This is a genomic window from Sphingobacterium sp. SGG-5 (genome assembly GCF_011043525.1).
Lineage (GTDB): Bacteria > Bacteroidota > Bacteroidia > Sphingobacteriales > Sphingobacteriaceae > Sphingobacterium.
Genome location: NZ_JAAKGO010000002.1, coordinates 173,014 through 230,684 on the forward strand (window position 1 = coordinate 173,014; position 57,671 = coordinate 230,684).

The 57,671-nt window shown below is 43.5% G+C and carries 44 protein-coding genes and 2 tRNA genes (2 of these 46 only partly in view); 13 read left to right on the forward strand and 33 right to left on the reverse strand.

Features of this window, described 5'->3' with window-relative positions:
* From G5B30_RS03045 to G5B30_RS03055, 3 genes are all read right to left on the reverse strand, one after another.
* A protein-coding gene (locus tag G5B30_RS03045; protein ID WP_240903081.1) for a TonB-dependent receptor crosses the window boundary here: on the reverse strand, window positions 1-2,397 show its 5' portion. 1,020 nt of this gene lie to the left of the window's left edge; only the first 2,397 of its 3,417 coding nucleotides appear in the window; its start codon is at window positions 2,395-2,397; the stop codon falls past the left edge of the window.
* Between the two features lie 136 nt (window positions 2,398-2,533).
* Window positions 2,534-3,667: a FecR family protein gene (locus tag G5B30_RS03050; RefSeq protein WP_165318494.1), complete on the reverse strand. Its 1,134-nt coding sequence runs from the start codon at window positions 3,665-3,667 to the stop codon at window positions 2,534-2,536.
* Window positions 3,668-3,737: 70 nt separating this feature from the next.
* Entirely contained in the window at window positions 3,738-4,319 is a 582-nt protein-coding gene (locus tag G5B30_RS03055) for an RNA polymerase sigma factor (RefSeq protein WP_165318495.1), read from the reverse strand.
* Between the two features lie 193 nt (window positions 4,320-4,512).
* Between G5B30_RS03055 and uvrA the strand changes: the two genes are divergently transcribed.
* From uvrA to G5B30_RS03070, 3 genes are all read left to right on the forward strand, one after another.
* Window positions 4,513-7,317, forward strand: a complete 2,805-nt coding sequence (gene uvrA, locus G5B30_RS03060; RefSeq protein WP_165318496.1) for an excinuclease ABC subunit UvrA — start codon at window positions 4,513-4,515, stop codon at window positions 7,315-7,317.
* 83 nt (window positions 7,318-7,400) lie between these two features.
* Entirely contained in the window at window positions 7,401-9,068 is a 1,668-nt protein-coding gene (gene pafA, locus G5B30_RS03065) for an alkaline phosphatase PafA (protein ID WP_165318497.1), read from the forward strand.
* A gap of 45 nt (window positions 9,069-9,113) precedes the next feature.
* Window positions 9,114-9,563: an RrF2 family transcriptional regulator gene (locus G5B30_RS03070; RefSeq protein ID WP_165318498.1), complete on the forward strand. Its 450-nt coding sequence runs from the start codon at window positions 9,114-9,116 to the stop codon at window positions 9,561-9,563.
* Window positions 9,564-9,612: 49 nt separating this feature from the next.
* Here G5B30_RS03070 and G5B30_RS03075 read toward each other — a convergent pair whose 3' ends face one another.
* The 10 genes from G5B30_RS03075 to G5B30_RS17245 form a co-directional block, all read right to left on the reverse strand.
* Window positions 9,613-11,166, reverse strand: coding sequence for an Rne/Rng family ribonuclease (locus tag G5B30_RS03075; protein WP_165318499.1), 1,554 nt, complete (start codon window positions 11,164-11,166; stop codon window positions 9,613-9,615).
* A gap of 267 nt (window positions 11,167-11,433) precedes the next feature.
* Entirely contained in the window at window positions 11,434-12,273 is an 840-nt protein-coding gene (locus G5B30_RS03080) for a tetratricopeptide repeat protein (RefSeq protein WP_165318500.1), read from the reverse strand.
* Window positions 12,274-12,288: 15 nt separating this feature from the next.
* Complete coding sequence (locus G5B30_RS03085) at window positions 12,289-12,582, reverse strand: HU family DNA-binding protein (RefSeq protein WP_165318501.1); 294 nt, start codon at window positions 12,580-12,582, stop codon at window positions 12,289-12,291.
* 277 nt (window positions 12,583-12,859) lie between these two features.
* Window positions 12,860-13,912, reverse strand: a complete 1,053-nt coding sequence (locus tag G5B30_RS03090; RefSeq protein WP_165318502.1) for an aminotransferase class I/II-fold pyridoxal phosphate-dependent enzyme — start codon at window positions 13,910-13,912, stop codon at window positions 12,860-12,862.
* Between the two features lie 16 nt (window positions 13,913-13,928).
* Window positions 13,929-14,540, reverse strand: a complete 612-nt coding sequence (locus G5B30_RS03095; protein ID WP_165318503.1) for an acetyltransferase — start codon at window positions 14,538-14,540, stop codon at window positions 13,929-13,931.
* A 20-nt stretch (window positions 14,541-14,560) separates the two neighbouring features.
* Window positions 14,561-15,169 carry a sugar transferase gene (locus G5B30_RS03100; protein ID WP_165318786.1) on the reverse strand — a complete coding sequence of 203 codons (609 nt, stop codon included), beginning with the start codon at window positions 15,167-15,169 and terminating at the stop codon, window positions 14,561-14,563.
* Between the two features lie 60 nt (window positions 15,170-15,229).
* A complete protein-coding gene (locus G5B30_RS03105) occupies window positions 15,230-15,967 on the reverse strand; it encodes a LytR/AlgR family response regulator transcription factor (protein WP_165318504.1) in 738 nt (245 codons plus the stop codon).
* Window positions 15,936-16,991 carry a sensor histidine kinase gene (locus tag G5B30_RS03110; protein WP_165318505.1) on the reverse strand — a complete coding sequence of 352 codons (1,056 nt, stop codon included), beginning with the start codon at window positions 16,989-16,991 and terminating at the stop codon, window positions 15,936-15,938. Before G5B30_RS03110 ends, G5B30_RS03105 begins: the two co-directional genes overlap by 32 nt.
* A 37-nt stretch (window positions 16,992-17,028) precedes the next feature.
* Complete coding sequence (locus tag G5B30_RS03115) at window positions 17,029-17,985, reverse strand: hypothetical protein (RefSeq protein ID WP_165318506.1); 957 nt, start codon at window positions 17,983-17,985, stop codon at window positions 17,029-17,031.
* Between the two features lie 194 nt (window positions 17,986-18,179).
* A complete protein-coding gene (locus G5B30_RS17245) occupies window positions 18,180-18,323 on the reverse strand; it encodes a hypothetical protein (RefSeq protein WP_206366993.1) in 144 nt (47 codons plus the stop codon).
* A 341-nt stretch (window positions 18,324-18,664) separates the two neighbouring features.
* Here G5B30_RS17245 and G5B30_RS03120 point away from each other — a divergent pair, with 341 nt between their 5' ends.
* Together G5B30_RS03120 and G5B30_RS03125 are read left to right on the forward strand one after the other, a co-directional pair.
* Window positions 18,665-20,905 (forward strand): inorganic phosphate transporter, encoded by a 2,241-nt coding sequence (locus G5B30_RS03120; RefSeq protein WP_165318507.1) that lies wholly within the window; start codon window positions 18,665-18,667, stop codon window positions 20,903-20,905.
* Between the two features lie 62 nt (window positions 20,906-20,967).
* A complete protein-coding gene (locus G5B30_RS03125; protein ID WP_206366994.1) occupies window positions 20,968-22,059 on the forward strand; it encodes an AI-2E family transporter in 1,092 nt (363 codons plus the stop codon).
* A 33-nt stretch (window positions 22,060-22,092) separates the two neighbouring features.
* Here the strand turns inward: G5B30_RS03125 and acnA are convergent, their stop codons facing one another.
* Window positions 22,093-24,873 carry an aconitate hydratase AcnA gene (gene acnA / locus G5B30_RS03130; protein WP_165318508.1) on the reverse strand — a complete coding sequence of 927 codons (2,781 nt, stop codon included), beginning with the start codon at window positions 24,871-24,873 and terminating at the stop codon, window positions 22,093-22,095.
* 108 nt (window positions 24,874-24,981) lie between these two features.
* On the opposite strand from acnA, the gene G5B30_RS03135 reads away from it, so the two are divergent.
* The 4 genes from G5B30_RS03135 to G5B30_RS03150 all read left to right on the forward strand — a co-directional run bounded on the left by G5B30_RS03135 (window position 24,982) and on the right by G5B30_RS03150 (window position 29,190).
* Window positions 24,982-25,479: a VOC family protein gene (locus G5B30_RS03135; protein ID WP_165318509.1), complete on the forward strand. Its 498-nt coding sequence runs from the start codon at window positions 24,982-24,984 to the stop codon at window positions 25,477-25,479.
* 92 nt (window positions 25,480-25,571) lie between these two features.
* Complete coding sequence (locus G5B30_RS03140) at window positions 25,572-26,435, forward strand: bifunctional helix-turn-helix domain-containing protein/methylated-DNA--[protein]-cysteine S-methyltransferase (protein ID WP_165318788.1); 864 nt, start codon at window positions 25,572-25,574, stop codon at window positions 26,433-26,435.
* Between the two features lie 779 nt (window positions 26,436-27,214).
* Window positions 27,215-28,219: a type II toxin-antitoxin system antitoxin SocA domain-containing protein gene (locus tag G5B30_RS03145; RefSeq protein ID WP_165318510.1), complete on the forward strand. Its 1,005-nt coding sequence runs from the start codon at window positions 27,215-27,217 to the stop codon at window positions 28,217-28,219.
* A gap of 206 nt (window positions 28,220-28,425) precedes the next feature.
* Complete coding sequence (locus G5B30_RS03150; protein WP_165318511.1) at window positions 28,426-29,190, forward strand: helix-turn-helix domain-containing protein; 765 nt, start codon at window positions 28,426-28,428, stop codon at window positions 29,188-29,190.
* A 15-nt stretch (window positions 29,191-29,205) separates the two neighbouring features.
* On the opposite strand, the gene G5B30_RS03155 is transcribed toward G5B30_RS03150, so the two are convergent.
* Window positions 29,206-29,616, reverse strand: a complete 411-nt coding sequence (locus tag G5B30_RS03155) for a nuclear transport factor 2 family protein (protein WP_240903082.1) — start codon at window positions 29,614-29,616, stop codon at window positions 29,206-29,208.
* Window positions 29,617-29,836: 220 nt separating this feature from the next.
* Here G5B30_RS03155 and G5B30_RS03160 point away from each other — a divergent pair, with 220 nt between their 5' ends.
* The gene (locus G5B30_RS03160) at window positions 29,837-30,226 is read left to right on the forward strand and encodes a DUF1398 domain-containing protein (protein ID WP_165318512.1); all 390 of its coding nucleotides are present in this window, start codon (window positions 29,837-29,839) and stop codon (window positions 30,224-30,226) included.
* 86 nt (window positions 30,227-30,312) lie between these two features.
* Here G5B30_RS03160 and G5B30_RS03165 read toward each other — a convergent pair.
* The 4 genes from G5B30_RS03165 to G5B30_RS03180 all read right to left on the reverse strand — a co-directional run bounded on the left by G5B30_RS03165 (window position 30,313) and on the right by G5B30_RS03180 (window position 31,570).
* Window positions 30,313-30,388 (reverse strand) — tRNA-Lys (locus G5B30_RS03165).
* A gap of 132 nt (window positions 30,389-30,520) precedes the next feature.
* Window positions 30,521-30,922: a type II toxin-antitoxin system VapC family toxin gene (locus G5B30_RS03170; RefSeq protein ID WP_165318513.1), complete on the reverse strand. Its 402-nt coding sequence runs from the start codon at window positions 30,920-30,922 to the stop codon at window positions 30,521-30,523.
* On the reverse strand, window positions 30,919-31,167 hold the full coding sequence (locus G5B30_RS03175; protein WP_165318514.1) for a hypothetical protein: 249 nt from the start codon (window positions 31,165-31,167) through the stop codon (window positions 30,919-30,921). Before G5B30_RS03175 ends, G5B30_RS03170 begins: the two co-directional genes overlap by 4 nt.
* A gap of 330 nt (window positions 31,168-31,497) precedes the next feature.
* Window positions 31,498-31,570: transfer RNA gene (locus G5B30_RS03180), tRNA-Lys, on the reverse strand.
* A 95-nt stretch (window positions 31,571-31,665) separates the two neighbouring features.
* Here G5B30_RS03180 and G5B30_RS03185 point away from each other — a divergent pair.
* A complete protein-coding gene (locus G5B30_RS03185; RefSeq protein WP_165318515.1) occupies window positions 31,666-32,841 on the forward strand; it encodes an MFS transporter in 1,176 nt (391 codons plus the stop codon).
* 67 nt (window positions 32,842-32,908) lie between these two features.
* Here G5B30_RS03185 and G5B30_RS03190 read toward each other — a convergent pair whose 3' ends face one another.
* The gene (locus tag G5B30_RS03190) at window positions 32,909-34,528 is read right to left on the reverse strand and encodes an NADP-dependent glyceraldehyde-3-phosphate dehydrogenase (protein WP_165318516.1); all 1,620 of its coding nucleotides are present in this window, start codon (window positions 34,526-34,528) and stop codon (window positions 32,909-32,911) included.
* A gap of 248 nt (window positions 34,529-34,776) precedes the next feature.
* On the opposite strand from G5B30_RS03190, the gene G5B30_RS03195 reads away from it, so the two are divergent.
* Window positions 34,777-36,057 carry a replication-associated recombination protein A gene (locus G5B30_RS03195; protein ID WP_165318517.1) on the forward strand — a complete coding sequence of 427 codons (1,281 nt, stop codon included), beginning with the start codon at window positions 34,777-34,779 and terminating at the stop codon, window positions 36,055-36,057.
* A gap of 67 nt (window positions 36,058-36,124) precedes the next feature.
* On the opposite strand, the gene G5B30_RS03200 is transcribed toward G5B30_RS03195, so the two are convergent.
* Window positions 36,125-36,547: an energy transducer TonB gene (locus G5B30_RS03200; protein WP_206366995.1), complete on the reverse strand. Its 423-nt coding sequence runs from the start codon at window positions 36,545-36,547 to the stop codon at window positions 36,125-36,127.
* 80 nt (window positions 36,548-36,627) lie between these two features.
* Complete coding sequence (pgi, locus tag G5B30_RS03205; RefSeq protein WP_165318519.1) at window positions 36,628-38,274, reverse strand: glucose-6-phosphate isomerase; 1,647 nt, start codon at window positions 38,272-38,274, stop codon at window positions 36,628-36,630.
* A 125-nt stretch (window positions 38,275-38,399) separates the two neighbouring features.
* Here pgi and prfB point away from each other — a divergent pair.
* Window positions 38,400-39,483 (forward strand): peptide chain release factor 2 gene (prfB, locus tag G5B30_RS03210; RefSeq protein WP_165318520.1). Its coding sequence is split into 2 segments (ribosomal slippage): window positions 38,400-38,459 and window positions 38,461-39,483, totalling 1,083 coding nucleotides; the frame shifts between segments, so codons are not numbered across the junction.
* A gap of 31 nt (window positions 39,484-39,514) precedes the next feature.
* On the opposite strand, the gene G5B30_RS03215 is transcribed toward prfB, so the two are convergent.
* The 11 genes from G5B30_RS03215 to G5B30_RS03265 form a co-directional block, all read right to left on the reverse strand.
* On the reverse strand, window positions 39,515-40,738 hold the full coding sequence (locus G5B30_RS03215) for an alpha/beta hydrolase family protein (protein ID WP_165318521.1): 1,224 nt from the start codon (window positions 40,736-40,738) through the stop codon (window positions 39,515-39,517).
* Window positions 40,739-40,740: 2 nt separating this feature from the next.
* A complete protein-coding gene (locus G5B30_RS03220; RefSeq protein ID WP_206366996.1) occupies window positions 40,741-41,931 on the reverse strand; it encodes an SGNH/GDSL hydrolase family protein in 1,191 nt (396 codons plus the stop codon).
* Between the two features lie 20 nt (window positions 41,932-41,951).
* Complete coding sequence (locus G5B30_RS03225; protein ID WP_165318522.1) at window positions 41,952-43,853, reverse strand: hypothetical protein; 1,902 nt, start codon at window positions 43,851-43,853, stop codon at window positions 41,952-41,954.
* A 17-nt stretch (window positions 43,854-43,870) separates the two neighbouring features.
* A complete protein-coding gene (locus tag G5B30_RS03230; protein WP_165318523.1) occupies window positions 43,871-46,249 on the reverse strand; it encodes a family 78 glycoside hydrolase catalytic domain in 2,379 nt (792 codons plus the stop codon).
* 11 nt (window positions 46,250-46,260) lie between these two features.
* Entirely contained in the window at window positions 46,261-48,606 is a 2,346-nt protein-coding gene (locus G5B30_RS17530; protein WP_165318524.1) for an alpha-L-rhamnosidase C-terminal domain-containing protein, read from the reverse strand.
* A 24-nt stretch (window positions 48,607-48,630) separates the two neighbouring features.
* A complete protein-coding gene (locus G5B30_RS17250; protein WP_206366997.1) occupies window positions 48,631-49,587 on the reverse strand; it encodes a hypothetical protein in 957 nt (318 codons plus the stop codon).
* Between the two features lie 32 nt (window positions 49,588-49,619).
* A complete protein-coding gene (locus G5B30_RS03245) occupies window positions 49,620-51,221 on the reverse strand; it encodes a sialidase family protein (protein ID WP_165318525.1) in 1,602 nt (533 codons plus the stop codon).
* Window positions 51,222-51,238: 17 nt separating this feature from the next.
* Entirely contained in the window at window positions 51,239-52,879 is a 1,641-nt protein-coding gene (locus G5B30_RS03250; protein ID WP_165318526.1) for a RagB/SusD family nutrient uptake outer membrane protein, read from the reverse strand.
* Window positions 52,880-52,904: 25 nt separating this feature from the next.
* On the reverse strand, window positions 52,905-55,973 hold the full coding sequence (locus G5B30_RS03255; protein ID WP_165318527.1) for a SusC/RagA family TonB-linked outer membrane protein: 3,069 nt from the start codon (window positions 55,971-55,973) through the stop codon (window positions 52,905-52,907).
* A 104-nt stretch (window positions 55,974-56,077) separates the two neighbouring features.
* On the reverse strand, window positions 56,078-57,295 hold the full coding sequence (gene fucP / locus G5B30_RS03260; RefSeq protein WP_165318528.1) for an L-fucose:H+ symporter permease: 1,218 nt from the start codon (window positions 57,293-57,295) through the stop codon (window positions 56,078-56,080).
* A gap of 140 nt (window positions 57,296-57,435) precedes the next feature.
* Window positions 57,436-57,671 carry the final stretch of a helix-turn-helix transcriptional regulator gene (locus tag G5B30_RS03265; RefSeq protein ID WP_165318529.1) on the reverse strand. It continues 655 nt past the right edge of the window, so 236 of the gene's 891 nt are visible here — the last part of the coding sequence; its start codon lies off the right edge, out of view; its stop codon occupies window positions 57,436-57,438.

Sequence of the window (57,671 nt, forward strand, 5' to 3'; positions counted from 1 at the left end):
TCCAAAAGAGGTAACAGAAATACCACTTTGGTTGCCATAGTTTTGTCCTCCGGCCATCAACGCCTGATAGGCATATTGACCAATCCCTTCTTGATTTCCGGTCTTACCGTAACTGGCTCGGATCTTCATATCGTGGCTATTCTCCCCCATAAACTCCTCTTTGGAGACATTCCAACCGAAGGAAATGGAAGGGAAATACCCCCAACGATTATCTCGATGAAATTTGGAAGAGCCATCCGCCCGGAGGGTAGCCGTCATCATGTATTTATCCTGATAGGATAAAGTACCCCGACCAAAGTAGGATTCTAAAGCGTATTCACCGAGACTTCCACTCGCATCAAAAATTTCGGAGGCCACCGATACCACACGCATGGAGGGTGTAGGGAATCCCCGTGCATCAATCGAAGAGTTACGCGTCATTTGCTGTTGAAAGGAGTGACCGATCATGGCGCTCAAATTCAGATCTCCAAACGTGTCATTATAATTTAAGACATTGTCAAAGACCAAATTTTGAATCAACCTGTTGTAATCGACAACCCTTCCTACCCCTGTTCCGTAAGGATGGTTTTGATTGTAATAGGTATAATCGTATGCATAACCAATATCTGCACTGAAGGATGATCGAAACGAGAACTTATCTAAGAAATTGGCTTGCCCGTAATAGGTTCCCAAATACCTGTAATTATCCACATAAGCTACTTGCTCATTCAAGATCTGCACCGCATTGTGACGGGTGAGTTCGTCCGTCCCACCGACGTAATAATCGCCGTTGGGCTTGAAGGGACGGTCAAATGGCCGCTGCTCGATTGCACGGGCAATAATCGTTGAGCCAAGGTTAGCACCCGGCACTTGATTGTTTCTGATAAAGTTGCCCATATTATTGGCACCCACCTCTAACCAATCGTTGAACTTATGGCTGACCTTGCTGTTCAGGTTGTACTTCCGGATAGAATTATTCCGGATAATACCGGTCTGATCGGTTAGGCCCAATCCAAAATAATAGGTCGTTTTGACATTTCCACCGGATAATGCTGCATCATAATTTTGGAAATGCCCTGTTTGGGTGACCAGTCCCAGCCAGTCTGTGTCGGGCATACCGGAGAAAGGATTCTGAATACGGATCTTGTAGTCGGAATCACCGATCTGCCGCCCGTACTGCCTGTTGTAATTATCGACCCCCGCATTATAAACCGCCACATATTGGTCTGAATTGGCCAGCTTGATTTTGTCTCTATTGGCGAAATTACTAAAACCGGTAGTCACGTTGACACGAATATCTGAACGCCCTGCCTTTCCGGATTTGGTGGTGATTAGTACGACACCATTGCTGGCACGGGAACCGTATATGGCTGCCGAAGCAGCGTCTTTTAATATCTCGATGGATTCAATATCTGCATGGTTGAATGCCGCCAAAGGGCTATAGGATTCACCAAAATTGAACATCGACATCCCCGACGTATTGATCGGCACGCCATCGACAACATATAGCGGATTATTACCTGCACTGATGGATGAGGTCCCCCGGATCGTAATGCGTTCGCCTGATGCTAAGTTGCCCGAACCCATCGATACATTCACGCCTGCAATCCGTCCTTCCAACAGACGCGTAGGACTTGCCACCTGACGTACATCCTCGTCCTTGACTTTGAAACTTCCTATTGCGCTGGTCACCAGCTCCTTTTTTTGAACGCCATACCCCACGACCATCACTTCGTTCAAGGACGATTGTTGTTCTTGGAGTACAATGGTCAACATCGTCTTGTTTCCGATATTCACCTCTGCCTGTTCATAACCCACGAAAGTCACCTGCAATACTGCATTCTCCTGCGTTTGTCGAAGGACGAAGTATCCATCGGCATCACTTACGGTGGTGCTACCATCGGATAAATTCCGTATGGTCGCTCCGGCCAACGGTTGACCAGTAGCGTCGGTTACACGACCTCTTACTTCATGTTGAATACGGTTATGGAAAATATCCACCTTACGCTCATCCTTCGGAAAGACAATAACCGTCTTACTCTCGATGGAATAACTGAAGGGTTGATTTGCAAAGCTTTCATCCAAAACTTCTTTGAGTGACTTGTGGGTCGCATCGATATCCACCGTCTTCCCCTTGGCGACGAGATCGTACTTGTAGACAAAATCATAGCCGGTTTGTTTTTTTATTTCTTTAAACAATTCCCGCAGGCTGATATTGCTTTTTTTCAGTGTGATATACTGCGCTTTGGAAGCAAATGATATTTGCAAAAAGGCAATCAAAAGAAAAAAACAAGTTAGTTTAATCCGCATAAGTAGTGGCTTTAATTTTTGTGAAGGAAATCTTTGCCAAGATAGTGGTGGCTTACCCGCTGGTAGGGCATAGAACGACCTTCCTCCTTTTGCATAATTTTTATACATTTGTTATAGGTTTCTTTTTAATACTTAATTGTTTAGACACTCTTGGTATTTTTTTTCAGGGACCTTATACTTAAGACGGGGGCGCTCCAACGTTCCCGTTTTTTCATAGTATGGGGTCTGCCTGCAGATCGTATAGTTACCGCATCACCAGTACCCTCCTTCCTTCCACTTTAAAGTTGACACCCTTGGTCATAGCAAGCACTTTGAGCACTTCCTCTATGTCTTTCGATCGGGAAATAGAGCCGCCGAACTTTACATCGCCGATGTCATTTTGATAAATGACTTCCACACCGTACCAGCGGCTGATCTGCCGCATAATGTTCTTCAGTTCGACACCATCAAATACAAAATCTCCTCTGTACCATGCTACCGCCTGATCGGTATCCACTACACTGATTTGTATCTCTTGACCGGTAGCAGCAGCCTGTTCTCCGGGACGAAGGATTTTTGAAATCGTGGCTAATGAAACTCTGACGCTTCCTTCCAGCAAGGTGGTCTTCACCACTGGCTCATCTTTGTATGTATTTACATTGAATTTGGTGCCGAGCACTTCCACGGTCTGGCTCTCGGAGATGACGCGGAAAGGTCTTTTCTTATCTCTTTGAACTTCGAAGTAGGCTTCGCCGTCGAGCTTGACTTTTCGCTCGTTAGCCGCAAACCTGACCGGATATGCCAAGGACGACGAAGAGTTCAACCATACTTTCGTGCCATCCGGAAGCACGACATGATATTGTCCCCCCACAGGTGTTTCTATGGTGTTACTCCCTAACCGATCGTCTTTGGAGGAGCTTTTTGAAATCTCATAGACCAGTTCACCATTGGATTTTTTGACGATTTTCATTCCCGCTTGCTCCAACGCTGTGCCTTCCTCCATATCTTTAAGGTTTATCTTTTTGCCATCAGCGAGTGTGAGATAAGCATTATTCCCTCCCGGTTTGATGATTTCTTCCTGCGTTGCGATCTCCTGCTTTTTTTGTAGCGTCGTATTGTCCTGAAACAGATAGAAGGCAAAACCTATGAGTAAAAGTACGGCTGCAGCGGCGGCCACTGTTGGATAGATGTAGCGTTTCGAACGTACCACGGGACGTGCAGATGATATACGCCCCCAGATCTTTCGCTTGGCATGATGCATATCGGATGTGTTCAAATCTTCTACATCCGCATCATCGGTAAACTGTAGATACCAGGATTCGACCCAAGCACGTTCCTCATCAGAGGCCTTCCCTTCCTGATAGCGCTGTAGTATTTCTCTTATCTTGATTTCATCCATACCCTTTTATGGTGTTTTAAGGTATGACAATCGAAAGGGTAAGAGGTAGTAGATTTTTTTGTATTGCTATTTAAAACAAACTGATCCAGATAATCAGTAATAAGAAACTGCTCAATTTAAAACGGAGGATACGAATAGCGTTGTTTATCTGTTTTTTTACGGTCTTATCAGAGAGCTTAAGCTCTTGGGCAATTTCTTTGTGCGAGAGATGCTGGATTCTGCTCATTTCAAAAATATGTCGCATCTTGGCGGGTAAAAACGCGACTTCTTTCTCTATTTTCTCCTGGAGCATATTTGCCCGAAGCTTATGGTCGGTTAGGGCTTCCGACGTTTTCATAAAATGAATCATGGAATCCACATACCTTTTTTGGTATTTCTCACGTTGGATAACATTTAAAACTTTGTTTCGGACAGCAGCATACAGATAGGAGCTAAGCGAATTCTGCAAATCCAGATGATGTATTTTATCCCATAGATTAACAAAAACCTCCTGCACAATATCCTGGGCCACCACCTCATCCTTAAGCAGCTTGTATGCATGGCGATACAATACCGCCCAATATCTGTCGTAGATTTCAGCGAAACTTTTTTCATCTCCGGCTTTAAGTAAAGCCAGCAAAGCAAAATCGTCGTATGTACCGTAATTGTTCAAGACCAGGTTCTGATTAGCTCAGATAAAATTAAGAAAAAGTTTGTTGCCATCAAATTTTTATACCTTGTTCAAAACTACAACTTTATCGGCATCCTTATATTACGTCAATGTTAATTTTAGATTTTCGTTCACTGCTCAACAAGCTATAAAACAACGTGAATCTTCTGCGCAAAAAAGCGTAACTTTGCAGATTATGCGGAAAAAATCAGTGGGGAATGCGACATCCTTGATTGAGATTAAGGGAGCACGGGTTAATAATTTAAAAAACATAGATGTCAATATTCCCAAGAATAATCTTGTCGTCATCACAGGTCTTTCGGGTTCGGGAAAATCTTCTTTGGCGTTCGACACACTGTATGCGGAAGGTCAACGGCGTTATGTAGAAAGCTTGTCTTCCTATGCACGCCAATTTATGGGCCGGATGCATAAACCCGAGGTGGACTATATCAAAGGTATTGCTCCTGCTATTGCTATTGAACAAAAAGTCATCACAAGCAACCCTCGTTCTACGGTAGGTACATCTACCGAAATATACGATTACCTAAAACTGTTATTCGCCCGGATCGGAAAAACTTATTCGCCGATATCCGGCCAACAGGTTACCAAGGATACAGTGAGCTCTATTGTCGATAAGATCACCGCCTATCCGGTAGATACGACGCTGACTATATTGTGTCCTTTGATACCTATGAAAGGCCGGAAGCTTAAAGAGGAGCTTTCTCTGCTTCTTCACAAGGGTTTCGTACGGGTATCCTATCGCGGGACCATTCAAAAGATCGAGACGCTGATTGAAAACCCAGAGGTGGCAAACGATACGCTAACCGGGAACGAGGTTGAAATTGTCATCGATCGTATCCGGTGGGACGAAGAAGAAGAGACAATACATCGTATTGCTGATTCGGTGCAGATTGCTTTCTTTGAAGGAAAAGGACATTGCACCTTGGAAATAGCGGATCAACGGTTAGATTTTTCGGATAAATTTGAATTGGACGGTATTACCTTCGAAGAGCCTTCTCCGAATTTTTTCAGTTTCAACAATCCTTTCGGTGCATGTAAACGTTGTGAAGGGTACGGAAAAATTATCGGCATAGATCCCGACCTGGTTGTCCCCGACAAAAGCAAATCGGTCTACGACGGGGCCATAGCTCCCTGGCGGGGGGAAAAAATGGGAACTTGGCTGGAGCGACTGACCCGTACAGCGATAAAATTCAACTTCCCGATACATCGGGCATATGCAGATCTAACGCAAGAACAACAGGAGCTGCTTTGGACGGGAAACTCCTATTTTAACGGCCTGAACCAATTTTTTCAGGAACTAGAGGAACAAACATACAAAATTCAGTATCGGGTGATGTTATCGCGGTACAGAGGAAAAACCGACTGCCCTGAATGCCACGGCAGCCGCTTACGTCAGGATGCGTCGTATGTAAAAATCGCGGGCAAGTCGATTATTGATATCGTATTGATGCCTATCGATCAGGTCTTAGATTTTCTGCAACATATCGAATTGTCCGCAAGTGAAGCCACGATAGCCAAACGTTTATTGATAGAGATCACCAACCGCATCCAGTTTTTGTGCGATGTGGGGCTGAGTTACCTGACTTTAAATCGGTTGAGCAACACCTTGTCGGGCGGAGAATCACAGCGTATTAATCTCGCGACATCGTTAGGAAGCTCACTCGTAGGCTCCATTTACGTGTTGGACGAACCCAGCATTGGGCTACATCCCCGCGACACGCAACGTCTTATCCATGTGCTGAAATCCTTACGTGATATCGGTAACACGGTTATTGTTGTCGAACATGAGCAAGAGATGATGGAAGCTGCCGATTACCTCATTGATATAGGCCCGGAGGCTGGGGTGAATGGAGGGCAGCTGGTTTTCGCTGGAAATTACGAGCAAATCATTAAAGATAAAAGCTCACTTACCGGCCAGTATCTCAGCGGGAGAAAGCAAATTGAAGTACCGGATCAACGCCGGAAATGGACGGATAAGATTACCATCACCGGAGCCCGGGAAAATAACCTAAAAGGTATCACGGTAGATTTTCCGCTGCATGTATTTACCGTCGTAACCGGTGTATCAGGTTCGGGTAAGACATCGTTGGTAAAAAGGATCCTCTACCCCGCTCTGCAAAAAGCGCTGGGCAACTACTCTGGCGAACAAACGGGTAAATTTGATCATATAGAAGGCGATATCGAGCGTATAGAACAGGTGGAACTGGTTGATCAAAATCCGATCGGACGTTCATCCCGGTCTAACCCCGTCACCTATGTCAAAGCGTGGGATGAAATACGCGCGCTATATGCCGGTCTCCCGGCCGCCAAAGCAAACGGACTCAAACCTGCAGCTTTTTCCTTCAACATCGAAGGGGGGCGTTGTGACGTTTGCCAAGGGGATGGCGAGGTAAAGATCGAAATGCAATTTATGGCCGACATCGTGTTGCCTTGTGAAGCCTGCGGTGGCAAACGGTTCAAGCCACATGTGCTGGACGTACAATACAAAGAGAAGTCGGTAGCCGATGTGTTGGATCTGACCATTGATGAAGCGTTAACATTTTTTGTAGATCAACCGAAGGTACTTGCTAAGTTGCAGCCGCTACACGACGTCGGATTGGGGTACGTAAAACTCGGACAGTCTTCGAGTACGCTTTCGGGTGGGGAAGCACAACGGATCAAACTGGCCTCCTTCCTCATAAAAGGAAATAACAACAAGAAAACATTATTTATTTTCGACGAGCCTACGACGGGCCTACATTTCCATGATATTCAAAAATTGCTGCATTCATTTGATGCCTTGATCGGGCAGGGCAATAGCATTCTTGTTATCGAACACAATATGGATATGATCAAATCGGCAGACTGGGTGATTGATATCGGCCCGGAAGGAGGCGAAAACGGAGGGTATGTGACCTTTGCCGGAACACCTGAGGCATTAGCTAAATGCCCGGAATCTCATACCGGTTTGTTTCTAAAAAATTATCTTAATCGCAAATAGTATAGAAACGTAAAAGAACTTTTACTTTAATTTTTTCAGGAAAGCACAATTATGCCGTACCTTGTGTTTAAAATTTTAAACACATGTCAAATTTTGCATTTTTTCAATACCGCAGGACTTTCCTTATTACCGTCTTCTGTGCCCTCTTATCTATTCACACAGTACAAGCTCAGGTAGCCCGGCCTAAACTGGTCGTGGGTTTGATGATTGACCAGATGCGCTATGATTACCTTTACCGTTTCGCCGACCGTTATGGCGAAGACGGATTTAAAAGACTACTTAAAGACGGTTTTTCCTGTGAAAACACATTGATTAATTATATACCGGCATATACGGCTATTGGGCATAGTTCTGTATATACGGGCTCTGTACCCTCCATCCATGGCATTTCAGGCAATAACTTTATTATACAGGCCACGGGGCAAACGATGTATTGCACACAGGATGACGATGTCAAAAGTATAGGTGCGGAGGGGAAAGTGGGACAACAGTCTCCTCGGAACTTATTGGCGTCGACCATCACGGATGAGCTGAAATTAGCGACAAACTTCCGATCAAAAGTAATCGGTATTTCGATCAAAGATAGAGGGGGTATATTACCCGCAGGCCACTTCGCCAATGCGGCATATTGGTTTGACGGCAAGAGTGGAAACTGGATTTCAAGCTCATTTTATATGGAAGAACTGCCGGACTGGGTAAGTAAGTTCAACAAGAAAAAGCTTGCTGAAAAATATCTAAAACAAGACTGGGAAACGCTGTATCCTATACGTACGTACGTCAATAGTATCGCGGATGACAATAGATACGAAGGCAAATGGGCGGGAGAAAAGACGGCTACATTTCCTCACAAGACATCAGAACTTATGAAAGATGTTGGCCTGGAGTTGATTAAAAGCACACCGTACGGTAATACGCTGACCTTGGATCTGGCAAGGGAGGCTATAAAAAGCGAAAAGTTGGGGAAAAATCAACCGGGAGTTTCTGATTTTTTATGCGTGAGCTTATCTTCGACAGATATCGTAGGGCACCGTTATTCATTATCTGCGGTAGAGATAGAAGACACGTACCTTCGTTTGGATCGGGACATTGCTTCCTTCTTGGCTTATCTTGATCAGACGGTCGGCAAAGACAATTATACCATTTTCCTGACGGCAGACCATGCGGCATCGTATAATCCTTTATTTTATACCGACAGCAAAGGCAACGGAGGCTATTTATTTACCCGCCAGATACAGCGGGAACTGGATCAGGAGCTGCAACATGCTTTTGGTCATAAAAAAATCATCCGCAGTATGTGGAACTATCAAGTTCATCTAAACTACAAACTAATTGATTCGCTACAGTTGGATATTGCTCAGATCAAGCAGGTTATTATGAATAACCTGAAACAACAAGATGGTGTAGCTTATGTACTGGATATGGAAGCAGGTGACCATAATATGTTTGTTCCAGCCGCTATACGGGAGAAAGCTATCAATGGTTATAACCGGAAACGTAGTGGCGTTATACAGATTATTGCGGAGCCACAATGGTATTCGGGCAATCCACGCGCAACAGGTACGTCACATGGTGTATGGTCACCTTATGATGCACACATTCCGCTGGTATTTATGGGCTGGGGAATTAAGCCAGGGGTAAGCAACAAAGCGGTCCGTATCGTGGATATTGCACCGACGTTAGCTTCTTTGCTACATGTTACAGAGCCTAACGGAAATATTGGTAAGCCCATTGTCGAAGTTCTGGGACAATAGAATGTCATAGTATTTTTGTATTTTTGGGTAAAAAATACAAAGACTATGCTTTCTAAGAAAACAAAGTATGCCATCAAGGCCTTAATGGTGCTGGGTAGAAACTACGGGAAGGAGCCTATGCAGATTATAAAGATCGCAGAAGAAGAGCGTATTCCTAAGAAATTCTTAGAACAGATTTTGCTTGAAATGCGGAATGCAGGCATCCTATATTCCAAAAAAGGTGCAGGCGGAGGATATAGCCTCAATAAAGCTCCGGAAGATATTTATCTTTCCCAGATCATGCGTCTGATTGATGGCCCTATAGCGTTATTACCTTGCGTTAGTTTAAATTTCTACCGTTCCTGTGATGAGTGTGTAGAAGAACATGCATGCGGCATCCGAGATACATTTACCGACGTGCGCAATGCCATGTTACAGATATTGAACGATACGAGTATCGCTTTACTTATTCAAAAAGAAAGCGAGCTTGGTTTCTTCGGTGCAGATACAGAATAAGCCCCGGATATTGTCCGAGGCTTATTCTATTTCTCTTATCGCATACCGATTATAATTTAATCTCCTCTTCTTTCGAATTGAAAAAATGGAACTCCGTCAAGTAATAAGAAGGAATTGCTTTTACGCGCACCCAAGTGCCGTATTTGAAAAACCATTTTAACCTCCGGGAGATCAATCCGGATTTGATATATACTTTAATATAAGGATGTACACAGAGTGTGATATTCTTTTCGTTTTGTTCTTCCAGAATAAAACTCAAATTGTTCTCGATGTCATCAAGTAATACAATACTTGACCTGATTTCTCCCGTACCATCACAAGCCGGACACTTTTCATTCGTCACGATATTCATCTCGGGGCGTACCCGTTGACGCGTAATCTGAACAAGTCCAAACTTACTTGGCGGTAAAATAGTATGGCGTGCACGATCTTGACTCATACACTCTTTCAAGTAGGTATAAAGCTCTTTTCTATTGGTCGCTTTATGCATATCGATAAAGTCGATGACGACTATACCGCCCATATCCCGCAGACGCAATTGCCGGGCAATCTCCCGGGCTGCTTCCTTATTGACCAAAAGTGCATTATCCTCTTGATTTTCCTTACTTGCAATACGGTTACCGCTATTTACATCGATGACGTGCAATGCTTCGGTATGTTCTATCACCAAATATGCACCACCCTGTAAATTGACCGTCTTTCCAAAAGACGCCTTAATCTGCCTTTCTATACCAAAATGATCGAAAATAGGCTCTTTGTGCTTATACAGCTTCACTATTTTCTCCAGTTCTGGTGATATCTCCTGCACATATGACTTTGTTTCCTCATATATTGCAGAATCGTTTACATATATATGTGTGAACTCATCCGTTAGGATATCACGCAAAATGGTAGATGCTCTATCCATTTCGCCCAATACTTTCTGTGGGGGTTCGGCATTTTTAAGGCGCTTGGTAAATAGTTCCCATTTCGAAATCAAATCGAGTAGATCCTTTTGCATTTCCTCTACTCCTTTACCTTCAGATACCGTACGAATAATTACGCCAAAGTTTGCGGGCTTAATACTTTCTACGATCTTTTTAAGGCGTGTGCGCTCTGCGCTACTTTTGATTTTTTTGGAAATGGAAACAGAACTTGAAAAAGGCACCAATACAACGAAACGTCCGGCAATGGATAAATCCGAGCTCAGCCGAGGACCCTTTGTCGAAATTGGTTCTTTTGCGATCTGTACAGGTAAAAGTATGTTCCGGCTTAATATTTCCGAAATTTTACCCGTCTTATCGATATCCTTTTCAAGTTTTAAACTATTGAGCAGATTCTCCTGATAACTGCCATTCTTTACTACACGGGTCAATTTTAATAAAGACCGCACCTGAGGACCGAGGTCCAGATAATGCAGGAATGCGTCCTTGTCATAACCAACATCGACAAACGCGGCATTCAAGCCCGGCATAATCTTTTTTATTCGTCCAAGATAGATATCTCCGACCGAAAAATGATTGCCGACTTTCTCTTTATTAAGTTCTACTAATTGTTTGTCCTGTAGTAAAGCAATAGTCACCCCATTGTCCGGGGTTGAATCGATAATTAATTCCTTTACCAACAGCTACTAATATTGTGGGAACGATACCGCAGCATCGTTTTCTCCCGAATGAAACCTAAAACTCGTTTAATGAAAAAATACAACCTATGATAAATCAAATCCTTGAAGTCATAGATTGTACATACAAAAAGCTACAAAAAGCTTATTTCTTTTTGTGTCTGTTTTTTCTTAAACGTTTTTTGCGTTTGTGGGTAGCCATTTTGTGTCTTTTTCTTTTTTTTCCGCTTGGCATAGCTTAATGTTTTTAAAAAATGTGAATAAATTTTGTTAATTACTTTTACTCAATGCGTCGATCTGACGGTCGATATATTGAGAAAGGGTAGGATCAGCAGCCATTTCCTTGCTTTTTTGATAGGCAGCAATAGCTTCTGTGGCCAGCCCAATTTTTTCATAGCCCGTTGCCAGATAAAAGTAGGATTCGGCATCCGGTTTTTGTTCGACGACCTTTTTGAAACGGTCAATAGCTTTATCAAATTGTTGGGATTGCAAAGAAAATAAACCCAATGTTCTATTTGCATCCACATTTTGAGGATCAGCTTTCACAACTTCAAGCAATAGGCTTATTCCCGCCATAGGATTTGCCGTTCCCGTAACAAATGCCGCACCTAAACCGGTCTTTGCTGCAAGGCTCGCCGTATCTAGCTCTAGGGCTTTTTCATAAGCCTGAATAGCACGTGCATTCAAAGCAGAAGCCAATGCTGTATCCTGCAAATTAGTATAACCCGTACGATACGCATCCCCGGATTTTAACCAATACTCAGCTTTCGGAGATAGCTTAGCCATCTCTTCATAGATAAAACCTTGTGGGATAGTTTTAGCCACATCGTTCCATTTATCAGCGAGTTGCTGCAGTAATTGAACTTTGGCATCACCTTCGGCTTTTTCGACTTGTGATTCGATCGTTGTAATATCCTGGACTAATGATGGATTTATACCTTGCTTAGACTGCTCTGACACGGTTTCCAGTGTATACATGGACGACGCTTCATCCGCAACGGCTTCGGTTGTATCGTTGTTTTTATCTACCAAACCCTTAATAGGTTGCATCAGCAATGTCCCTGTTAAGGCCACTACTACAACTATTACAACGATTTGTTTGGTATTCATTAGAAAATGATCAGCTTATTTTTTTACTTTATTGCCTGTTTTTACTTTTTCCACAAAAACTTTTGCAGGTTTGAAACTAGGCACAAAGTGCTCGGGAATGATAATCGCCGTATTCTTTGAGATATTACGGGCAGTTTTTTCAGCTCTTTTCTTTACTACAAAGCTTCCGAAACCTCTTACATACACATTTTCACCCTGGATCATTGCATTTTTAACAACTTTGAAGAACGCCTCAACCGTCTCTTGAACATCTACCTTCTCTAATCCTGTTTTATTAGAGATTTCTGCAATAATTTCTGCTTTAGTCATATCTATTTATACTGTATTATTTAATTTTCTTTTTCCTTCCCAACGTTTCCTCTAATCAAAAAGCCTTCAAAGACCGAGAGACTGTTTGGGGACGCAAAATTACCCTTTTAAAATGATGTTTAAAAATTAATCATACATATTTTTTTCATTTTCAAACGGTTACCCCGGTAGCACCGATATGTGTTTTTGCAAATCGGCGGTAAATCTAATATTATTTTACTGATTTTCAAACGGTTAATTTTTACCCTGAAGTTTTAGATGCACTCGACAGAAGCTTCTATCCTTGAAGATAATGGGCCAATTTCTTGAGATCGTCTATCTCGTGCACTGCCGAAAGTACGATCCTGTTGAGTAGAGGGCTTGTCGCGAGCGGATAAGGAAAACTGGAGATGACCATATTCTGCGCCATCAAACGTGCATATAGCAATGAATCGGATGATGTGAACACCGGAAAATCAGGAATACTTCGCAACATTTCTGCTGGCAGCAGTTCATGGAAACGGTGAATACTCTCATGTAGGCGATCAAATTGCTTTTCATAGACAGCCTGACCATGCCGGAGTGCATGCATACCCGCAGGCGACGGCGGCGATCCTCCGCGGAAAATGGGATTCATCTGTATGCGCTGGACTGTTTCTGCACTTCCCAAAACAACCCCTGCATCGGTACCCATGCCTTTAGCCAACGACGCCACGACGACCAACTCTATGTTGTCCAGCTCAAGTAGATTTGGTTGCGTGCCGATCGCATTTCTGTATAATACACCTATGCCATGCGAATCATCCAGAATAAGCGTCACGTTTTTATCTTTCCGGATGTTCTTCAGTATACTGAAATTATACATTTCCGGCGTAAGGTTGTCTAAGCTGTTTGAAACGAGCACAAAATTTCTTTTCTCCGACTCGTTAATTTCCTGTACCGTATCGGTAATCCATTGTTCAAACGACTCATGCACATAAGGTTGATGCAACGATGGCCATAACGCGGGATGACAGTTCGGCGCAAAAAAAGCATGCTGGTCTGCTGACAGCGCTTGTACAGCGGCCTGTGCCGCTAAATACCCACTGGAAAAAATTGCAGCAGCAGTAAAACCAAAACGTGATGCTAGATAGTCCTCCACCTCTCCATAGATCCCTTGCTGAACATTATTGCTTCTGGAGGTTCCATTATTCAGTCCATACCGATCAATGCCTTCCTTATACAGGCGGGTATACTCCTTATCGGTTGTCAGCCCAAGGTAAGCTGTGCCACCAAAGAATAAAAAATGCTGCTTATTGCTATCCAACAACCTTCCGGTCGGTTGATGTAACTGTCTAAATGATGTTGTCATATATTCTGATGCATTACTACACGATATCTTTCTTCATGATCCGAGCGGGGTTTCCCACAACACAGGCTCCGTCCGGCACATCACGTATCACGACGGCACCCGCACCTACCGTGCACCATTCCCCTATCTTTACGCCCTGAATCACGCAAGCCCCTATGCCAATATGCGTTCCTTGTCCGACACGTACATCTCCAGCGAGGGCCACATTAGGGGAAACATGCACGTAATCCGCAATTTCACAATCGTGATCTATCGAGGCATTCGTATTGATAATACAATGTTTAGCAATGCGTACACTACTATTTATCGAAACGCCAGCCATGACTACCGTACCCTCTCCTATATGCGTCCGTGCGGATATATTGGCAGAAGGGTGACATAGGGTAGCATACTTCCGGTCTTCTTCTCCGGCGATACGCTTACGGATACTATTCGTGCCGATACCAATGATCCAGCGATCATCTGCTCCTTCCACAAAAGGTGTATTTACCGGATAGTCCAGCAGTTGCTGTATGACCGGATTCGCATCGACCAACCCGCCGATGGTATAGGCTAAGCTTTCCGCGATCTCGATAACGACTTTCGCATGGCCGCTTGCACCATAAATAAATAACTTTTGTTTCTTCATGAGCGATATCGTTCTAAATTTTATGCCTTATTGCCTTTAAATGGTTCCATCGTGGCTTGCCCCACAGCTGATATACCTTCACGGACAAATACTTTACGGATGGTAAGAAAGAATATTTTGGCATCCAAGATACAGGTCAGATGATCCACATACCATACATCATAATCAAACTTCTGTTGCCAAGAGATTGCATTACGGCCATTGACCTGCGCCCAACCTGTAATACCTGGCCGCACCTCATGCCGACGAGCCTGATGTGAATTATATAATGGCAGGTATTGCACGAGGAGTGGACGTGGGCCAATCAACGACATATCACCTTTCAGGACATTTATTAGCTGTGGTATTTCATCCAAAGAAGTTTTCCGTACGAATGCACCAACTGGAGTAAGGCGCTCCGCATCCGGTAATAGGTGTCCCGAAACGTCTTTTTTTTCGTTCATGGTCTTGAACTTCACAATTTTAAAGATCTTTCCATTTCTTCCTGGACGAGATTGAAGAAAAAACGGTCTCCCATTGTTTGCAAAACACAGACCGATCGTAACCGCAATGAATATAGGGCTCAATAATACCAACCCCAGACAAGCCACGGAAACGTCAAAAAAGCGCTTGAAGAAGTTCTTATACATTCCGATTATAGTTCTCACCTTTGCAAAAATATAAAAACATTTACACGAAGTCCTCATATTTCAAGAGCTTACTGCCGGAACTCCAAATAATTCTCTTAGTGCGTTAATATATGTCTTTCCTATGGGGATGTGAGTGCGACGCAAAGAATTCCGAAGTATGATGATTCGTCTGTTAAACTCTATATTTGCTATGTTCTTTCTCGCCACAATATAACTTTTATGTGTCCGAAGAAAGTGTGCCGACGGAAGCCGATCTTCGAAATAACCTAATCCATGAGCCACGGTAACCTGCCCTCCCGCATAGGTGACCTCCGTATAATTCCCTGCAGCTTCGAGACATTCTAATTCAGCGAATCGCATTTGAACCAATTGTGATCCACTTCCTTTCATCACAATATAACCATCCAAACCATTTAGATCACCACGCAGCATATAACCGTCTTTCCGGTCCCACACACGAGTTATAGCCTTATTAAATTGTTCTTTTGAAAACGGTTTCGTCAGATAATACGCCACATCCAATTCAATCAGCTCCGATCCATATTGATTATCAGCGGTGCAGCAAATTACTTCTACTTTCCCCGCCATCATTTTAATCAAATCTATACCGTGTAGATGATCCATGTGCAGATCTACGAATAATAAGTCAATTCCTTCCCTCTCTACGCTATTCGGCACTGTTCGTGGATCAGACGTTGCTGCGGTCAATACAAGATCTGGCCGCTGTCTAATTAGATTGGCAAGCACCTCAAGAGAAGCCTTTTCGTCATCTACAGTCAGACATTTCAGTTTTCTCATTTATTTCACTTTGATTGATTACTAATTTCACCCGGTAATTTTTACCCTCGGTTTCTTCTGTCAAAAAAGAATAGCGATTTGGAAACACCATATCCAATCGCGCTACTATATTTTTGTGACCCAATCCAGTCGAAAGCCTTGACTTTTTCGCTTTATCTATTGCATTACAACATTCAAACACCAACTGATTCTTAACCAACGTGAGGTATATTTTCAGGGGTCTGTCAGGATCAGTATATATCCCATATTTGAATGCATTTTCTACTAAAGTAATCAGTGTTACCGGAGGAATTTGAAGCTCATAAGGAGCTCCTTCAATCCGATAATCTACGTAGCACTCTTCGAAACGCTCGCATTCCAACTGTATATACTGTGTAAGACCTGCGATCTCCTTATCTATATGCACAGACTTGGCCCCTTCACTCGATACGCTAAGCAGATACCGCATCAAATTTGCCAGTCGCTCAATCGCATCTGACGCTTCGTTCAACGTAATCTGCCGCTGTATACCTGTGAGCACATTACACAAAAAATGCGGATTAATTTGTGCCGTGTGAAACGCTATCTTGGCATCTCTAATTTCGATTTCCCGCTCATACCGACGAGCCATCTCCTGTCGCCGGAGCTTGTCACTGATCTTGGATTTGACATGAAAGGCCAACATAGCAGACATACACATGACTCCCAAATAGTTATGGAACATATTCCAATAAAACAATTCGTCTATAGCCCCCCAAGATGTCCATCCTGCCTCTATGATGTATTGAACCAGCTCAGTAGCTCCAACAAATAACACCACTGCAAGTGTGACAGATATCCATATCCATTTCCTCCATAACAATGCATAAAATAATCCGACACATGCATTAAAAACCAATACAAGAACGAATAACCCCATACACAGGCTCCATATATCCGAATTTGGATTGAGATGAACATTGATGAGCCCCATCAACACAAAATATACAGGCCAACCATAGCCTTGTATCTTCAGTGCTTCCTTAAAAAAAATCTTATTATACATCGATTTGGGTTCAGGTCGATGTGCGAATTTACAATTTTTATTTCAATCCTCCTATTTCGTCGCTATACCATTCTTCAAATAAACGTTCAAAAACCAATTGATCGATTGAAACGGAACACATGTCGCGCTTCCGCAATAGGAAACGGGCTTCCCCCCGTACATACATACCGTAATTTTCAGGGTCTAATTTATCGCTCTCTATTCCAGATTGCCATAAACTTCCGAAAAAAGGCTGTTTTTTTATATGTATGTGGTGTAGGTATGGCCAATTCTCCCACTGTTCAGGCCAATGCATCAGGAATAAGTCCAACCAGCCGTATAGCTGAGCCATCGCAGAAGCCGCAAAGACAGATTTATCGATGTGACGAGCTGGCTGAATGGCGGGGTGGGCGTAAACACCGACGGAAGTAGGCTGCCTCAATGCTAATATTGGATAAAGTGGCATCTGTAAGCTATGCGCTATATATGCCGCATCACCGGGTAATGCAACCTGTTGCCCCAAGAAAGAGAGTTCTTCCGATTTTTCTCCTCCCCGTTCCTGAGTGCTATCCAAATCATCGGGATAAATTACCAAACAAAAGCCGGCTTTTGACAATTTGTACATTTGCCGTAAAGACGATCTACTGTTGGCCTCAAGCATAACAAACCTACCGGTAGCTTCTGCCTGCTGTAAAACAGCCAACAAAGCTGGATACCGTTTTTCCCAATTCGCTTTTTCCCCACTGGAAACCATCAGGGCAAAAGGAATCTGTGCTTTTAGTAACCAATAGTGGATCAGTTGATATGCGCCAAAATGGTAAGTGCATATAACGCCCGGCCGTTTACTTATCTTCGCTTGAAATGGCCCCCAACCCTCTATTTGTAGGGGATATTCATGGGCAAAGAAAGCCGTATCCAGCCTATTCAGTTCTTGGCACACCAGATAATTCTGAAATATCTTTATGTGATCTTCATAACTGATTTTCGGGAGGAAGTGCGTCATATTTGCACTCATGAACGTAAACATATTAAGTAATTCGTGATCACACGGAACTGGTTTATTCATTATCATACATCGCAACTGTTGCGATCTATCATCATATATTTTCATTGTATTCATTGGTTATGTCATTTGATAAAGAAGCTGCCCCTAAAACAAGAAAAAAGGGGCAGGCTTCAGCCGCTTTAGAAAAATCCGTACGGGAGATATCAGATTGCTATACTATATCTGCCAAATAGTTTGCTCCATGGTGTCACGGCATACCACACACAAAAGGGTTTCCTGTATAACGCCTTCGAAAGGGCTTGTCTGTTGACTTGTGTTCGCTTTATAGCGGTGTTGTTTTGTTTCATCGTTTTTGTTCTTTTTAGTGTTAAATTAAATCGGGGCCCCAAAAACAGATGCATCACTTGTCAAACCTAAACACTTATTCTAAAAAAAACGAAAAAAACGATGAACGACCTCTCTCAACCTATGAACGACCTCTTTCCACCCATGAACGATATTTTTTGCCCCTTTAAAGCGACCTGATTTTGACCTAAAATGAAGAGCGAAAAAGACGAAAAACGTCATTTTTTGACCAACCTTAAGAAAAACTAATAATGATCTTCTAATTTTAACTTCATATTAACTTAACATAAAGTGAATATTGAGCTAACATTAATATCACATTTTTGTAACTTAATCTTGTACTATGGATTGGTTGCTTTTTTTAGTTATCGTATTATTAATACTGGCAATCGGCGACTTGATCGTTGGAGTCAGCAACGATGCCGTAAATTTTCTAAACTCCGCAATAGGCAGTAAAGTAGCACCATTTCGAACCATCATAATCATTGCCGTCCTTGGTATTCTCATAGGGGCCCTTTTCTCAAGCGGGATGATGGAAATAGCGCGAAAAGGTATTTTCCATCCCGAATATTTCACGTTCGACAAAGTGCTGTGGATTTTTTTAGCCGTGATGCTCACCGATATTGTATTGCTGGATATCTTCAACACGCTCGGGCTACCCACCTCCACCACGGTGTCCATTGTCTTTGAGCTCCTCGGTGCTGCGGCAATGGTCGGGCTATTGTTTTCGGCAGAAAAGCACGAATCGATCAGTGAAACCTTAAAGTACATCAATATCGACAGCACTTTTTCCATTATATCGGGCATCTTTCTCTCTATTTTTATTGCCTTTACCGCAGGTATGCTGGTCCAATACTTTTGTCGGATGGTATTTACATTTCAATATGAAAACCGCCTGGCAAAATTAGGAGCCTTGTTTTCGGGAGCCGGTATAACGACCATTGTCTATTTCCTCCTTATAAAAGGAATGTCGGGCACAACGCTATTTTCACAAAGCTTTATTGGATGGGTGCTGAGCAACACTCTCGTCGTGTTAGGTGTGGTCTTTCTCATCTCAACCGCAGTCTGCTATGTTTTACAGCGTGTTTTCAAGATTAACCCGTTGAAAATCGTTGTGTTGGCAGGGACATTCTCGTTGGCAATGGCTTTTGCCGGAAATGACCTTGTCAACTTTATCGGGGTACCTATCTCTGCCTTAATGGCTTATCAGAACTGGGTGGATAGCGGTGTTGCAGCAGATCAACTTTATCAAACATTTTTGGCCGAGAGCGACATTATCGTACCCAACTATATGTTATTCATTGCCGGTTTGACGATGGCAGCGACAATATGGCTCAGCTCCAAAGCCAAGAAGGTAACCGAAACTGAGGTAAAGTTAGGTAGCCAAAATGAAGATGACGATGAAAAATTCAGACCGAATGCTGTCTCGCGCAGTATCGTTAAATCTTCCTTTTTGCTCGGGAATTTAATCTCGACAATCATACCCGCCAGTATCGGAAAAAAATACAATATCAGTTTTGAAAAGGAGAAGCTACGACAAGCCACACAGGTGGCCGGCGATGCTCCGGCATTTGATTTAGTACGTGCCTCGACAAATCTCATTCTAGCCAGCTTACTCATCGCTTGGGCTACCTCAAAAAAGCTACCGTTATCTACGACATATGTTACCTTCATGGTGGCGATGGGCACCTCGTTGGCAGACAGAGCTTGGGGTCGCGAATCAGCGGTTTATCGGGTCACGGGTGTTTTGAGTGTTATCGGAGGATGGTTTATTACTGCATTTATAGCGTTCAGTGTCTCTGCGATCTTTGCCCTCATTATTTACAAAGGCGGAGTTATCGGCACCTTGATTTTAATGGGTGTAGTATTGTTATATGTCATTCTTTCTCATATCAGTTTTGCAAAGAAGGAAAAAATAGCAAAAACAGAAAAAAGCAAACTTAGCCTATTGGAAAGCTCGGATCTTGACGTATATGTGCGTAGCAAAAACATGGTTGTTTCCCTCTTAATCGATCTGTCTCAGCAATATAATGATGTTCTGAAAGGTATTGGTGAGCATGATATTTCATTATTGAAGAAAACCCATAGGGAGCTGAAAGACTTACGCAATTACACGAATAAGTTGAAGCGAAAGAGTCTTCGAGCGATTCGCGAACTAAATACAAACGATCATAAATCTGCCGAAGTGGTGGTTCATAGTACGGACCTGCTGCAAGACTTAATTCAGTCTGCCACATTTTTAAGTGAGGAAAGCTTACAATATTTCGAAAATCTCCATCGACCCTTGGACGGCGACTTTCTGGAGATCGTGAATACGCTCAATGCAATGATGTATCGTTTCTTTTTCAACGTGATGGATGAGCTTAAAAATGAACGAGGACCGGATATCGATTTATTGCGGGCAGAACGTAATACAATTAGAGAATACATTAATCGTCACTTCGAACAGCAACTGAATATCATAAAAGTACAGCATATTGGGAGTAAGCAGGCTTTGCTTCAAACTGGTTTGTTTTTACAGAGCCGCGATATACAGGCCGTTCTCTTCCGGATTAGCAAACTCTTTGGCCGATTCGAAAATTAGGATACAGAGCTCAGCAAACTATTACTATTTTAGTTTGTTTACAGTATCAAACTGTCATCTGTATGCTAAACTCGATCAGGAACCTCCAAAATATCATTTTGGTCCTCCTCCTCTTTTCGCTCAGTGTGGTCATCTTATATTTTGCCAAAGGCTTTCTTGTGCCGCTGGCATTAGCAAGTGTACTGGCTATGCTGCTGACTAAGATCTGCCGGAAATTTGAAAGCCTGCAGCTACATCGAAGTCTCGCCGCACTTTTCTCCGTCTTCCTATTAGTTATCTCCTTTTCGCTTATAGCAACCTTAATCGGTTGGCAGCTGAGCGGTTTTACTGAGAATTTATCCGAACTCAAACAACAGGGACTAAAGCTCATCGACAAGTTCAGAGATTGGCTGAACGAAAACATGGGAATTGATCGCAAACAGCAGGAAGAAATCACGGCATCACAGGAAAATTCTTCAAACGGTGCGGGAGAAATGCTCATGGGTTTTGCGACAGGTACATTGAGCATCGCGGTAGATACCATATTGGTGATGGTTTATACATTCCTGCTGCTCCTATACCGCACTCGCATTAAAAAATTCGTGCTGATGCTCGTAAAAAGCGAATTCCGCGGAAAAGCGACAGCAATCTTACACAAATCTTCGGCAGTTGCCCAACAGTACCTAGAAGGTCTATCTAAAATGATCGTTCTATTATGGATCATGTATGGTATCGGCTTTTCGGCATTGGGCGTCGAAAATGCGCTTTTCTTTGCTGTACTCTGCGGAATATTAGAAATTGTGCCTTTCGTTGGGAATTTGTTGGGCACCACCTTCACGGTGTTGGCCGTTGCTGCCCAAGGTGGAGATAATCAAATTATCCTGGGCGTAATAGCTGTGTATATGTTGGTGCAGTTTATACAAACATATATCCTTGAGCCTTTGGTCGTCGGAAGCCAAGTAAGAATAAATCCGCTTTTTACGATTATCGGATTAGTTGCCGGCGAACTGCTATGGGGCGTGGCCGGTATGGTTCTAGCTATCCCATTGCTGGGTATCATGCGTATTGTTTTCGATAATATCCCCCATTTAAAGCCTTATGCTTATCTTATAGGATCTGATCAGAGGAAAGGACCTTCACTATTCGAAAAGATAAAAAGACTGTTTAATAAATAACACCAAACTTTATAAGACCCGATAGGCAAGAGCCTATCGGGTTTCTCTTTTGAGGTAATCACGCAATACATATTGAAGAATACCTTCGTTTTTATAGTATTCAATTTCAATACTCGAATCAAAACGGGCTTTTACCTGAAAATTGATAATCTTTCCCGATGGATGCACGGCTTTAACATCAAGTATTTTATGTGGTATCAAATCGGTGGATAGCCCATTGATAGAGAAAACCTCCGTGCCATCCAAACCGAGAGACTCCGCATTTTGTCCGTTGACAAATACCAGCGGTGCCACGCCCATGCCCACAAGGTTACTCCGGTGAATACGCTCGAAGCTTTCCGCTATCACGGCTTTTATACCTAACAAAAAAGTACCTTTTGCCGCCCAGTCTCTCGAAGATCCCGAGCCATACTCTTTCCCCGCCAATACGATGAGTGGGGTCTGGTTATTCTTGTAGGCCATGGCCGTTTCATAAACCGTCTTAACTTCACCTGTCGGCAAATATGTGCTATAGCCCCCTTCCTTATCCGTAATCTTATTTTTAATACGGACATTCGCAAATGTCCCTCGCATCATCACCTCGTGATTACCCCGACGGGAGCCATACGAGTTAAAATCCACCCGGTCTACACCATGTTGCAATAAATATGCACCGGCGGCGGTATTCTCCCGGAAGGAACCTGCGGGAGAAATATGATCTGTCGTTACTGAATCGCCTAAATACAACAATACCCGGGCATCGACGATATCTTTTACAGGTTGCAGCTCCACGCTGAGTCCTTCAAAAAACGGCGATTCTTTGATATAGGTGGAATCATTATTCCATTGATAATTCTCACTTAATTTCACATTCAGGTTTTGCCAATCCGTAGAACCATCAAAAATCACGTCGTACACCGTTTGAAAGTCTTCCACCTTCATACAAGCATTAATGGTGTCCGTGATTTCCTCCCGCGTTGGCCAAATATCCTTTAAATAGACAGGGTTGCCATTGGGATCATAATCTAATGGATCTTCCAATAAATTTACGTCTATTCTTCCGACAAGGGCATAGGCGACAACAAGCATAGGGGACATCAGGAAATTCATCTTGACCTGGGGGTGAACCCGCGCTTCAAAGTTCCGGTTACCCGATAGTACCGATGCAACTACTAGCTCGCCTTTTTCTACCGCTTCCGCGATATGTGGAGGTAGCGGGCCAGAGTTGCCGATACAGGAAGTACAGCCGTATCCCACCGTATGAAACCGCAACGCTTCCAAGTCAGCACTCAGCCCCGACCGGTCCAGATATTGCGTAACCACTTTCGACCCTGGAGCCAAAGAGGTTTTTACCCACGATTTGGTGCGTAACCCTTTCATAACTGCATTTCGTGCCAACAAACCAGCTCCAACCATTACGGCAGGATTTGACGTATTGGTACAACTGGTTATGGCGGCGATAACAATACTTCCATCACTTAACACAAATTCTTTATTCTTGTGTTTAATCCGCACAGACTGGATCGACTCTTCTTTAACTTCAAAATTATTGACCGCATTTACGGGGACTTTTCCAAAAGTAAACTCTGTACCTGAACCTCCGTCTGCTAACCAAGCCGATTCACGACGGTCGTGTACGGAATGATAAAGCCGATCGTATTCTTTTTCCAATAAATGCTCAAACTCCTTCCGTAGATTCCTTACTAAGATTTTATCCTGTGGTCGCTTCGGGCCCGAAACCGTCGGTTCAAGTGTGGATAGATCAAATTCTACCAATGAAGAGTATTCAATACTTTCGTTACCTGTTCGCCAGAGCAAATTTTCTTTACAATACGTCTCCACAATCTGTATTTCTTCTTCTGTCCGGTTTGTCTGCCGCATATATTGTAGCGTGCGATCATCGATCGGGAAATACGTCACTGTACAACCAAACTCGGGAGACATGTTAGAAATCGTCGCTCTATCAGTCACCGTTAAGTTGTCCAAGCCGTCTCCAAACACCTCTACAAACTTACCCACGACACCTTTATCTCTTAACACTTTAGTTATCGACAACACCATATCGGTCGCAGTACACTGCTCGGGTATCTTTCCGGTCAACTTTAATCCGATAACCTCCGGGCAGGTAAAGAAAATCGGTTGCCCAAGCATCGCAGCTTCTGCTTCAATGCCGCCGACACCCCAACCGATAACACCGATACCGTTTACCATAGGGGTATGGGAGTCTGTACCTACCAATGAATCCGGAAACAGCCAGTTATCCCGGCTGATAATACCTTTTGCCAGATACTCTAAATTGACCTGATGGCATATGCCTAGCCCGGGAGGGACAACCGTGAAATTATGAAGACCATTCTGAGCCCATTTTAACAATTCGTATCGTTCTTTATTCCGCTGGTATTCCACCTGAACATTCTTGTCGTACGAATAATCCGTACCAAAGTAATCCACCTGTACCGAATGGTCAATCACTAAATCTACCGGGATGGCCGGATTAATTTTTTGGCCATCCTGACCGTGGCGGACAAATTCGGCTCGGAGGGACGCCATATCGACAACAGCTGGCACTCCCGTAAAATCCTGCATGAGAATACGGGCAGGTTTGAACGGAATATCTTTATCTACAGGTGCAGGAGACCAATGAGCCAATGTATCAATATGCTCATCTGTAATGCTGAAGCCATCATAATTACGCAATGTGTTCTCCAACAGGATACGAATACTGAAAGGAAGCCGTTCTACGTTAACATTTGGTAAGTCTTTGAGGGAACTGTAATGATAAGTCCTGCCTTTAACAGTAAGATCGCGAAGTGATTTTGCTTTGCTTGTTGTCATGACGGTAAGTTTTTATGCTAATTTACCCTTTTTAAAATGAAAAAGACAGACGGAAAGCAATTATTTGACTATCTTGAGTTTAATTATTTATAAAAAATCATAAGCGCTATGGACGATTATAAAATTCCGCCCCAGACACGTATAGGACATGTTCACCTGAAAGTATCCGATCTTAATCGATCACTCGCCTTCTATCAGGACCTGTTAGGTTTTGAACTGACGACAATGTATGGCGATCAGGCCGCATTTCTTTCGGCCGGCGGCTATCATCACCACATTGGGCTGAACACCTGGCATAGCAAAGGGCAACCTCCGGCACAACCTCATGCTGTTGGTCTTTATCATACGGCCATCGTTTATCCGACCCGAAAAGACCTTGCTATGGTACTTAATCGGCTACGGGATGCCCGTTACCCCTTGACTGGCGCAAGCGACCATGGTGTCTCGGAAGCCTTATACCTCAATGATCCCGACGGCAATGGCGTGGAATTGTATTGGGACCGACCAAAGGAACTTTGGCCCGCCAAAGAAGATGGTTCCCTGGAAATGTACACCCGTCCATTGGATCTGGCGAGCCTGTTGCAAGAAGCAGATGATGACGAATAACGGTGTTACGGGCAGGAACTGATTAAATTCAGCAAGTTTCGGCTTTTTTGGAGGCCATATAATGTGGACTTTTGTAAGATAAATTAGAAATGATGGATGGGCAACAACAATTGAACTACAACCGCATTGCTGAAGCAATTGAATACATACGGCGTAACTTCAAACAACAACCAAATTTAGATGAAGTTGCGGCACAAGTGCATTTAAGTCCTTTTCATTTTCAGCGTCTGTTTAGTGAATGGGCAGGAACGACACCTAAGAAGTTTTTGCAATATACGAGCATTGAACACGCTAAAAAACTGCTCAAGGACCAACAAGCGACACTTTTTGATACGGCTTATGAAACAGGGCTGTCAAGTACGGGGCGATTACATGACCTGTTTATCCACATTGAGGGCATGACACCTGCGGAATACAAAAACGGCGCTGCAAACCTTCTGATCAACTATAGCTTTGCAGAAAGCCCCTTTGGCAATTTGATTGTAGCATCGACATCCAAAGGTGTTTGTTATATGGCTTTTGATTCTGATGAAACCAATGCGCTAAACAACTTGATACAAAAATTTCCCAATGCTACTTTTCAGCGAAAATCAGATTTAGCACAACAAAATGCTTTATCCATTTTTCAAAATGACTGGAGCAAATTGTCCAAAATAAAGTTACATCTGAAAGGCACTGATTTTCAATTGAAAGTTTGGGAAACGCTATTGAAAATTCCAGCCGGGCAACTTTCAACCTACGGTAATATTGCTGCACAGATCGGCAACGCAAATGCGTCCAGAGCCGTCGGCACTGCGATCGGAAGTAATCCGGTAGCTTTCCTCATTCCATGCCATCGGGTTATTCAATCTTCGGGAAATGTAGGTGGTTATATGTGGGGTCCGACGCGAAAAATGGCTATCATCGGCTGGGAAAATGCAAAGATGGAGGTATTGGATAGGAAGAATCAGTTTTGAACAAGAGCAGCCACATAAGGTAGTATCCCACTGGTACGAAACTCGAACTCTTTATTTGGAAGATACTTTGCAATTTTGACAACACACTGCGCAATATTGCATGTATACATAACACCGGTACATACACGCGAAACGCCATGGCATATACGTCATGGCGTTTTACGTATATGTCGCGCCGTTTGGACAGTATACAATGACGTTTTGTGTGATGTCTGTGTTGCGTAACGTGTACGTTATGCTGCACACAGTATATGCGACGTGTTCTTACATACACGTTAAACTGCAATAACATGATGTTTTCTTACATTGTATACACGTTATGCTGTATAGCGTACATGTAATATTGCGTCGTATACACGTAAAACTGTTTTGCATACACACATTGTTGTTTAACGTGTACGCAAAAATGTTTTGTATGTTGTCAAAGGCGCATTGTATATACGCAAAATGCCCAACTCTCTATTCGTTACAAACTAATTAGTTTAAAATAAACATAAAAATACTATTTTTTTAAACTTTTTAGTTATATATTTGTCTTACTTTCAAAAGGAGGTATAGGTTGATGTCTATCTCAAATTTATAATGCTTTGGCTACGAAGGATGAAGTCCAACATTTTCTTAATGAGTTTTTTTGCCAAATACAAGGTCTTTGGCGTGATATATAGGAATCGACCGAAAAATGCACAGACTTTGCTGGATTTAGAAATGTCACCGAGCGATAGGAGCAAGGCAATCGAATCGATTAAGGTAGAGGATTATCCTTTTAGAGAGAAACAACTATGAAAAGTCCAATAACAGGAAAAGAAATGAAACTGGTCCAGGAACAGGACCAATTGATATTCCGAAAGGAAGAGTTCCAGGTGATGTACCATTATTATCTTTGCGAGGATAGTGGAGAGCAATTTACCGATGAGCGATTAGATAAGCTCAACCTGGCCCAAGTACACAATCAATATCGCGAAAAATACGGTATCCCCTTTCCAGAAGAGATCCGTCATATCCGGGAGCAGTACGGGATATCGGCCAGCAAGATGTCCGAGATATTGGGGATGGGAGTCAATACCTATCGTCTGTACGAGAACGGCGAAATGCCGACTGTCGCCAATGGACGATTGATCCTGTCTGTGCGCGATCCAGATGAGTTTATCAGACAAGTAGAAGCCAGTGTACGTTATTTGCAAGAAAGTGAAGTCGAGAAACTTACTGCCAAAGCATTTAAATTGATAAAGGAAAGAGAAAGTGGTGTGCGCTATGGTGAGCCTGCTAAGATAGAATTGAGACAAGATGCGCCTAATGCTTACAACGGCTACCGTCGTCTCGATCTGCCGCGTGTAGCACAGGTCATTGCTTATTTGGATAATAAGGCGGGAGAGTTGTATAAGACCAAACTCAATAAACTATTGTTTTATATCGATTTTTTGGCATATAAATGTATAGGTAATTCCATCATGGGCTTGCAATACCGTGCTATTCCATACGGACCAGTACCATCAGAGTACGAGCGTCTGTTTCTTCGCCTACAGGATGAAGGGTGGTTGTCAAATGAAGAGCGGCAAAATGGTGGAGAACAGTTTTATGAAGTATATCACGCGGATATCGCTTTTGAGGGGCAACTGTTTACAGGGGAGGAGATTAAAGTAATAGATACCGTTGCGGCGTTGTTTAAGAAAAAGAAAACCAGTGAAATCGTCGATCTTAGTCATACCGAACAAGCTTGGATCGATAATGAGCAGAATCGAGCGCTTATTAGCTATCAAGAATATGCTTTTGGATTGAAGATTTGAGCGTACGTAATCAGTTGTCCCTATCAGATTAACAGTAAGAATTGCCTAACAGTAGGAAAATAGGGACTGTTGCTGCCCATCGAAGATATTGCGGCAATAATAAGAACTTGTCCAAAAGGCTTCCAAAGGTTAGTTTGATTAACTGCATCAGCTTTTTGTATTTTTGTCTATATACAACAGGATAGTTTGGTCAATGCACAATCAAAATGAAATTCGACAAATATTTTCCAATCGAAAAACTAAAGCCCTACATTAAATATTTTGTAGTATCGGAGAATGAATTGGAAAACGAATACAAGGTTCTTCCATCATCGGGATTGGTTATCGGTTTTCAATACAAAGGACAACTTGCAACCATTACCGGCAATACAGAAAGCAAACTAAAGTCGGCGGGTATTACTGGAATTACCGACTGCTTCAAAATCTTTAAAAACTCTGCTGATATTGGAACGGTATTGGTATACTTTACAGAAACAGGCTTTATCCATTTTGCTTCCCATCCTGCAAACGAACTGTTCAACCTGAGCCTATCACTTGACGATATTTTTGATAGGAACAGCGTGAGCGAAATAGAGGAAAAGCTGGCATTTGCCACTACCGACAAATACCGGATAAAGATTGTGGAGCAGTATCTAATATCACAGCTTAAAGACATTGAAACCGACAAATTGATTGTTGACGCGGTTAAACTTATCTATCAAAGCAATGGAGCTATCCGTATAAAGGATCTGAGCAAAAAACTGCTCATCAGCCAAAGTCCGTTTGAGAAACGATTTAGAAAAGTGGTTGGGACAACCGCTAAAAAATTTGCTTCTATTGTTCGTTTTAATACAGTTATTGACAATCTTGACGAAACAAAAACGCTGACCGAAATCTGCTACGAGAACAATTTTTTCGACCAGTCACATTTTATCAAGGATTTTAAACGGTTTACCGGGGATACACCCGAAAATTTTAAGCGTTTTTTGTAGCTGGCATTATACGGGTCAAATGGCTATACCGCTTCCGCCCACCACTTTAATGCCTTTCTCGAATTTTTTCCAAAATCTGATATAGCGATAGTCAACTTCAAATGGTACGTTATTGAATCTTCCCTTCAATTTCATTGTCAATGTAATGACCGCCATATCATCGATAATGTTCAGGTTTTCAACTTTTGGAAAAAGTTCGTCGACCTTTAATGCCCCATCACGATAGGTATCCAAATCGGCTTCTTTAGTTATTACTTCCCCGCTTGGGAGAATAAACAACAGGTCATTGTGCAGTAATTCGTCAAGCAACGGTACATTGGCTTCTTTGATTGCACTGTAGAGCTTGTTTTCCTGTTCTATAATGTTGTTTTCTGTTATTGCATTACCCATAATCATATGTTTGCCACCAAAATGGAAATTATTCATGTAGGACAAATTTATAGATCAAACTTTTTAATTAGCTATATTGGTATAAGAAAAACGATTTTTTACAATTAGAGGGATTTTCATCAACGCACCTTTGCAATGTAATTTAATGTAAGGGCAAATGATAAAACCAATTCTGGAATTAGCAGTCATATTATCAGGTTCGGACATTATGGTTGCGTGCAATTCAACAATCGTTTAACAATCAAATCAAGAAAAAATGTTTACTGCAGAACAAATCAAAACAGCCCATGCCAAGGTAAAATCAGGTGCTGACTTCCCATCCTACATTCAGGAAATTAAAGCATTGGGTGTAACCCACTATGAAGCATATGTAACCGATGGGCATATTGACTATCACGGTGTTAATGCCTATACAGCGAATGTGCCCGCAAAGTATGAGCCGTTAGTAATTGCCGACACCCCAAAAGGTGAAGCATTTAAGGCAGAACTGTTAGCTCACCAACAAGGCAAAACGGATTTTCTTACTTTTATTAAAATGTGTGCAACATTTGGCATTGAAAAGTGGGCTATTTGTATAGACAAAATGACCTGTACCTACTACGACAAATCTGGAAATGAAATTTTGGCAGAAGAAATCCCGCACTAATTTTAAAAAGAAACTCATGTATTCCTAATCTGCCCTTATAAACGCAAAAAAGCCGTTTTTCTATATAAAAAAACGACTTTTTGATGTGGTGACCCCGGAGAGGCTCGAACTCTCGACCCACTGATTAAGAGTCTGTTGCTCTACCAACTGAGCTACGAAGTCAAAACGTCGTTTCTGACTTACAGGAACAATATTAGCCATTATTTTTGGAATCATGAAATTTGTTCCGTTACATATTTGTAACGGTTTTTTAAACGATTTATAGAAATTCACCGGCGGTACTGCTTGTGGCTATCATTCGGCTGTCCAATCTTCGATAACAATTCTGTCAAGTCTGTCAAAGTCACTTACGTTTTTTGTCACCAAAGTAAGGTTGTTGAAAATGGCTGTTGTACCTATAAGCAAGTCAAAATCGTCTAATATCCTACCCTTGGTTTTCAATCGGGCTTTTTCTTTTGCGTAAATGTCGAGAACAGGGAAAATCGGAAGAATATCGAATTTAGCAATAAATGCTTCCATATTTTTTCGGTTCTTTTCTTTCTGCACACTGTTTTCAACACCGTATTTAAGCTCCGCTATCGTCACTTCAGACAAAAGACAGTTTTCTTCACCAACTGCTTTGATTTTACGATGCAGGTCAAACTGCCCTTTGATGAAATAGATACAAATATTGGTGTCGAGTAAGAATTTTTTCACAATTCTTCACGTTTACGGGTGAAGTTCCTTGCAGCTTTAAGTTCCGCAATTAATTCATCTGCGGTTTGGTCTGATTCCCAAGAACCGTATAAAGATTCAAGAGAAACTTCTTTCTCTCGCTTTTTAGAGGTTTTCATCGACTTTGAAAGTCGGGCGATAAGTTCCAATTTATTATTGGGACTAAGACTTTTCAGCAATGTATAATAGCTGTCAATTAGGGTTGTATTTAAATCTGCTGTTTTCATCTTTTCCTCCTTTCAAATTATAACAAAGATAGTCAAAATTTTTTGCTATATATTTGTCGCCTAAAAATACGGGGTTGCAAAGTCTGAAAAATAATCGGTGTCGTTTTGCAATTATCGTTTCTATTTGTTCTATAACCCGTTATTAGAAAATTTTTAAGGGCATCCAATAGTGAGTAAAGAAATGAGTAAAATTGAGGCAAAACCACTATAGTATTGTCGGGAATTTAAAATAATATTTAACCGTCCTTATGAATAGATTATATTACTGTAAGTGACTGAAATAAAGCACATAAAACTAAAAACCCCCATATTACTATGAGGACTTGTTTGTGACCCCGGAGAGGCTCGAACTCTCGACCCACTGATTAAGAGTCAGTTGCTCTACCAACTGAGCTACGGAGTCTGGTGTGCCAAATATCAGGATAAAATTTATTAGAATAAAGAAAAAATTAAAGTTTTGATATTACGTACCTTTGCGTAGGCTTTTTTGGTATATATATGGCAACTCTCCGCTATGATACGCCTGCGTCACTTCAAACACACAAACGACGGGTCCGGGCTGCAATTACACTATTCTATTTCGGACAAGGCTTGGCCTTCGCTTCCTGGGCAAGCCGTATCCCCTTGATAAAAAGCCAGCTTGCCTTATCGGATGCGCAGCTCGGTACAGTACTCCTTATGCTCCCCATAGGCCAACTGCTGACTATGCCCCTCTCGGGCAAATTGGTGTCCAAGTTCGGCAGCCACAGTCTGCTACCCATCATGGCGCTGTTGTATGGTATCAATCTATTAGCTATTGCTTTTGCAGCAAATGGCATACAGTTGGGTATTTTACTGTTTCTGTTCGGTGTCATTGGCAACATGTGTAATATATCGGTCAATACACAGGGTGTTTTAGGCGAAAATATTTACCAAAAACCTATTATGGCGTCGTTCCATGGCGCGTGGAGTCTGGCTGGCTTTACGGGAGCGTTGATCGGCCTGTTGACGACAAACTTACATTTAAGTACTGCACAGCATTTCTTATTGATTTTTGTCCTGCTGATTATCAACGTTTTCGTAAACAGATCCTACCTTGCTCCTCCATCGGAAAATCTGACCATGAAAAGATCCTTTTCCTTTAAACCCGACCGTATCTTAATTTCACTGGGTGTCGTCGGATTCTGCAGCATGGCCACCGAAGGAGCTATGTTCGATTGGAGCGGTGTGTATTTCCATGATATTGTCCAATCTCCTGAACAGTTGGTGACGTTAGGTTATGCGTCATTTATGATTATGATGGCGATAGGACGCTTTATCGGAGATTTTGTGTTGCAACGCCTCGGACGCCAACGGACACTGCAGGTTAGCGGTCTACTGATGTTTACCGGAATGATGCTATCTGTTGCCTTCCCGAATATTTATATGGCCACAGTTGGTTTTATGATGGTCGGTATTGGCGTAGCCTGTAATATACCAACGGTCTATTCTGTTGCAGGGAAACACCCGACTATCCCATCGGGTATGGCTATCGCCATGGTATCTACCGTAAGCTATCTGGGCTTCCTCATGGGACCTCCCCTAATCGGTTACATCGCCGAGGTATTTAGTCTCCGCTTTTCATTCGCCCTCTTCTCCTTCTTTGGTTTACTCATGTTTATCATGAGCAGCAAGTTGAAGGTGTTTAAAGTATAGCTAAAAAAAGAAGAGGCCATTCCCGAAATTTGTCTTTAAAAACAAAGGAAACAGCCTCTCATTCGTATTAGAAAATAAACTTGGTACTTAAGAAGTTTGACGCGTCCGCACTGACAATCTCATTCAGCAGCTCTTTATTGCTTTCGCTGAACTTAGCGGCCACCAACGAGCGTATAGAGAACGAACGTAAGGCATCTACAACAGACAAGGTACCCTCAGCACTGTCTTTCCGACCAGTGAACGGGAATGTATCCGGACCGCGCTGACATTGGCAGTTGATGTTCACTCTACTCACCTGATTGACCAACGGATCAATCAACGATGAAAGCACAGAAGCATTGTTACTAAAAATGCTGACTTGCTGTCCGTGAGAAGATCCGATAAGGTATTCAATAGGCTCCTCCAAATCGTCAAACGGTACAACTGGAATAACAGGCCCAAATTGTTCCTCCCGATACAGCTTCATCTGTGCGTTGACCGGATAAACGATCGCCGGATAGAAGAATGATTCCGAGACCTGTCCACCGTTTTCATTGACCACTTTAGCGCCGTGAGCCTTCGCATCTTCAATACATTCGGTTAAATAAGCGGGCTTATTTACTTCGGGTAGGGGTGTCAGCATAACGCCTTTCTCCCAGGGCATACCGTATTTCAATTTACCGACCTCTGCCGACAACCTTTTCAAAAACTCTTGAGCTATGCTCCGATGTACATAGATAATTTTCAGTGCCGTACAACGTTGCCCATTGAACGACAGCGAGCCCAATACGGTCTCGGACACGGCCAAGTTCAAATCTGCATCTTTGTTAATAATAGCAGCGTTCTTCGCATCCAGCCCAAGTATAGCGCGCAACCGATTCACTTTAGGATGCAGCTTTTTCAATTCATCGGCTACACGGCTGGATCCAATCAATGTCAGGACATTAATCTTACCCGATTGCATCAACGATGGCACAATTTTATTGCCTCGTCCATAAATCGTATTGACGACTCCTTTCGGGAAACTCGTCCGGAATGCATCCAACAAAGGGTAATGCAATAACGTACCGTGCTTTGGTGGTTTAAACAACAGTGTGTTGCCCATGATCAATGCCGGTATCAATGTAGTGAAAGTCTCGTTTAACGGATAGTTGAACGGTCCCATACAGAGTACGACACCCAAAGGCGATCTCCTGATCTGCGCGACGATACCTTGTTCAATTTGAAAACGTGACGAATCCCGATCTAAATCTTTCAATGCATCTATGGTCGCGTATATATACTCTACCGTGCGATCAAATTCTTTTACCGAATCGGCAAATGATTTACCGATTTCCCACATAATCAATTTTACGACGATATCTTTCTTTTCAATCATCTTTCGTGTAAAATCTTCTACACATTTGATACGGTCGGCAACACTCATCGTTGGCCATACGCCTCGGCCGTTATCATAGGCTTTTACAGCGGCATCCAGTGCTTGCATGGACTCTTGTTCCGTACATACCGGATAGCTACCTATACGCTTTCGTTGTAACCCGTCTTTTGTTTTGACACAAATGGGTGAGAAAACCTCACTGATCTGGCCGTCCCAGGTCAACATCTCGCCGTTTGACAAATATTCCCGCTGATCGATTTGCTCGCTTAAAGCAAACTCCGCTGGAATATTATTCTCTTCACTGAAAAGAGTTTCTAAGTCTAAACTCATAATAAGAAAATAGGTGAAAATTTATTTTTTAATAATATTGCAAAATTAGCATCAAAAAACGGCTATTCAAAGAAAAATATATAATAAAAACACGAAATCGTTGTCGAAATGTTAAAAATTAAAAAATCCTGCCTATCCATAGATTCCTCTTCGTTCCTCATTCGGAATGACGACCTTATTCCTGTGGGTGACAATAGTATGTAATCGCCAAAAACAATTTGATAACTTTGTATATATAAATCACGACTATGGCAACACGCATTCCTTTAGCTGAACGGCTACGGCCAAAAACGCTGGCAGATTATGTAGGGCAGGAGCACATTATGGGTGAAGGCGGGGTATTACGATCCGCCATAGACCGCCGGAATATTCCCTCCATGATTCTATGGGGGCCGCCGGGAGTCGGCAAAACCAGCTTGGCCTATCTTATTGCCCGGGAGCTCGATCGCCCCTTTTTTAGTCTTTCTGCGATAAAATCGGGTGTAAAGGAGGTGCGCGAGATTATTGATAAGGCGGAACAGCTGAAGAATTTCGATCAATCGCAACCTATTCTTTTTATTGATGAAATTCACCGTTTTTCCAAGTCGCAACAGGACTCCTTACTCGGAGCCGTAGAAAAAGGATTGGTCACCCTTATTGGTGCAACCACCGAAAACCCCTCCTTTGAGGTCATATCTGCTTTATTATCACGTTGTCAGGTATATGTACTCGAACATCTTAGTGAGGAGGAGCTTATTTCACTGCTTCAAAAAGCGATGCAAGAGGATGATTTCCTCAAAAATGATACGATCAACTTGCAGGAATACGAAGCACTTATCCGACTTTCCGGCGGAGATGCACGACGCCTGTTGAATATCTTCGAATTGGTCGTGGATGCTGCTGTACCCCACCATACGCCCATTACAAACGATTTTGTGTTGAAGCAGGTACAGCAAAATATGGCGCGATACGATAAGACCGGAGAGCAACACTACGATATCATTTCGGCATTTATTAAGTCTATTCGGGGTTCCGATCCGAACGCTGCTGTATATTGGCTGGCCCGAATGATTGAGGGAGGCGAGGATCCGTCTTTTATTGCCCGCCGATTACTGATCCTGGCGTCGGAAGATATTGGCAATGCCAATCCTAATGCCCTATTATTGGCGAACACCTGTTTCCAAGCGGTCAACGTCATCGGCTGGCCGGAGGCCCGCATTATTCTCTCTCAGGCGGTGACTTACCTTGCCTGCTCCGCAAAAAGCAACGCCTCTTATGAAGCGGTCAACAAGGCACAAACGTTGGTACGGCGTACGGGAGACCTTTCTGTGCCCCTACATCTGCGGAATGCACCAACAAAACTGATGAAGGAGCTGGATTATGGTGCGGAATATAAGTATGCACACGCCTTTCCCGGAAATTTCGTGGAGCAGGAGTTCTTGCCGAATGAAATCACGAATACAAAGCTCTATGATCCTGGCACCAACAGTGCGGAAGATAAACTGCGTCAGTCGCTCCGCGAAAAATGGAAAGGGAAATACGGATATTAGTTGAACTCACGCAGTTGTGCACAAACAAGAAAGCTAGCCCCCCCTCGTTTTAATTGTCATAGCTATTTTACCAGGCATCTACATAAATGGGCAATTTATACTGTACGCGTACCGGCTTGCCATTCTGTATGCCGGGCTCCCATTTTGGAGCTTTACGCAGGACCTTTATCAAGGCATCGCCGGTTCCGTAACCTAAATCTTTTAATATCTCAAAAGAGGAAAGACTTCCATCTTTTTCGACGATAAAGGAGACCTCTACTTTTCCGTATACTCGTTCCTTTACTGCTTTTTTAGGCAGTTTGTATTTCTGCTGCACCCACTGGCGAAATGCCATCATTCCGTCAGAAGATCCCTGCAAGACAGATGAGGAATCTCTGGTAGCCTGGATGTATTCTTGATTATGGCCTTTGCTAAAATACCCTTTCGCTCTCCCGAAGCAAATGAGCAGGAAAACAAACAAGGCAACAGTTATCTGTGGCAACTTTATCATATCCAAAGTTAGCGAAAATAAATCAACCGTCGTCCGAATTCCATGCGACTACTGCAACGAATGATGCAACAGACTATTTTTTATCTCCAGGCTTTATACTGATTGATTAACCCGTTTGTCGACGAGTCGTGCACTTGTACCGGCACGTCATCTTCCAATTCGGGAAGGATCTTGTTGGCCAGCTGCTTTCCTAATTCTACCCCCCATTGGTCGAAGCTGTATATATTCCAGATTACACCTTGAACAAAAATTTTGTGTTCGTAAAGGGCGATCAGACAGCCTAAGGTATACGGTGTGATTTTTTTAATCAAGAAGGAGTTTGTTGGCCGATTGCCTTCAAATACCTTAAAGTCTTTTAATGCAGCAACTTCCGGTACGCTTTTGCCGGCTGCCTGTAATTCCCTTACGACCTCTTCTTCGGTCTTTCCATTCATTAATGCTTCTGTTTGCGCAAAGAAATTGGAAAGCAACAATTGATGGTGGTTGCCAATCGGGTTGTGAGAGATAGCGGGTGCAATAAAATCACATGGAATGAATTTAGTACCTTGGTGAATAAGCTGGTAGAAAGCATGCTGTCCGTTGGTGCCTGGTTCCCCCCAAATGATAGGCCCGGTTTGATAATCCACACGTTTGCTATTCCTATCGATATATTTTCCGTTGCTTTCCATATCGCCCTGTTGGAAATAGGCTGCGAAACGGTGCATGTATTGGTCATACGGCAAAATGGCATGGCTCTCCGCATCAAAGAAATTATTGTACCAAATACCCAATAGAGCAAGCACGACCGGAATATTTTGCTCAAATGGTGTCTCTTGGAAATGTACGTCAGCTGTATATGCGCCTTTCAGCAGTTGCTCAAAATTATCATAGCCAATACCTAAGGCGATAGATAAGCCGATAGCAGACCACAGGGAATACCGACCGCCTACCCAGTCCCAAAACACAAACATATTCTTGGTGTCGATGCCGAAAGCAGCGACGGCTTTTTCGTTGGTACTCAGTGCAGCAAAATGCTTGGCGACATCCGCTTCGCTACCACCAAATTTTAAGAACCAATCTTTAGCTGATCCCGCGTTTGCCATCGTTTCCTGTGTGGTGAATGTTTTGGATGCGATTAAAAATAACGTCGTTTCGGGATTCAGTCTTTTTAATGTCTCAGCAATATGCGTACCGTCCACATTAGATACAAAGTGCATATCCAAGCGTGTTTTGTATGCTTTCAGGGCCTCAGTCACCATCACCGGGCCCAAGTCGGAACCACCTATACCAATATTAACGACATCCGTTATTTCTTTGCCGGTATAACCCTTCCATTCTCCAGACAAGATCTGATTGGTAAACTCTCTCATATGGGCTTGTACGGCTCTCACCTTAGGCATTACATCCTCACCACCAACGACAACTGCGCGCGAGGATTGATTGCGCAACGCGGTATGCAATACTTGCCGCCCTTCTGTCTTGTTTATCTTTTCGCCGGAGAACAGGGCTTGAATCGCTTCTCCGAGCTGACATTCTTTTGCCAATTGCACTAAAAGAGCAAGCGTCTCATCCTTTATTCTGTTTTTTGAAAAGTCCAAGAGGATATCCTCCAATTGTATAGAAAATTTCTCGAAGCGTTTCGCATCCTCAGCAAATAACTGTTTGAGGGGTTTTTCATTGACGGAGATGTAATGGTCTGCTAAATATCTATAGGCTTGCGTTGTTGTGAAATCTACGTTTGGAAACATATCGATAAGTCTTTTTTCTATGTTGAACTGTTTAACCGATGGGTTTGATTAACCGGTCGGTCAAAGATAAAAAATGCAGGGGTAAAAATATTTTTATTTTTGACTTTTTATTTTACATTTGACGAATGACGAAGGAACAAATACAAGACTTGAGGGATAGAGTGACTTCCCTGAGGAGGCACCTTTGACATCGATGTCAAAAAGGCCGAGATAGCGCAATCCACCGAAATAACACTACAATCCGATTTTTGGGATGCTCCGAAAGAAGCGGAAAAAGTCTTGCAGTCCATCAAAAACTTAAAGATATGGACAGACCAATATGATGCTGTTGCTTCGGCTGTAGACGACACGGCGATCATGTATGATTTTTTCCAATCGGGCGATGCCGATGAAAACGATGTCAACGAACAATACGCACTCGCGCTCGAAGAGGTAGAGAATTTAGAATTCCGCAACATGCTGAGTGCAGAGGAAGACCAGCTCGATGCGATTCTTCAGATTACAGCAGGTGCGGGTGGTACCGAATCCTGTGACTGGGCCTCCATGTTGATGCGGATGTACATCATGTGGGGTGAAAAACACGGCTGTAAGGTCACCGAACAGGATCATCAAGAAGGTGATGTGGCCGGTATCAAGACCGTCACGCTACAATTTTCGGGAAATTTTGCCTATGGCTACCTAAAAGGTGAAAATGGCGTTCATCGCTTGGTGCGGATCTCTCCTTTTGACAGTAACGCGAAAAGACATACGTCTTTTGCATCAGTATATGTCTATCCTCTTGTGGACGACAACATTGAAATCGATGTAAAGGATTCGGAAATCGAATGGGATACATTCCGATCGGGAGGTGCTGGTGGACAAAATGTCAATAAGGTAGAAACAGCGGTACGCTTACACCATAAGCCTACGGGCATCATCATCAAGAATCAGGAGTCCCGGTCGCAACTTCAAAACAAGGAAAATGCTTTACGTTTGCTGAAATCGCAGCTTTACGAAATTGAGATGCGGAAGCGGCAGGAAGCGACAGCGGCTATTGAAGGCTCTAAAAAGAAAATCGAATGGGGTTCACAGATCCGCAATTACGTCCTGCATCCTTATAAGTTAATTAAAGACCTCCGGACAAATACCGAAACGTCCAATACACAAGCTGTACTGGACGGAGACTTGGATGAGTTTCTGAAAGCGTATCTGATGGAGTTTGGGGGATAAGATAAGTAGATTCGTAATCGTGGACATAAGCCTACCTCAAAATAAATACACTTGATGCCGATAGGTTTCTGTGATCCCGCATAAAGAAAAAACCATATTTAAACCCTTCATGGGGTGTTGGACAAAAGATTTTGCGACTCATAGGATCATATTTAGCCCTCACACTCGACCATACCCTATGTTGATTTGTCGAAGATGTGTCGCTCGAGTAGAAAAATTCTGCCGAATATAATGAAACGGGGGAATCATAGAGTGCCGAAATTTGACTATCACCATCTTCAACCGATCCGAGTCTGGGCACTTGTCCATAACCGTGGGCATAATGATCAAAAAATGCCCGGGGTTCATGCAGAAGCCACCCAGCAGAATGACTATGTTTCATATCAGGCACGATATTAACGAACCTCTTGTCGTCGGCTACTAGAGAATACGTTTGGTGATAAGGAATCACGTTAAAATGTCTATCTGTACTACCGTTAATAAACAAAAATGGAATCTTGGCCTGTTGAAGATACGAAGAAGGATCAAAGTACTTTATCCACTTCGCTTTGTCTTCTGTTTTCAACCGATTCAGATCATTTTTGAAAACACCACTCTGCGCATAAAACCCACATCCGTACACAGGCACCGCCGCTTTAAAACGCTGATCGATAGAAGCCGCTATACACGTAAGGTAGCCTCCCCAGCTTATGCCTGTGATAAAGCTGTTTTTGGAATCTACATTTGGCTGGTTTAACAACCATGAATGCGCTAATATAACGCTGGCTACAGCATGATATTGCCAGACATCGTGTAAACTGTGACCGGCTATTTTGTCAAACTTATTGAAATCAACCTGATCTGGCCCCGGATTCGGCAACTTGCTGCCATCAGGACCATTTCCTGATAAATCCATAGCAATAGCTGCATACCCCTCAGCCGCCCATTGCTCCACCCATTCCCGATAAGCCTTTCCTCCACCACCATGAACAAGGACTACAGCAGGATATTTCCGGTGACTTTTGACCCCTCTCACGATATCAGGATCGGAATAATAAGCAAATACTTCCGTATTCTTCCCCTCGTAGCTCACGCTCCGAAACAGCATAGAACGTATCGAGGAAGTCGAGTCAAGATTCGTGAATAAAGGTACCTCCCTTAATTCCTCCATATCCCATAAAAGAGAAGGTGATACCTTATCTTGACCTTTGGCGCCCACCGTCAAAACCACAAGGATGCTCCACACGAAAAGTATAGGACAGAACAAAGCTTTCACTATTATTTATAAATTTCAGGGATATCGATCAGGGTTTGTTCAAACATCAGTTTCGCCCCCTTTATGTTTGGATGGTGATAGATTTGTTTGTGCGCATAGTCTTCCAGATACATGGCCGTTTTATCAACTTCCAACCCATCCTTATGAACAGATGTAGCCAAGTCAAACCTACACCCTTTGATTCCGTATTTCTTTCGCACCTTCTCGATCATGGCATTCACCGGAATCTGGGTTCCACTCTCATTGGCCGGAATGTTATTTAATAGGGGGATAGCGCCCTGAGACTGTATATATTCCACCAGTTCACTCAGATTTTCTTCGGTGTTTTTTCCATTTGTACCGATCGTTACCATAACATATTTGGCCTTGATATAAGGAAGTTCATTTTTAATCCGCTTCAGAATCTGTAGGATAGTCGTCCCTCCCCGCGCACTTGCAGCCGCCCGACCATCCAGTTGTTTAATAACCAACTGTGTCCAAGCCTGTCGAAAATCGGCTGAGGGATAGTATCCATCGGGTTCTGTGATGGAGTCACCGTACATCAGTAGTGTAAGATCCCTCAATCGAGAATATACGCCCATCTGTTTGACGAGCATAGGACCTCCAGAAGTGATTCCAAAGCAATAGTAGTCATATTGGAGTCCGACAGCAAACCCTGGGGATTCAGCCCCTCGACCATGTCCACCCCGACCATCATGGGTTGCAGATATTTCAGCACGCTCACCGGTATTCAAATTGACTAGCCGTACGATAGACTGTTGATACTCTCTATGGATTTCTACAAAATACTCGTCTTTCGCATTCAGAAAATCTACCGTTTTCTCTATTCTTGGGTCTGTTACGAACCCCATCTTTTTGTTGGCTATATCAATATACACTTTGAACGGCCCCGTATCACCCTGAAATACAGCATGTGTGTCACCCGAAAATCGAACCTGGTAGCGGACAAACCGAGATGCCAACGCATAATAACGATCTAGCCTGACCAGACTGCCTGCGCCGGCAACCAACAACCCGTCCCCTAAGTAACGAACTTCATCCCCTTTAATCACCAATTCCAGGCATTGTTCATTTTTATTCAGCAAGCGACTATAAAGTGCCGTAACAGGTATTTCCTGAGCCAGCACCCCCAGCGAACCACCAAACGACAGTAGCATCATTATCACAACGGTTTGTATAGTACGTCGTCTCATATCATTATTTTTTTTCTTTATCAATTCGAAGGCCACCCTACCTGTTTTAAGAGATCTTGTAAAATAACCAAACTGTATGGTTTACTGGTATCGCCCGTGACATACGTATCAAAAACACCAGGGGCAAACTCATAAAACACCACACCATCCACCAGAGGATCTTGCTCTATCGCTGTCATAAATTTTGCATTCAGTTCTCGGTGATTCACGTTATCGATGACCCATACGGGCTTATGCTGCGCTTTCGCCCGAGCTTTGATCCGGTCAGCCAACGCCGGTCTGTAATCATTGAAATAGTAATGTTTCAGCGTTATTTCATCCGCCAGATCGACTATTTTTTCCCAAGGCACTATAATTTTTGGCATCGTCCAGAAACCGAGTTCATTAAAATCACTCTCCGCATAACTGACCTCAGGTTCTTGATCCGCATGTCTTAAATGAATATTGATCTTCTTATGGTGATCTCGGATATACTTCGCCGCCTCTTCCAGAAATTCGTAATAAAAGTCGCCTCGAATCTTCATGATCTTATAGGGATCAGCTTCCTGTTGCAGTATATTGACACCGTATTTCTGAAGATACTTCTCCACAATGGGTTCATTGTATCCGTAACTGAGATGATCAGCCACCATAGCCGAATGATTTTGCAAACGAAAATCTATGCCATCGTATCCCATATCCACAGCCCTTCTGACCTGCTGCATCCAATATTCCCGCACTTCAGGATACGCTTCACAAAGCGTACCTTTCATTTCTTCCCTTACCCCCTTAGCTATACCATATACCCCTGTACTTTCCCATCCATTCCCCCAAAAACCTACACCGTACCACTCAAACTCTACACCCCACTTCTGAAACAGATCCATAGCCTTCTCTCCCTTTACTGGGTTGCCCTCCGTACCCCAGGCCTTGGTCGCCGGATCAAGCGGCACATTGGGCAAATGCAACGGGTTACGCGCATACACCCCCAAGGTAATGGGAATTTCACCAGATGCTGTAAAAACTTTAATCATGGAGTATGGAATAGTATAAAGTTTATGCTGTGATTTGACTATAGCTACAAAATACTTATAGTCTTCACTTATATCGAGGTTCTCCAGCCTCAATACGAGATGTTCTTTGTTATCGTACAGTCGACGCCCGTTGGCATCATACACATCTTTAAATCCGTATGAGACTGTTGTTGTATAGGGCTGTTCGAGTCTTTTATAAGTCCCATTATCCTTGCTTACGTACAATTCCACCTCTGTCGAATCAACCTCAGACCTCGAATACCCTCTGAAATTAAGGTAATTATTGTGCCCAATCTTATTTCGAAAGGAATCAATACAAAAACTCACTTCAACAGCAGTCACGGGCAGGTTGGTCCGCTTTTGGATCGAATCGACCAAAGGTTTCCGTTGGACACGGTATTCGGGATGCTTGATAAGCATATTGTCAAAGTGAATATGGCTCCCTCCTATAGTTTTAACCAAGGCTCTGCTATACGGTGCTACTTTCCCCTCGGGTATAGTGTTTCCCGATCCGGACTCATATGGTTTCATAACAGCAAATGCCTCCAAACCTGCTTTTTTCGCCTCATTCAGGTACACCCAGTTAGGATCTCCAAGTTCGATGACAGACTCCAACATACGATACGGCATTTTTTTTCCCATCGGTAATATCGTGTTGAACGGATGGGAGTGAGCCGGATACCCGGGATTACAAAGGACGAGGTAAACCCTTTCAAAACCAAGCTCCTTGAGTATTCTCATCTCTTTTCGGATAGAATCGACCGTATGGTACCGTAGTATTTGATGGGGTATATCGATCAACCCCGTGTACCTTTTCCCTCCGGCACTTCGTTTTTGTGCATGGGTCTCCAAGCAAACAAACGTAACAAGCATCAAGAGGCATAGACGCAAAAAGATATAAACTTTCATGAGTATTCAGATGTGGTTCAAATATCGATCTCTTGTATACCGGCGTGCAAAGCCATTTCTTTTCCCCGCCACATAAAGGTTCCTGTTAGATTCGGAGGTAGTATTATTTTACCTACGATCCTATTACCGTGCTGCTTCTTTAGAGCGACTTTTATTTTTCCTAAAGGATGGGGCATTTCTCCCTCAATTTCTTCCAACTCGCCAAATGCCGGCTGTATAATGACACTTTTAAAGCCTGGTTCTGCTGGTCTGATCCCACATATGGTGGCCAGAAATTCATAGTTTGGCACAGAAGCCCAAGCATGGGAATCAGATCGTGTCGGCTCAGGCGTTTCCGCAAAAGTCGTCAACCCTAAGCGCAGCATTTCTCGCCAAGGCTCCAGCTGTGCGTAATAGCTGTCTGCCATTCCCGTCTTATGTAGCGCCCTTGTCAGATAAAAACGATAATAAAAGGACGACTGCGATAGTGTACGGTCGGTCAAAACCTTGTCCATGACTTGTTTTGCTTCTTCACCGGATAGCGCATGGCTGATGATGGCCATAATATTGGCATGTTGGCTATAAGTGCTTTGATTAGGCGCATCCGCCATCAATCCCTTTTCTTTGTTAAAACATGTCTCATACGTAGCTGCATTCAACGATAAAGCCACTTGGTGATAATGATCTGCTTCGGCCTGCTTATGAAAATAAGCAAATAATGCGGCGGCTTGCTGCAAGGTATAGGAATAATGTAACGTCCGGATGGCCGTGTTTCCTTCCGCCCCACCCCGGCTATTCACTAATCCCGGCACCCAATCAATAAAATTCCACCAAGGCATTTTACCCAATATCTTTGTATTTTCTTGAATATATCGCTCGTGCCAATCCAGCACATCACGCACAGAAGAAAGAAACTGTTCAATAAACGCATCATCCTGCCTGTGCATCCAATAGTCATACACCATAGAGACCCAGAATAAGGAAAAGGTAGGAATGACCTGTAGCCTATTGCTTGGATATCGCCCTTGTGGCAGACCTTCTGGTATCTTGGAATGATAAAAATCTAAGATGGCCTTACGCATCAGACGGTCGTCTCCACTCATATATAGCGTGACCAAGGCCTGCAACCGTGTATCTCCCGGATACTGTAACTGTTCATAATAGGGTGTATCGAAGAAAGTTTCGCCGGCACAAATCAACTGTGTCCTCCAAGCAACATCCCATATTTCCTGTAGGGAGGGGTCGTTACTGCGAAATGATGCTTCCATGCGAAAAGGATAACCCGTCGCCATGCCGTAGAAATCGTCGATAAGCAAATCCTCATCCTTTGTCACTATATCCAATTGCACGTAACGGTATGTTCTAAACCATAAAGGCCTGAATTTACGGTCAACCCCTCCATCGGCAATGAATATATCATCATTTCCTATTATATTTTTCCCTTCGATGTCATTTCGGTTGCCCTTGACAAAGTGCTTATCATACAGTGCTTCCGCATAAGTAAGCTTGATCTCGGCCCCCTTTCCTTTGCTTACCAAAAGTTCAGGATAGGCTACAGTGTTGTACGTCTGGTCAAGCAGCAGGCTCACTTGGCTATTTGCGGGGATACGTAAAGCCTTCTGTCCGGTCAAAAAACCATCTTGTACGGCTTCTATATTGGCTCGCCGAACCTTCGGGATACGCTGCTGCTTCTCTTCAAACAGCGGGATATTTCTCGGCACCAATGTCCAACGGTTGTCCGTACCATAGCCTGTAGGAACCGGATGTACAATCAGGTGGGACACGAGCCAATTGGAGTCGTCATAACCCGGCAACTCCCAATTCCATGGATAATCGGCTCCTTCTACACGATCGCCCGGGCCTACGACCATATAATTTCTCATGCGACGCTCATTGTCTGTGGAACAGGGGGAGTAAGCCTGATTTTCAAGCACCCGCCAAGTACTATCCGTATTGACGACGTTTTCACCTTCCGTATCTCCCTGTATCAGAAATGCCGTTTGGTTACTTATCTGTGCCACAGGCATGTGCTCACCCATATTCCATACGAGTGCCGCTATTACATTTTCGCCCGGGTGTAGATAAGGGGCAATATCCACGCTTTCAAAATACCAATGATACAGATCGCCTCGAGCCGGGCCGCTTGTAACCGGATGTCCATTCACAAATAACCGATAGCGGTTATCTGCTGTCACATGCACGATGAATCTATCTTTCACTTTGCTCAATGTAAATGTCTTTCTGAAATGATACACCCCATACTCTTTTTGGGGTACATTCGGGCAAGTAATCCATTGCGCATCCCAACGCCCCTGTAACAAAGCTGGGTTAATATTAACATCTTGCCCATGCAAAACGGGTATGGACATCGCACTCAACAGTATAGCAGCTAGTATTTGTCTTATTTTGAACAGCATCTATTTATATATTATTTTATCGCTTTTAGCACAAAGGCTCTGCTACCTTTATGCGTTATCTGAAATTTAATATGGCCCGTATCATCCTCATCAATATAGGTCGCACGCTTATTTGCAATGGATTTACCGTTCTCCCAAATGAGTTCATTACCCAAAAATACCCGACGATACCCCGCTTTGGGCACCCCTGCTATTGCAGTAGTTCCTTCAGGCAAGCTAACCTGTAGTGTAAAGTTTTCATCATCCTGCTTGGCAGCCACTTCTACGCTTCCCCAATCGGTTGGCACCTTGGCTGATGCGTCTTGCATATCATATAAAGCGGGTAAGACCTGAAACACTTTGAAACGAGGCTGTATGGGTTTTATGCCCAACAGATCGCGCATGAGAACAACAGTGCCCGCACCGGCCCAACCATGATTGATCGACCCTCCCCCAAAACCTTCCGGCCCTATTCCCCACCCCTCAAACAAGGTCGTAAAATAGGGATGATTGACCATATAATCAAAGCGCTTTTTGAAGCGGTCTAAGCCTTCTCCACCATAGCCCATTTTAAACAGGGCTTCAAGCACAAATTTTTCCATAAATGGGCTACAATGCCATTCTGTTTTCAAGGTTTCCGCTATAATCGGATATTTATCGCTGGACACAATTTCTGCCACAACTGCAAGAGCCTGTACACGATCATCTGTTTTACCCCTATAGTTCGGACTTCTGTAACCAGAGGGCGTCCAGAACTGCCTGTTGAACGATTGTTCAAATACAACAAGAAATTCTTTAAAAGCCACCGCATCTTGTCCTTCACCAATCAGTGCTGCGGTGTTATACAGACTCTTCATAGCAAGGTAGTACCAGAGGTTCTGAATAAGTAACATATCTTTTTCCTGTCCCCAATCTCCCCACGTCCAATCTCCTGACCTCATTTTTACGGTACCTTGCACGTCGTGTTCCCACAATGCTAAATATTTTTTTATGCCGCTATAGGTATTTTTCAAGGTTTGGACATCTCCTGTATGCATATAATAATTCCAGACTCCATAATAACCGATACTTGACAACATATGTACAGGAAGTTCTTTATCCCAATTTCCTGCCGGAACAGGCCCGAACAATACCCCATTCCGTTTTTGCCAGGCTATTGTCTCATATAGGTATTTTCTTGCCAGCGCATGGGCATTGGAATCAAACATATAAAATGCCTGAGCGGCCTCATGCACCTGATCACCAGACCACTGTGCACGCTCCCTTTCCGGACAATCCATGTAGGTATCTCGCATATTCACATAAACGGATCGCACGGCCTTATTCCAAAACTTGTTCAAAAAAATATCCGAACTGTGAAAATAGCCGACAAATTCAGTATCATACCCCGTTTCCCGAAACTTTAAATCCAGTACTTTTACGCCCTTGGGGATGCAGTAATACATTTTATGTCCGTTCAACCAGCCCAAATTTTCATATTCCTGTCGCCCTTGCTTGGTAATATACTCGCCTCGAATTCCGGTATCGCCTCCATTGTATACTAAATAGTTATCGGTAAACATCTTTATACGCTCCCCTTCTTCCGCTTCTACTTCAAAATAAGGTGTTATCTGTGCATCATACGGCAGGTCGCAAACGATGGTATCACCGGTACTCACAAAAGGAAAAGACAAGGTGTTGATGTAAGATTTTAACCCATAATCTTTCCATAGCGGAATCGGCCTTTTGCGCAGGTCATTCCAAGGGTAGTCTCCTGCAGCGCCTATTTCCATCGAAGCGGTCATTTTCCCATCGTCATAATCAGTATCCCACCATTTGCCCAAACTCTCTCGTGCATCGAACAACAGACTCGATTCCGGAAGCCGAAAATTAGCCATCGGTGCTTCTGCTGTTTTATAGGCCCTCAAAACTGTACTCTTCCATGTTCTGTCGCTCACAATCGCTGTAGGACCTGCATCACAATCGAATAATAGCCCCGCCCGTCCACTACTTTTATGCGAGAAACCGTCCTTCCCAAAATACCAAACCTGAATAGCTATTGTATTCGATCCCTGCTTCAGATAGGACGCAATATCCAACTCGTCGTAATAGGTATCCCATGGATTAGGCCCTCTTTTCAAGCCCCCTTCAAAAACAACCTGCCTGCCATTAACCCAAAGCCAATATTTACTATCCGTCGCTATTTTTGCAATAGCTTGCTCTGGAACAACATCGATATGAATAGTCTTCCTAAAGGCCAGCCAAGTATTGGTTGCACTTTGTGAATTCATGTTGGTAATCCATTTTACCGAAGGATTAAATTCACGGGAAGCAAATACCTCAAAAGAGCAGAGCAGAATGATATATGTAATAAATACAGGTATGATACGCTTTTTCACAACGGCAAGATAAGAACCCTAATGCTATTTTTTCAAACACCTGATACAACATCCAAAATACCGCCGACTTGGTGCCACTGAAGCCGTCGTTACCGTGATATCAATCGCCATGGACTGATGAGGCGTCAAGCCTCCCGTCAATGGTGCAGCGGTACTACTCCAATACATACCACGGTTGCCTACACCGGTAAAACCTGCAGGACCGGTCCTAATCGCACCCACCGTCAATTTCAATATGGAATTAAATGCGGTTTCACTGTTCGTGATCGTACTCCCCAATACGCCGTCCGTATTGTCTTTGATAGCCGTATACTCGGTTGCCGTCGGCAATCGCCACCCTTCGCCTATCGCTTTACAAGGATCAGCTCCATTGGTCGCTGTCACTTCTTCGGGTGTTGCCGCAGTAGCGGTTACGGGTTCTTCCATGTTCCACCACGTATTTTTATTAATATACACCGAACCCACCGCATTACCCGTTTTTGTCGCAAGTATATTATCGGGGTTGGGTGCTGTCAGATTTGTACTATTGACAGCAAGAGGAGGCTGGGTCGGATTGGTTCTATCAATGAGCTGGTGTCCATCATCCCATCTACCCCATTGAAACAGGTCTCCATGAGCCAGATGATCGTTAGTCGACCCAGCCACCTGAAACGATCCCAAATTTTGCTGTAACCATATACTACCGTCACCTAGCCGTACCGTAGCGTATACGACAGTCTCTCCTGCGTAACTGAACACGACCTGACCGAGATCACCCAAATTTTCACCAGGTTCGATCGTTTGTGGTCCATCATCGTCATCGCCCTCATCTCCTCCATTATTGTTATTGTCATCGTTATCGTCGCCCGTATCTTCATAAACCGGTTGTTCTTCAAAATAGTCAAATGGACTGCTTCTTTTACAACTGCTTTCTCCAAGGACAATCACCATGAGCAGTAGCCCTGTTATGACTCTCCAAGGGTATAATTTTATAGTTTTCATATGCTCTTATTTAATTATTTCGATTATAATTTTTATAAAGGACCATAAGGATATTGTTTATCCTTATACTGGCGAAAATCATCAATCCTTTTGAAGAATAGATAGTTGGCATCGTGATAATCTGGAGGAGCACTATTTCCATCGTCATACGAAGAACGAATGAGCAGAACAATATCATTACCATCAAAATCCCAATCCACATATTGAAAGCCACTTTTGTCTACATTCGGGTGATTGACAACAATCTTGTTGACTGTCCAATGGACTAAATCGGCAGAAGACGACAAGGCCAACGTATTTCTGATCTTCGGTGTCCAAGTGTATCCCCATTGATCGGGTGCGATACTATTTACCAACGACCAATATTTACCTGACTCGGCGTCATAACGAACAGTAAACTTCTTTGATCCACCAGGGAAAGACACAAAATCCTCAGTGGGATTAAAATCTGCCGTCGTACCCGTGCTATTGTACCGAATGACCGCAGCATACTCTTCACCACTGATATTGGTGTGCGCCCTCAACATATTCCGCACAACACCGTCGGCTCCTAATACGACTCCTCCTTCGAGCATACCTTCAAAACGTCCATCCAACCAAGTTCCGTCAAATGGAACTGTCGTACTGGATGTCCAGTTCGTTCGTTTCAGTAAATCTGCGTCAACCGGTGCAGAGATAACCATGGCTTCAAATGCTCTCGCCCAATCAGCTGAAGAGCCTGTAACTTTCTCAAGAGCCTTCCATATACGCCCATTATGTACAACAATGGGTGATGAAGCCGTCTGGTACAAGCCGCTAAATAATAATCCATTATTCTCGGTAGTAGGCGCTGCCGTCCAGGTCACCCCCTCATCGTCGGAAGAACGGATTACCACCTGACCCGTTCTATCCAATCCTAAGATATACAATGTATTATCATGAAAGAACAAAGTGCTCACCTGCTGCCGTTGCAACTCGGAAATTCTAGTCCAGGTAATCCCTTCGTCTACAGAACGGTATATTCTTGAGGTTCCTGATACGGCTCCCGGACCAAAAAAATCGTGAGACGCTAAATAATCACCATTAGGAAGGACGCAAATGCTCGGGTTTCCGATATATCGCTGGGTATTTGGCGCACTATAAGCGACGACGTGACCGGGCAGACTGGTCAAAGATCGCTCCGTCGTGTAAAAACGATAGGTGTCCCCACTACCTGATGTCTCATTCAATGCAATACCATTCAACCGGATACCTTGTGCCTCCCCAGGCCACTTCGTCACCACAAACGACTCTCCTCCCATCGTTGAGATGGAGGTTCTCCGAGCTAACTCTTCCTTATTTAATATTTGCGTTACGATATGGCTTTTTAGTTCATCGACCGACATTTTTTGACAATCCACATCGGTCATATTCTCAGGAACGAACACCGTAAAGCCTTTATTCCAGACTTCCTTGCTCAATTGAAGCGTTTTAAAATGCTTGGCAAAGCATGAAAGCTGTGGGTGGCTTTCTATCTGCTGTATCAACTCGAGTGGCGGGGTAGTCAATGCATAGTCGTCCAACACATCCGGATCAATACGCACATCCTCACACGCTACTATCATAGCTAACCCCAGGATGCAGCTCAATACTCTATATACCCGATACTTTTTCATATATTATTATCTTTAAATTAATTATAACCTGGGTTTTGTTCCAAGGCCGGTTGCCTATTGATTTCATCCTGTGGAATAGGAAATAGGTCAAATTCCGCTCTATAGGTTCTGTTTTGCAACAGATTATATTCAAAGGACCGTACCGTTCCCGTAAGCCTTACAACTACACCGCTCGCGCTGCGCATTACCTGTTCTCCTATCCTCCAGCGGCGGATGTCCCAGAATCTCTTCCCTTCAAATGCCAGCTCAACTCTTCGTTCTCGTCTTATCCTATCACGCATCTGAGCTCTGTCCAATCCTATCGGTAATGGAGGCATATTGATTCCTACTCTTGTTCTGACACTATTGACTGCCTCATACACACTATTATCTGGTGCATCCAGTGCCTCATTTTGCGCTTCGGCATACATCAGCAACAGATCTTCATACCGCATGTACACCCAAAAATGCTCTCCAGTGACCGCTGGCTCTATGTTCGCATTCTCGTCTACCGTTTTTGCCAAATAATAGCCAGTTCGGGTCTGTGTGGTTCCTCCCCCGGGAAGTACCGCATTCGTGCCCGCACTCGCATGCGTACGGATGACCTGTCCTTTCCACGTACTTCCGTCATATATTATCGAGTATCCCAGGCGGGGGTCTCTGCCGGCATAGGGGTCATTCGGGTCATATCCAGAAGCAGCAAGGTCTGTTATCGGAAGTCCGGTAGCCTGCATTTCATAAGCATCTACCATTTCCTGTGTGGGCTGGATTCGCGCATAACCCCGTAAGCTGGGTAAAAACATCAGGTTTCGCCATGCTGTTTTGTTGACAGTAGATTGAAAAATAATATTAGGTGTCGTCCGCGAATGAAAAAGACTTTTATAATTTCCATCGACACTGTAAGCCTCCAACTCAATAACATCCCGAGCCGCATTCGCCGCTTCAACCCATTTTGCTCGATCACCAGAAGGATTATGCAAAGGACTGGCACGAAATAACAAAGCCTGTGCTTTAAGCATCAACGCGGCCCCCTTAGTGGCACGGCCCAAGTCTGCAGGTGCATTTTCCTTATACAGTAGATCCGCTGCTCGATCACAATCCGCTACAATTCTAGCAACGGTTTGGTCTACCGTATTTCTAGGAAGATTGAGATCCTCGGAGACATCCAGTGTACCTTCAAATACCGGGACACCTCCATAGCGCTTAAAAAGCTCCATAAAGAAGAAGGCTCGAAGAAAATACGCTTCACCGATCATTCTGTCTTTCGCCGCTATTTCCACCGGGTTTTCTGGAGTCCAAGCATCTATCTTTTCCAAAAACAGGTTGGCACTCCGCACAGCACCGTACAGAGGAACCCATCGGTCCAACACATTTTCCGTGGGTGTAATCTGACCGTTGGTATACACCTGTGGGCCATTGCCCAGCTCTTGCGAAGTCAGGGCTTCATCCGATGCGGCTGCATACGTAAAAGTTTCGCTGCCAGCCGGCTGCCACTCATCCGGCAACCTCCTATAGACACCCGCCAAATATTGTAACGCTTGCTGATAGTTTCCAAAGACCTGGTTTTCTGTGAGCCCACCTGTCGGCGCTTTATCAAGATATTCATCAACCTGACAACACTGGAATGTCGTCAGCACGACTGTCAACAACAAGAGGGTTATGCTATATCTCGTTTTCATATCGTTATCCTTTCTAAAATTCATGCTAAAAACTAATTGCGGTCCCTAAATTAAATGTGCGCATCGTCGGATAAGTATTGGTCGCACCCGTTAGCTCTGGATCAAATACCGTATCCCCCTTCCACGTAAAGAGATTCTGTCCATTCGCATATATTCGCCAAGACCGAAACCCTTTATGGTTGATGATCTTAACATCATTAAACGTGTAGCCAATTTCAAAATTCTTGAGGCGTATATAACGCACATCTTCTAAATAAAACGTAGACTGCCTATGGTTGTTGGCATTCCGCACAGAGTGGAGAGCCGGATAGGTTGCCATAGCGGCTGTTTCGGGCGTCCACCTTCCAAGATGTGCTTCTAATACTTTACCGCCATTGAAAAATTCCCAATACCCTATCCCCTGGTTGTTGCGCCAAGCATTTGCCGCTCCCTGAAACAGGAAGCTCACATCAAAATTTTTCCAGTTGGCTCCTCCGGAAATACCAAAAAATACCTCGGGCACATTGCTCCCCCCGATATGGGCCACATCGTTACCATCGATCACACCATCGTTGTTAAGATCTTTGTATTTTAAATCGCCCGGTATCACCGTGCCGAATTGGGTAGGACTGTTATTTATTTCGGCCTGATTTCTGAAAAATCCAATCGCTGTAAGGCCATAATATTGGCCAATACTTCTACCTGTCCGCGCCAACCATGGATAAAGCTGCGGCGCCTCATCCATAAAGAGAATCTTGTTCCTTGAGAATGATGTGTTAGCGTTGAGGAAATAATTTACCTGCCCTATTCTATGGTTATGCGTCAATTCTATTTCAAAACCTTTATTTTCGACTTTACCCTCATTAACCGGGGGAAGATTACTGCCCGTCATCCCCAATATTCCAGGAACAGTATTGGGTGTTATTAACTGATTATACCTATTTTCATAGAACAGATCTACATTAAGACCCAACATATTTCTGAAGGCTTTCAATTCTACTCCCACGTTCGTCTTCTCTGCAATCTGCCACGATACGGCACGGTTGGCCATTGCCCCTTCAGAAATGGCCGCTACATTCTGTAAAGTTGTGCCATATCCATAAGAACCTTCATTCAAATATTCGGAGATAAACAGCCATCTCCTTCCGGCAATTTGGTCGTCTCCGGTCAAACCGTATGAAGCTCTGACTTTAAGGTGATTGATGAGATTGCTTCCTTTCATGAAATTCTCCTCCGACAGAAGCCAACCTACAGACGCTGCAGGAAAGAAGCCATATCGCTTTTCTGGTGAAAAGTTGTCCGTGCCATTATATCCCGCGTTGAATTCTGCGAAATATTTATACTTATAATTATATACCGCACGCATGACAAGACCTTGGGACACGAAAGGAATAGCATTAGTCGCATTTTGGTCCGCTATGGCATTGACAATCTGTGTTCTATTGGCTAGAAGTAAGCCGGACACATCATGGTCTCCAAACCTTCTTTGATAATTTAGCGACGCATCCATCCATATCGTACGACTTTGGGAAAATGCTCCCCTCGGTGCTGATAGTGGAATATCACTATTGAAGAACGTATAGCTTTCGGTATCATTGAAGTCACCGGTACCATTATACCGAATACGAGGCACTTCTTTTGTCCGGACAAGACTATTATTATAATAACCATCAAAAGAATAGTTGCCTTTTATCGACAGTCCCTCGGTGATAAAGTTCAGTTTGCGAATAGCGGTAAACATACCTGACATCGCTGAATTATACTCCTCCACATACCCGGACTCATTTAGGAACCAGAACGGATTAGCCTGCTGTGTATCATGACTGTAATAACCGACAGGATATTTAATAGGAATGGTCGGAGTCACCGTCATCGCTGTAATAAATATATTGGCAACCGAGCCATTAGGCCTACTGATATTTTGAATAGCACCGTTCAGCTTTAAGCCTATGGAAAAATTTTCATCAAAATCGATATCTACGTTAGAGCGAAAGTTATAACGCTTGTAGGTAGCGTTAGGGTCATAATCACTGTTCTTTTCCGCATTGTAGATCCCTCCTTGATCGAGATATCCCACATTGACAAAGTATTTCGCCAATTGGCCGCCGCCTGATACATTGACATTTGCTCTGGTTTCGATACCTGTTTTCAAAAGCTCGTCTAAATAATCCACATTGGCGTAGCGCAACGGGTCGGACCCCGTTCTAAAAGCTTCTATGGCCTCATCGGAGTAAAACGGCTGCGTGGCAGTCGGATTATCATTTTTATACCCTTCGTTAAAAAGAATTGCTGTATTGTACGCATCCAAAAACTTGGGCATTTCTACGGCATCCGAAAACGCTCTTTCTAGGGTAGCATTAATCGTTGGCTTTCCAATTTTCCCCGATTTAGTGGTCACAATGATAACCCCATTTGCTCCTTTCACACCATATAGAGCCGTTGCTGAAGCGTCTTTCAAAATAGTTATGTTTTCAATCTCGTTGACATCGAGTAAACTGATGGCTTTATAGTCCCGCTGTACACCATCTATCGTGACCAATGGGGTCGACGATGTATTCAAGGAAGCCCTCCCTCGGATAAATAAAGCGGGATCATCCTTACCTGGCTCACCGGTCCTTTGTACAGCGACCAACCCCGGCAGCCGGCCCGCCAGCGCATTCATTACATTTGCGGTAGGGCTCTGCTTCAACTGCCTGCCATCCACAGACGCGATAGCCCCAGTTTGTGCGATTTTCTTTTGACTCTGTCCAAAACCCAACACCACCACTTCTTCCAAAGAACCTCTCTCTGGATCAAGGACCACCTCGAATCTGTCCGCGGACACCCCAGACACCGCAATTTCTTTGACCTCATAACCTACGTACGAAAAAGTCAAGACATCCGTCTGTCCGTTGGGAACCTCAATATCGAAAGCACCGTCCGCATTTGTTCTCGTAGAAATCGTTGTACCCTTTACCGTCACAGTCACCCCTTCGAACCTATCACTGTCCTGATTACTGACAGTGCCCGATACCGTCCTGATCTGTCCATTTGCTTCAGAGCAAAAAATCAGCAAGCTAAAGAACAGCAAGAATACATGCAATTTGTCATACCTGAATTGAAAAATTTTCCTCATAATCTAACTATTGTTTATGTTATTGGTCTATACAAAGATGCCCTATTGACCCCTTTAGGACAAATACTCTATTATCACCATTCTATATTAAATTGACATCGGTGTTATACACTCCTCTTTTTATACCCCGACCAGCCATACCATAACACCACCGAAAAGCATATCAACGGCATAAAGAACGCAAAAGAAGTTTGTGTGGCATCAGCAACCCACCCCATCAGCGGAGGAAAAACCGCCCCGCCCACTATACTCATAATCATATAGGAGCCCGCACGTTTCGTCCCACTCCCCAGTTCTCTTATGCCCAACGAGAAAACCGTTGGGAACATAATACTCATACAAAAGCAAGATAAAATCAAAGCATACACCGACACAATGCCAAGCTGGGCAAGGACGACGCCTATAGAAAGGATAGCTAAGACAGCATAAACCAATAGCAGAAGACGTGGTGAAAAGTATTGCATAAGCCATGTTCCGCCAAAGCGACCTATGGTATAAGCCACCATTGCCGCAGCCAGATAGAACGCCGCTTTCTGATTCGTCATACCAGAAGCCTCCTCTACAGCATAATTAATAAAAAAAGCCCATACACCCGCCTGCGCCCCTACATAGAAAAATAAGGTTACGATACCGTAAACGAAGTGCTTTTGTCTGAAAATCGACGCTGTAGCCCTCGGATCTTCTGTTGTTTCATAGCTGGCATTTCCCTCCGATTGAATCTCAGGCAGGTCAACCGTATAGAAGACGAAAAGCATGCTTAATGCCAACATACCGATGACCAGATAAGGTGCTCGGATAGACACTAATGATACCATGTCTTCTGGGTGCCCAGCGAATAACAATAGACCTCCGATCAAGGGGCCAAGAATGACGCCCAAGCCATTAAAAGATTGGGCAAGATTTAATCGTGTCGCTGCTCCCGCCGGTTTTCCCAATACCGTTACATATGGATTGGCCGCAGTTTCAATAATTGCCAAGCCACAGCCAAGCACAAAAAGTGCCATTAAAAAGAATTCGAACGTCGCTATCTGTGTGGCCGGGTAGAATAAGAAAGCCCCTGTAGCATATAAACCCAACCCAACTAATATCACCCTCTTATAGGAATATTTCTGCATGAAATAGCCAGTGGGCAACGCCATTAAGAAATAAGCGCCATAAACCGCCAATTGTATCAGACCCGACTGTGCCTTGGTGACATGCAGGGCATCTTGGAAGTGCTTATTGAGCACATCTAACATACTTATGGCAAATCCCCACATAAAAAAAAGCGAGGTGATAAGTACAAAGGGAAGCAAATAAGGTTGTTTTCCAAGTCGTCCCATATCAGCATCATTTAATTAGCGTTGTAAAATCGGTATAAATAACACTGCAATAATAAAGTTATCAAAAGCCATATACTAATACGCCTTTAGCTTATATCTGTATGTTTTTGACGTCATAATATAGCAAAGCAGGAGCATTGCTATAAATTAGTATTATTCATATGCCGGCTAAGGATATGTGTTCTGTACTGTTGGGGGGTAATATCTCTTAGCTCCTTAAAGCGACGATTGAAATTGGATATATTGTTATAGCCTACTGCAAAACATATCTGTGTGATATTCATCTTGTTCTCTTCCAATAGCTGACAGGCATAATTTATTCTCAAGTCATTGACAAACTCTTTTAAAGTTTTTTTTGTCCGGGCTTTAAAATACC

Excerpts from the sequence above, each read along its gene's own strand:
- G5B30_RS03050 (WP_165318494.1), bottom strand. The coding sequence starts at position 3,667 with ATGGATGAAATCAAGATAAGAGAAATACTACAGCGCTATCAGGAAGGG.
- uvrA (WP_165318496.1), top strand. The coding sequence starts at position 4,513 with ATGCGGAAAAAATCAGTGGGGAATGCGACATCCTTGATTGAGATTAAG.
- pafA (WP_165318497.1), top strand. The coding sequence starts at position 7,401 with ATGTCAAATTTTGCATTTTTTCAATACCGCAGGACTTTCCTTATTACC.
- G5B30_RS03070 (WP_165318498.1), top strand. The coding sequence starts at position 9,114 with ATGCTTTCTAAGAAAACAAAGTATGCCATCAAGGCCTTAATGGTGCTG.
- G5B30_RS03080 (WP_165318500.1), bottom strand. The coding sequence starts at position 12,273 with ATGAATACCAAACAAATCGTTGTAATAGTTGTAGTAGTGGCCTTAACA.
- G5B30_RS03085 (WP_165318501.1), bottom strand. The coding sequence starts at position 12,582 with ATGACTAAAGCAGAAATTATTGCAGAAATCTCTAATAAAACAGGATTA.
- G5B30_RS03090 (WP_165318502.1), bottom strand. The coding sequence starts at position 13,912 with ATGACAACATCATTTAGACAGTTACATCAACCGACCGGAAGGTTGTTG.
- G5B30_RS03095 (WP_165318503.1), bottom strand. The coding sequence starts at position 14,540 with ATGAAGAAACAAAAGTTATTTATTTATGGTGCAAGCGGCCATGCGAAA.
- G5B30_RS03100 (WP_165318786.1), bottom strand. The coding sequence starts at position 15,169 with ATGTATAAGAACTTCTTCAAGCGCTTTTTTGACGTTTCCGTGGCTTGT.
- G5B30_RS03105 (WP_165318504.1), bottom strand. The coding sequence starts at position 15,967 with ATGAGAAAACTGAAATGTCTGACTGTAGATGACGAAAAGGCTTCTCTT.
- G5B30_RS03110 (WP_165318505.1), bottom strand. The coding sequence starts at position 16,991 with ATGTATAATAAGATTTTTTTTAAGGAAGCACTGAAGATACAAGGCTAT.
- G5B30_RS03115 (WP_165318506.1), bottom strand. The coding sequence starts at position 17,985 with ATGAGTGCAAATATGACGCACTTCCTCCCGAAAATCAGTTATGAAGAT.
- G5B30_RS17245 (WP_206366993.1), bottom strand. The coding sequence starts at position 18,323 with ATGAAACAAAACAACACCGCTATAAAGCGAACACAAGTCAACAGACAA.
- G5B30_RS03120 (WP_165318507.1), top strand. The coding sequence starts at position 18,665 with ATGGATTGGTTGCTTTTTTTAGTTATCGTATTATTAATACTGGCAATC.
- G5B30_RS03125 (WP_206366994.1), top strand. The coding sequence starts at position 20,968 with ATGCTAAACTCGATCAGGAACCTCCAAAATATCATTTTGGTCCTCCTC.
- acnA (WP_165318508.1), bottom strand. The coding sequence starts at position 24,873 with ATGACAACAAGCAAAGCAAAATCACTTCGCGATCTTACTGTTAAAGGC.
- G5B30_RS03135 (WP_165318509.1), top strand. The coding sequence starts at position 24,982 with ATGGACGATTATAAAATTCCGCCCCAGACACGTATAGGACATGTTCAC.
- G5B30_RS03140 (WP_165318788.1), top strand. The coding sequence starts at position 25,572 with ATGGATGGGCAACAACAATTGAACTACAACCGCATTGCTGAAGCAATT.
- G5B30_RS03145 (WP_165318510.1), top strand. The coding sequence starts at position 27,215 with ATGAAAAGTCCAATAACAGGAAAAGAAATGAAACTGGTCCAGGAACAG.
- G5B30_RS03150 (WP_165318511.1), top strand. The coding sequence starts at position 28,426 with ATGAAATTCGACAAATATTTTCCAATCGAAAAACTAAAGCCCTACATT.
- G5B30_RS03155 (WP_240903082.1), bottom strand. The coding sequence starts at position 29,616 with ATGAATAATTTCCATTTTGGTGGCAAACATATGATTATGGGTAATGCA.
- G5B30_RS03160 (WP_165318512.1), top strand. The coding sequence starts at position 29,837 with ATGTTTACTGCAGAACAAATCAAAACAGCCCATGCCAAGGTAAAATCA.
- G5B30_RS03175 (WP_165318514.1), bottom strand. The coding sequence starts at position 31,167 with ATGAAAACAGCAGATTTAAATACAACCCTAATTGACAGCTATTATACA.
- G5B30_RS03185 (WP_165318515.1), top strand. The coding sequence starts at position 31,666 with ATGGCAACTCTCCGCTATGATACGCCTGCGTCACTTCAAACACACAAA.
- G5B30_RS03190 (WP_165318516.1), bottom strand. The coding sequence starts at position 34,528 with ATGAGTTTAGACTTAGAAACTCTTTTCAGTGAAGAGAATAATATTCCA.
- G5B30_RS03195 (WP_165318517.1), top strand. The coding sequence starts at position 34,777 with ATGGCAACACGCATTCCTTTAGCTGAACGGCTACGGCCAAAAACGCTG.
- G5B30_RS03200 (WP_206366995.1), bottom strand. The coding sequence starts at position 36,547 with ATGATAAAGTTGCCACAGATAACTGTTGCCTTGTTTGTTTTCCTGCTC.
- pgi (WP_165318519.1), bottom strand. The coding sequence starts at position 38,274 with ATGTTTCCAAACGTAGATTTCACAACAACGCAAGCCTATAGATATTTA.
- G5B30_RS03220 (WP_206366996.1), bottom strand. The coding sequence starts at position 41,931 with ATGAGACGACGTACTATACAAACCGTTGTGATAATGATGCTACTGTCG.
- G5B30_RS03225 (WP_165318522.1), bottom strand. The coding sequence starts at position 43,853 with ATGAAAGTTTATATCTTTTTGCGTCTATGCCTCTTGATGCTTGTTACG.
- G5B30_RS03230 (WP_165318523.1), bottom strand. The coding sequence starts at position 46,249 with ATGCTGTTCAAAATAAGACAAATACTAGCTGCTATACTGTTGAGTGCG.
- G5B30_RS17250 (WP_206366997.1), bottom strand. The coding sequence starts at position 49,587 with ATGAAAACTATAAAATTATACCCTTGGAGAGTCATAACAGGGCTACTG.
- G5B30_RS03245 (WP_165318525.1), bottom strand. The coding sequence starts at position 51,221 with ATGAAAAAGTATCGGGTATATAGAGTATTGAGCTGCATCCTGGGGTTA.
- G5B30_RS03250 (WP_165318526.1), bottom strand. The coding sequence starts at position 52,879 with ATGAAAACGAGATATAGCATAACCCTCTTGTTGTTGACAGTCGTGCTG.
- G5B30_RS03255 (WP_165318527.1), bottom strand. The coding sequence starts at position 55,973 with ATGAGGAAAATTTTTCAATTCAGGTATGACAAATTGCATGTATTCTTG.
- fucP (WP_165318528.1), bottom strand. The coding sequence starts at position 57,295 with ATGGGACGACTTGGAAAACAACCTTATTTGCTTCCCTTTGTACTTATC.